Origin of the sequence: Trichocoleus sp. FACHB-90, assembly GCF_014695505.1 — a bacterium.
Lineage (GTDB): Bacteria > Cyanobacteriota > Cyanobacteriia > Cyanobacteriales > FACHB-T130 > Funiculus > Funiculus sociatus.
This window is the reverse complement of record NZ_JACJOK010000046.1, coordinates 57672-109992: the sequence shown is the minus strand read 5'-3', so window position 1 is coordinate 109992 and position 52321 is coordinate 57672. Positions and strand designations below refer to the sequence as shown.

Annotated in this window: 35 protein-coding genes, 1 tRNA gene and 1 pseudogene (1 of these 37 running past the window's edge); 12 read left to right on the top strand and 25 right to left on the bottom strand. The window is 45.9% G+C overall.

All coding sequences use genetic code 11. The annotated features are described in order from the left end of the window. The 6 genes from H6F74_RS13445 to H6F74_RS13420 form a co-directional block, all read right to left on the bottom strand. On the bottom strand, positions 1 to 381 hold a 381-nt coding region (locus tag H6F74_RS13445; protein ID WP_190441793.1), incomplete at its 3' end, for a transposase family protein. Between the two features lie 127 nt (positions 382 to 508). Further along, entirely contained in the window at positions 509 to 1243 is a 735-nt protein-coding gene (locus H6F74_RS13440) for a Stp1/IreP family PP2C-type Ser/Thr phosphatase (RefSeq protein ID WP_190441791.1), read from the bottom strand. A 39-nt stretch (positions 1244 to 1282) separates the two neighbouring features. Then, on the bottom strand, positions 1283 to 2989 hold the full coding sequence (locus tag H6F74_RS13435) for an AarF/ABC1/UbiB kinase family protein (protein ID WP_347269515.1): 1707 nt from the start codon (positions 2987 to 2989) through the stop codon (positions 1283 to 1285). A gap of 186 nt (positions 2990 to 3175) precedes the next feature. Continuing rightward, entirely contained in the window at positions 3176 to 3502 is a 327-nt protein-coding gene (locus H6F74_RS13430; protein ID WP_190441790.1) for a DUF6825 family protein, read from the bottom strand. Positions 3503 to 3558: 56 nt separating this feature from the next. Next, positions 3559 to 4974 carry a serine/threonine-protein kinase gene (locus H6F74_RS13425; protein ID WP_190441788.1) on the bottom strand — a complete coding sequence of 472 codons (1416 nt, stop codon included), beginning with the start codon at positions 4972 to 4974 and terminating at the stop codon, positions 3559 to 3561. A 153-nt stretch (positions 4975 to 5127) separates the two neighbouring features. Continuing rightward, on the bottom strand, positions 5128 to 7968 hold the full coding sequence (locus tag H6F74_RS13420; RefSeq protein WP_199301205.1) for a CBS domain-containing protein: 2841 nt from the start codon (positions 7966 to 7968) through the stop codon (positions 5128 to 5130). A 393-nt stretch (positions 7969 to 8361) separates the two neighbouring features. On the opposite strand from H6F74_RS13420, the gene psbZ reads away from it, so the two are divergent. Next, positions 8362 to 8550, top strand: a complete 189-nt coding sequence (gene psbZ / locus H6F74_RS13415) for a photosystem II reaction center protein PsbZ (RefSeq protein WP_190422543.1) — start codon at positions 8362 to 8364, stop codon at positions 8548 to 8550. 118 nt (positions 8551 to 8668) lie between these two features. Next, positions 8669 to 9265: a 6,7-dimethyl-8-ribityllumazine synthase gene (gene ribH / locus H6F74_RS13410; protein ID WP_190441810.1), complete on the top strand. Its 597-nt coding sequence runs from the start codon at positions 8669 to 8671 to the stop codon at positions 9263 to 9265. 19 nt (positions 9266 to 9284) lie between these two features. Here ribH and H6F74_RS13405 read toward each other — a convergent pair whose 3' ends face one another. From H6F74_RS13405 to H6F74_RS13395, 3 genes are all read right to left on the bottom strand, one after another. Continuing rightward, positions 9285 to 10817 carry a diguanylate cyclase gene (locus tag H6F74_RS13405; protein WP_190441785.1) on the bottom strand — a complete coding sequence of 511 codons (1533 nt, stop codon included), beginning with the start codon at positions 10815 to 10817 and terminating at the stop codon, positions 9285 to 9287. Positions 10818 to 11046: 229 nt separating this feature from the next. Then, entirely contained in the window at positions 11047 to 13026 is a 1980-nt protein-coding gene (locus H6F74_RS29655) for an adenylate/guanylate cyclase domain-containing protein (protein WP_190441777.1), read from the bottom strand. Beyond that, the gene (locus tag H6F74_RS13395; protein WP_190441776.1) at positions 13023 to 18404 is read right to left on the bottom strand and encodes a PAS domain S-box protein; all 5382 of its coding nucleotides are present in this window, start codon (positions 18402 to 18404) and stop codon (positions 13023 to 13025) included. Before H6F74_RS13395 ends, H6F74_RS29655 begins: the two co-directional genes overlap by 4 nt. Before the next feature lie 423 nt (positions 18405 to 18827). Between H6F74_RS13395 and H6F74_RS13390 the strand changes: the two genes are divergently transcribed. From H6F74_RS13390 to H6F74_RS13380, 3 genes are all read left to right on the top strand, one after another. Next, positions 18828 to 18899: transfer RNA gene (locus H6F74_RS13390), tRNA-Gly, on the top strand. 260 nt (positions 18900 to 19159) lie between these two features. Continuing rightward, complete coding sequence (locus tag H6F74_RS13385) at positions 19160 to 19576, top strand: hypothetical protein (protein WP_190422557.1); 417 nt, start codon at positions 19160 to 19162, stop codon at positions 19574 to 19576. A gap of 4 nt (positions 19577 to 19580) precedes the next feature. Then, positions 19581 to 20837 (top strand): glutamate-5-semialdehyde dehydrogenase, encoded by a 1257-nt coding sequence (locus H6F74_RS13380; protein ID WP_190441774.1) that lies wholly within the window; start codon positions 19581 to 19583, stop codon positions 20835 to 20837. A gap of 39 nt (positions 20838 to 20876) precedes the next feature. Here the strand turns inward: H6F74_RS13380 and H6F74_RS13375 are convergent, their stop codons facing one another. Beyond that, positions 20877 to 21722 (bottom strand): acyl-CoA desaturase, encoded by an 846-nt coding sequence (locus H6F74_RS13375; protein ID WP_190422561.1) that lies wholly within the window; start codon positions 21720 to 21722, stop codon positions 20877 to 20879. A gap of 179 nt (positions 21723 to 21901) precedes the next feature. Between H6F74_RS13375 and H6F74_RS13370 the strand changes: the two genes are divergently transcribed. Further along, a complete protein-coding gene (locus H6F74_RS13370) occupies positions 21902 to 23131 on the top strand; it encodes a methionine gamma-lyase family protein (protein WP_190441808.1) in 1230 nt (409 codons plus the stop codon). A gap of 208 nt (positions 23132 to 23339) precedes the next feature. Here H6F74_RS13370 and H6F74_RS13365 read toward each other — a convergent pair whose 3' ends face one another. Next, positions 23340 to 24536, bottom strand: a complete 1197-nt coding sequence (locus H6F74_RS13365; RefSeq protein WP_190441772.1) for a Coenzyme F420 hydrogenase/dehydrogenase, beta subunit C-terminal domain — start codon at positions 24534 to 24536, stop codon at positions 23340 to 23342. 231 nt (positions 24537 to 24767) lie between these two features. Here H6F74_RS13365 and H6F74_RS30020 point away from each other — a divergent pair. Continuing rightward, positions 24768 to 25355: pseudogene (locus H6F74_RS30020) on the top strand (PspA/IM30 family protein); the annotation flags it as partial. Positions 25356 to 25903: 548 nt separating this feature from the next. On the opposite strand, the gene H6F74_RS13355 reads toward H6F74_RS30020, so the two are convergent. The 3 genes from H6F74_RS13355 to H6F74_RS29320 form a co-directional block, all read right to left on the bottom strand. After that, on the bottom strand, positions 25904 to 26998 hold the full coding sequence (locus H6F74_RS13355; protein ID WP_190441769.1) for a GerMN domain-containing protein: 1095 nt from the start codon (positions 26996 to 26998) through the stop codon (positions 25904 to 25906). A 43-nt stretch (positions 26999 to 27041) separates the two neighbouring features. Next, complete coding sequence (locus tag H6F74_RS13350) at positions 27042 to 27659, bottom strand: GerMN domain-containing protein (protein ID WP_190441766.1); 618 nt, start codon at positions 27657 to 27659, stop codon at positions 27042 to 27044. A 378-nt stretch (positions 27660 to 28037) separates the two neighbouring features. After that, the gene (locus H6F74_RS29320; RefSeq protein ID WP_199301176.1) at positions 28038 to 33146 is read right to left on the bottom strand and encodes a CHAT domain-containing protein; all 5109 of its coding nucleotides are present in this window, start codon (positions 33144 to 33146) and stop codon (positions 28038 to 28040) included. Between the two features lie 979 nt (positions 33147 to 34125). Between H6F74_RS29320 and H6F74_RS30015 the strand changes: the two genes are divergently transcribed. The 3 genes from H6F74_RS30015 to H6F74_RS13320 all read left to right on the top strand — a co-directional run bounded on the left by H6F74_RS30015 (position 34126) and on the right by H6F74_RS13320 (position 37855). Continuing rightward, the gene (locus tag H6F74_RS30015; RefSeq protein WP_242022067.1) at positions 34126 to 35703 is read left to right on the top strand and encodes a 16S rRNA (cytosine(967)-C(5))-methyltransferase; all 1578 of its coding nucleotides are present in this window, start codon (positions 34126 to 34128) and stop codon (positions 35701 to 35703) included. An 82-nt stretch (positions 35704 to 35785) separates the two neighbouring features. After that, complete coding sequence (locus H6F74_RS13325; protein WP_190422569.1) at positions 35786 to 36208, top strand: TerB family tellurite resistance protein; 423 nt, start codon at positions 35786 to 35788, stop codon at positions 36206 to 36208. Between the two features lie 381 nt (positions 36209 to 36589). Beyond that, complete coding sequence (locus H6F74_RS13320) at positions 36590 to 37855, top strand: S-layer homology domain-containing protein (protein WP_190441764.1); 1266 nt, start codon at positions 36590 to 36592, stop codon at positions 37853 to 37855. Between the two features lie 28 nt (positions 37856 to 37883). On the opposite strand, the gene H6F74_RS13315 is transcribed toward H6F74_RS13320, so the two are convergent. Continuing rightward, the gene (locus H6F74_RS13315) at positions 37884 to 39242 is read right to left on the bottom strand and encodes a GAF domain-containing sensor histidine kinase (protein ID WP_199301174.1); all 1359 of its coding nucleotides are present in this window, start codon (positions 39240 to 39242) and stop codon (positions 37884 to 37886) included. Positions 39243 to 39690: 448 nt separating this feature from the next. On the opposite strand from H6F74_RS13315, the gene H6F74_RS13310 reads away from it, so the two are divergent. Further along, positions 39691 to 40011: a DUF3155 domain-containing protein gene (locus H6F74_RS13310; protein ID WP_190441762.1), complete on the top strand. Its 321-nt coding sequence runs from the start codon at positions 39691 to 39693 to the stop codon at positions 40009 to 40011. A gap of 193 nt (positions 40012 to 40204) precedes the next feature. On the opposite strand, the gene H6F74_RS13305 is transcribed toward H6F74_RS13310, so the two are convergent. The 3 genes from H6F74_RS13305 to H6F74_RS13295 all read right to left on the bottom strand — a co-directional run bounded on the left by H6F74_RS13305 (position 40205) and on the right by H6F74_RS13295 (position 41877). Then, positions 40205 to 40741 carry a cofactor assembly of complex C subunit B gene (locus H6F74_RS13305; protein WP_190441760.1) on the bottom strand — a complete coding sequence of 179 codons (537 nt, stop codon included), beginning with the start codon at positions 40739 to 40741 and terminating at the stop codon, positions 40205 to 40207. Between the two features lie 78 nt (positions 40742 to 40819). Beyond that, on the bottom strand, positions 40820 to 41176 hold the full coding sequence (locus tag H6F74_RS13300) for a PadR family transcriptional regulator (RefSeq protein WP_190422728.1): 357 nt from the start codon (positions 41174 to 41176) through the stop codon (positions 40820 to 40822). A gap of 206 nt (positions 41177 to 41382) precedes the next feature. Continuing rightward, on the bottom strand, positions 41383 to 41877 hold the full coding sequence (locus tag H6F74_RS13295; RefSeq protein WP_190441758.1) for a hypothetical protein: 495 nt from the start codon (positions 41875 to 41877) through the stop codon (positions 41383 to 41385). A 244-nt stretch (positions 41878 to 42121) separates the two neighbouring features. On the opposite strand from H6F74_RS13295, the gene H6F74_RS13290 reads away from it, so the two are divergent. Further along, a complete protein-coding gene (locus H6F74_RS13290) occupies positions 42122 to 42715 on the top strand; it encodes a DUF3611 family protein (RefSeq protein ID WP_190441756.1) in 594 nt (197 codons plus the stop codon). A gap of 202 nt (positions 42716 to 42917) precedes the next feature. On the opposite strand, the gene H6F74_RS30550 is transcribed toward H6F74_RS13290, so the two are convergent. The 7 genes from H6F74_RS30550 to H6F74_RS13260 form a co-directional block, all read right to left on the bottom strand. Next, positions 42918 to 43049: a hypothetical protein gene (locus H6F74_RS30550; protein ID WP_277875799.1), complete on the bottom strand. Its 132-nt coding sequence runs from the start codon at positions 43047 to 43049 to the stop codon at positions 42918 to 42920. Between the two features lie 3 nt (positions 43050 to 43052). Next, positions 43053 to 43442, bottom strand: coding sequence for a hypothetical protein (locus H6F74_RS13285; RefSeq protein ID WP_190441755.1), 390 nt, complete (start codon positions 43440 to 43442; stop codon positions 43053 to 43055). 211 nt (positions 43443 to 43653) lie between these two features. Next, the gene (locus H6F74_RS13280; protein ID WP_199301172.1) at positions 43654 to 45834 is read right to left on the bottom strand and encodes a C2 family cysteine protease; all 2181 of its coding nucleotides are present in this window, start codon (positions 45832 to 45834) and stop codon (positions 43654 to 43656) included. A 550-nt stretch (positions 45835 to 46384) separates the two neighbouring features. Continuing rightward, on the bottom strand, positions 46385 to 48979 hold the full coding sequence (locus H6F74_RS13275) for a peptidase domain-containing ABC transporter (protein ID WP_190441753.1): 2595 nt from the start codon (positions 48977 to 48979) through the stop codon (positions 46385 to 46387). Then, entirely contained in the window at positions 48928 to 49680 is a 753-nt protein-coding gene (locus H6F74_RS13270) for a peptidylprolyl isomerase (protein ID WP_190441751.1), read from the bottom strand. Before H6F74_RS13270 ends, H6F74_RS13275 begins: the two co-directional genes overlap by 52 nt. 268 nt (positions 49681 to 49948) lie before the next feature. Beyond that, positions 49949 to 51874 (bottom strand): pre-peptidase C-terminal domain-containing protein, encoded by a 1926-nt coding sequence (locus H6F74_RS13265; protein WP_190441749.1) that lies wholly within the window; start codon positions 51872 to 51874, stop codon positions 49949 to 49951. A gap of 159 nt (positions 51875 to 52033) precedes the next feature. Continuing rightward, positions 52034 to 52321, bottom strand: the end of a protein-coding gene (locus H6F74_RS13260) for a TIGR00297 family protein (protein ID WP_190441747.1). Its footprint extends 486 nt past the window's final position; only the last 288 of its 774 coding nucleotides appear in the window; its start codon lies off the right edge, out of view; the stop codon is at positions 52034 to 52036.

Below are 52321 nucleotides of genomic sequence, written 5' to 3'. Positions count from 1 at the left end.
AAAATTTTGGTAGGACTGGGAGTAGCCTTGCACTGTTCCTTTAATACTTTTGCCGTCAATCGCCAACCATTCCCCTGCCTCTGGCTCGAATTCTTTCCCTGCCCACTGGTTAAATTGCTCTGTCAACTTTTCAAAGTCCAACTGCTGAAATATCCTTCTAAATGTTGTGTCTGACGGCCAGCGTTTCACCTTGACTCCCAAGTGTTCACACAACGCTGCATAATGCCTCACACAAAAGTCTTCCAAGGCGCAATATCCATAACAACCACTTACTGTGCCTAAAATCGCTAGCAACAAGATTATCCACAGTGGGTATCGTCGTCCTCGCAAGGCGCGGAAATCTTCGACAGATTGCAGTGATTCAATTAGAGAGGATCTCATACAACACCCCTAGCTTCACCTCCTCTCAACTTTATAATTTCTACCACCACAATAAATTAGCCCTACCTTAAAAAGGGGGGCTGGGGGGGATCAAAACTTTTGACACTTCTGGGACATCCTCTAATAACTAATCACCGCTTGAGGGATCAAGTGCCACGATCACCACGGTGATATTGTCTCTACCCCCTTTATCTTTAGCCGCCTGAACGAGGTTCTCGGCCGCCTTTTCCAAGGAGGGTAATTTAAGGTAAGTCCCAATCAGATTATCCGAAAGTTCTTCGGTAAGTCCGTCACTACACAGCAGCAGCTTGTCGTCCGCTTGCACATCCATCGGTTGGATATCAATCTGACGCAAATCCTTACGACCTAGACACTGGGACAAAACGTGACGCCAGGGGTGCATCTTAGCTTGTTCTGGGGTCAATTCCCCCGCTTTCATCGCTCGCGCTACCCAGGTATGATCCTCAGTAATTTGCTCTAGCTTGGAGCTTCGGAGCCGATAAAGGCGAGAGTCGCCAATATGAGCTACCCAGGACTGATTTTCCCGGAAAACCACCACTACGCCCGTCGTACCCATGTCTGAGCGCTCTGGATGATCGTCTTGATCCTGGATTATGGCGTGATTCGCCTCGAAAAAGGCTTTTTCTAATAAAGCTTGAGAAGACTCACTTGAATGCCAATGCTCATTCAAATAGGTATGAATGGTGTGAGTAGCGATTTGACTCGCCTCTTGGCCTCCTGCGTGTCCTCCCATGCCATCAGCAACAATGAAAAATCTCCCATCAGGATCGATATGGTAATCATCCTGGTTTACGGAACGAACAAGTCCCGTATCGGAGAGGCCCGTGAAGCGACATATCATAAATGATCTGCTGGCATCAGCAACTTTACTTTACAGTAATCAAAACATACGATCAAATCGGTCGAGGCGCATGAGCTGGCGGATCAGGACAAACCCCAAAGCAACTGAAACCAGAATAACTGCCACCGCCAGCCCGACATGACCATTAACGAATAGGATGGTGGCTGACAGGGTGAAAGCACTGATTAGTAAAGTATAGTTGGTTAAGAGCTGAATACTGCTCATCCGCCGCATAATTCGGTCTGATTCTATGGAGCGCACCCGAATTCGCAGGTCGCCGCGCTCTAATTTTTCAATCGTATCTTCAATGCGCCGGGGCAAACTTAAAGCTGAACTGCTGACTTGAGCTGCTTGACGCCCCAGTTCATTGAGAAAACTGTTGCGATCGCTTCCATTACTCTCTGTCATAATCTGCATTGCAAAAGGTCTTGCAACCTCCATAAAGTTAAATTCTGGGTCTAAGCCCTTTCCTACACCTTCTAAAGTAGAGAACGCTCGCATCACAAAGGTGAAAGTTGCTGGGAAGCGAAACGGTTGGTCGTAGGCAATTTCATAGAGGTCTTCGCTAATGGCAGCTACTGATTGGTTTTCAAACGGCTTATCCATGAAGTGATCCAGCATATACTGAACCGATCGCCGTACTGGCCCCATATCGTCTGTTGGCGCTAAAGCCCCCAGTTCGACCAGAGATGTTACTACTCTGTCAGCATCTTTTTGGGCAATGCCAAAAAGCGTTTCCATTAGTTGTTCGCGGATATTGGACTTGATGCGCCCCATCATCCCGAAGTCATAGAAAATTAAGGAACCTTCGGCACTTACTGCTATATTTCCTGGGTGAGGGTCGGCGTGAAAAAACCCGTCGTTGAGGAGTTGTTGCAGGTAAGCTCTTGCGCCCATTTGAGCGAGTTCCTTCCTGTCTAGTCCAGCTGCTTCTAAGGCTTCATAGTGGCTAATTTTAATCCCTGGAATATACTCCAAAGTCACCACCCGTGGAGACGTATACCGCCAGTAAACACGTGGTACTTTTACCCAATCATAGGCGCGAAAGTTACGACGAAATGTATCGGCGTTACTGCCTTCATTTAGGTAATCAATTTCTTCCCAGAGAATTCGGCAGCACTCTTCATAGATTCCCAACCAGTCGCGGCCCCGGCCCCACTCTGGATGATTTTGGAAGAAACGGGCAATTCCTTTGAGGATTTGCAAATCAATGTTAAACAGCTGCCGCAATGCTGGACGCTGTACTTTGACTACGACTTCTTCGCCGCTATGTAGAGTTGCTTTGTGTACTTGCCCCAGACTAGCTGCGGCGAGGGGAATTGGGTCAAAACTTTTGTAAAGCTCTGGGATTTTTTTCCCTAAATCCTTTTCAACAATCGCTACTGCTTGTTCGTAGCTAAAAGCGGGTACTTTATCTTGCAGCTTGGAAAGTTCCTCTACATATTCTGAGGGGAACAAATCGGCCCTGGTAGAGAACAGCTGCCCGACTTTAATAAAAGTCGGGCCTAAATCCAAGAAAGTTTCTCGAATCCAGATTGCTTGCGCTGTGCGTCTTTGGGCTTGTTTTGCCTCGGTGATTCCGCCGGGATAGCTCCAAGATTTGTTGTAGCGCCAGATTCTAAACATGAGGCTTAAAACAAAGCCCCAAATGTCTACAAAGCGGCGTTGGCGGGAATAGCGATCGCTACTCCATCGGTAAGCCTGATCCGTGTGGGCTTTACCGACAGCCCGCTGTTTACTTGTCACAACAGCCGCTTTTGCCTTGGATTTCACAGGGTCACTAGGATAGGCTGACACTCGGATTCCTAAAAACTTGGGTTATTAAAGGTCTTGGCGCACAGAAATGGAGCTTTGAGTTTTGATTTGGATAATTAACAACCAACAAAACTAAATTTTTACTCAGAACACAGGCGAGATGCCTGTGCTACACATTCACACAGAACGGCTGCGATAGCGTTGTAACTCGGAACGGAAACGAGCAACTTCTGCTCTGAGTTCATCAATTGTCGCTTGCATATCTACAGGCTGGCTACCCTGCGGCACAATTGTTGTAGTGGTTCGCCCCCGCATGACAGTTTCCATTTGAGCGTCCGAGCGTTCGGTGACTTTCATGGTAAATTGCCGCAGAGACTCTCGTTGTTCGGCATCAAATTTACCAATTTCCGAAAAAGCATTGGTTAGAGCGTTCTCTACCTGCTCGTTAACTGCTTCCGCCACTGCTCTGCCAACAAAAAAGGCATGAACTACAGGATTATTCATGGAAAATTTTAATGTGCGTCCGTTAAAAATTATAACTTGATTGCTCTCAATACTACCTATAGCTGAGGTTGCAGCTCAGGTGGCAGTGTCACTGGAGCGGGTGCCACTGGGATGACAATAGCAGATGGCGGTGATAGCAAGCTATTTTGAGGAGTAGGCTCAGGGATATCTGATATCGGCCAGTCGTTGCGGGCGGGAAAGGATTGCTCGGTGTGTAGGATAGAAGAACCGGGTGATATGGCGGCGTGATAGCGAATTGCCAAGCCAAACCCAGCACCAGCACAGGTAGCGATCGCAGCTGTCATCATTAACGTCTTGGGTCGGGTGAGCTTTGGCGGTTTTAAGTTTGGTAGGGCTGGGGTAATCTTTACCTTACTGAGTTTTGTAGAGAGGCGATGAATTGCCTCTTGAGGTTTAACGTTCGGTAAGGAGATTTTCAGTTTGACTGGGGCGATGGGGCGCTTCGTCTTTACTGGAGTTTTTGCTTTTTTCGGGGCTGTACTGACTTGTGTTTTGTAGGGGCGGGATTTCCCTGCCAATTTTGGGCTTAAATTCCAGTTCACCCCTTTGGTAATATCTTGTTCTTGTTTCTGCTTCTGTGGGGCTGGGGGCTGGGGGCTGGGGACTGGCTGAGGCCGGACGGGTATTGGGGGAATCTCTGGGATACTGCTAGAAGGCAGCAGGGCTAGCCAATTTTCTACCGTTTGGGGACGAGATTCGGCTTTCATTTCCAAGCCACTCCCAAGGGCAGCGATCGCTTCTTCGCCCAAATTTGGTTGCAACTGTCGCAAATCTGGCAGAGGAATTTTCTCTCTTAACGATGCCGGAATTGGGGGTTCACCTGTCAGCAAGCAATACAGAGTTGCCGCTAAAGCATAAATATCTGTTGCTGGAGTACGCTTTTTCTTGGGAAAATACTGTTCAATTGCGGCATAACCAGGACTCACCAAGCTGGCGTGAGTTTGGATCATTCCTGGTGTCAGTTCTCCGGCAATACCAATTACTAGCACCACATCATCAGTACCCTGACGGCGGATGATGTTTTGCGGTTTGATATCCCGGTGCAGTAAACCTGCTTTGTGGACTAAACTCAGGGCATTGCCAATTTGACGAATATAGTCTATGGCTTTTTCTTCTGGCAGCGACTTAATATCTGTGATTTCCGCCAGAGTCTGCCCCTCGATGTACTCCATTACGATAAAAGACTGTCGGGACTCTTGAAAAAGGTCGAGAACCCCAACCAGGTGAGGATGCTTGACTTTAGCAAGGCGACGAGCGCTACTCTCAAATTGCTGCCTAAATCGCTCAAAATTGGGATGAGTCCATAGGCTCTCATTGAGGGTTTTGATGACGACCGTTTGCCCTGAATTGACATGAGTCGCCCGGTAGGTAATCCCAAAGATACCTTGACCCAGGGGGGTGTCAAGAATATATTTGCCGTTCTTCAGGACTGCGCCAGCCGTTAAGTTCATTAAGTAATTGTTACGGTGTTCCCAACTATGCTACTGCCAAGCAAAGCGATTATATATTAAAAATTAATAATTATAAGTTAAAGGAAGGATTTTTAACTTATAATTGTGAGCTTTTAATTTTTTCCGACAAATATACCCTGCTTTGGTGTGGCTTTAAAGTGGATAATACTTTGCGAGGAAACTTTCGGCATCAGCGCGATCGCGTATTTCTCCGTCTAGAGTTGCCGCTAAGAGATGATCCAGCATTTGCTTGAACTCGCGCCCCGGCTTGTAGCCCAATGCCTTCAGGTCGTTACCATTCAACAGGGGTTGTATATGAGCATATTGGGTGAGATATTGCCAAATAAGCCGCCGAATCGGACGCTGACTTTGCACAGCAATTAAAATCAAAGTTGGCAAGCCGTATTGCTTCAGCACTCGCGTAATTTCGCTGGGGCGAATGCACGTTGGCAAAGATTTCGCGACATTAGCTTGATCCAGATCCAGCTGTTGTAGCCGTTTGATACTGTCATCGGGTAGCTGGAGATTTTTGGCAACTTTCGGGCGATATTCCGGCGCGAGGTGAGCAATTAAAACTTCCAGCCGCATCTGCCAATGGTCGAGGGTTTTCTCAGGATCGAAGCGACGCAGACACCGCTCTAGTAAACGCACTTGCTTCCACAACTGGTGATCTAGTTCTAGGGTAGAATGCAGGCACTTGAGCGCTTCTAGATCGCCGAGTAACTTTAAAGCCCCTTTCCAGTAGGGAGCCTGTAAGATGTATTTCAGCTCTGCCTTAAGCCGTGTTTGGAGGGCGGGTGCTTTACTATTTTCGATAAGCGATCGCTCGTAAATTCCACTGTCCAACGCATAGCGGATATAGCGTTCCGTCTGTGCTTCAAGCTGAAATCCTAGCCGCACCGCAAACCGCACTGCACGATAAATTCGGGTAGGATCTTCGATAAAACTATTGGCGTGGAGAACGCGAATTTGACGCGATCGCAAATCCCGCAAACCGCCAAAAAAATCCAACAATTCACCTGCACGAGGTGACGTAAGTCTCACAGCTAAAGCATTGATAGTGAAATCCCGCCGATATAAGTCTTGGCGAATCGAACTAGCCTCAACTTCTGGATTCGCCGCCGGGTAAGGATAAAACTCTGTCCGCGCCGTGGCAATATCCACCCAGAGAGAGTCTAACACTGGATCGAGGTGCCACAACAGCGCCGCAGTTTGAAATTGACCGTGGACTTCCAGACGCGCCTCTGGGTAAGTATTTTGGAGTGCCTTAGCTAGTTCCACACCAGCACCGACATCAGCTGAACGGTGGAAGCCATCAACCACCATGTCGATATCTGACAGCAACAAAGTTTGATCAGGATCGGCTAGTAATAAATCTCGCACGGCACCGCCGACAAGGTATAAATGCCAACCGCGTTTTTGGGCTTGTTCGGACGCTTTGGCGAGGAATTCCCAGAGAGGAGGCGCAAGGCGATCGCGTAACTGAGTGCTTAATGATGTAGAGACGCGATATATTGCCTCTTGAGTGTTGAGTGTTTTATTGTACTCACTCTTGAGTTCTCGTTCCTCAGTCCTACCTTGGTGCAATTGGCGCAAAACATCGGTGCGCGTGACAATTCCCACCAGCTGCCCATTTTCTAAAACTGGCAAGCGTCCGACATCGTAAGTCACCATGATGGACTCAATCTCTGGCAGTGAGGTATCCGGCGTAATCGTGTTTAAATTCGTAGTCATGTAGCCTTTGACTGGCGCATGACTAAAGCCGTGATGCAGCGCCAGATCGATATCTCGCCGGGAGATAATTCCTACGAGGGGGACTGGGGATTGGGGATTGGGGATTGGGGATTGGGGATTGGGGATTGGGGATTGGGGATTGGGGATTGGGGATTGGGGATTGGGGATTGGGGTTTCTCCTACTCTTCCACTCTCGCGTTGAGCTTCTACCACACACAGACCAGAATGCCCGTAACGTAATAAAATACGCTGAGCTTGCTCAATTGTGGTGTCAGGGCGAATCGTTCGGACTGGCGATGACATTAATTCCCGCGCTGTAGGTGGCTGGGGAATTTGCGCGATAAGTTCATTTACTAACCGTTCGAGAGTTGCTTGGGGATTCACTCCGCGAGTTGTCACTGATGCAGCTTGAGAATGTCCGCCACCGCCCAACGGTTGGAATAATTCATTGAGATTGGTGCCTTCAATACGCGATCGCCCAATCACAGTCAATCTTTCTTCACCAGCATCTCCTACTGGAAACGTAGCTGCCAGCAACAAAGCATCACTTTCGGTAATATCAATAAGTCGAGAGGCAATGCTTGACAATCCAGGCACAAAGTCAGCAGTTTGCAGCAGCACCCAGGAAACTTTATAGTCCTGAACAGTTGATTGCAACTTGTCCAGCGCCAAAGCGAATAATTCCTGCAATTGGGGAGACAAGCCGGGATCGACGTACTGGGCAATTACGGACAAACTTGCCCCTTGTTCCATCAACCAAGCTAATGCGATCGCATCTCTGGCTGTCGTTCCCTCATAAGTCAGCGAACCAGTATCAACGTGAATCCCCAAAGCCATCACCGTCGCTTCTGAGGCGGAAAGCTGAATTTCTGCCCGCTTTAGCTGTTCTACAATTAAAGTTGTCGTGGCTCCTACCCGGTCGATATAGGTGCTAGTGGCGGGAATATCGCTTTCAATGTCTTGGTGATGGTCATAGACGACAACTTCCGCCAAATTTGGTAAATCGAGCCATTCGGCGGCTTTACCGATGCGATCGCGCTTTTGAGTATCCACCACTGTTATCGACCGAATCTGTTCCGGACGAACAGACCGTCTTTCTATCAACGCATACTCATCCCGATGCAACGCCAAAAAATCCCGCACTGCTGGATGACTTCCGCCAGTCAGCACTATCTTCGCTCCCGGAGAAAGGCTCGTTAGCCCCACCGCTGCTGCCAAAGCGTCAAAATCCGCTGTTGTGTGGCACAAAATTAGGTGCATAATCATTACTTAATAGTTAATACTCAATAGTTTTTAGTCATTAGGCATTAGTCCTTAGTCCAGTGGTGTCAACTTAAGCCCTGGCGAATGGAATTCGCGGCTACAAAAACGAAGTCCGCCTGCCTTGGCTAACGCTGTGATCAAGATTCTTATAACCCGCGCAGGGGGGTTTTGTTTGTATAGCTGCGGTTACCCTACGGGAAGCCGCTATCGCGTCTACAACCGCCAAGCTAACATTAAGTTGACACCAATAGTCCTTAATCCTTTCCCCATGACCAATACGTATGTTTCTTTTTTGCATGAGAGCCTTTTGCATGAGAGCCTTTTTTTGATACGGTACTACTAATCGCGGTTAATTTTAGCCAGCCCGTCGCTGTCTTGGGAGAAGAAGAGATGACAATTTTATTTCAGTTGGTACTAGGTGCTTTAGTTTTGTTGTCATTCATTATGGTCATTGGTGTCCCAGTCGCCTATGCCTCACCTCAGAACTGGGATCAATCGAAACGGCTGATTGTCCTCGGTTCTGGTGCCTGGATTGCATTGGTACTTCTGACCGGGGGCCTGAGCTTTTTTGTAGTTTAAAAGTCACAGTTATTCAGTGGTCAGTGGTCACGGAAACGTTCCAACGCTTACAGATAACTGACGAGTGACCACAGACCACAGACCACAGACCACAGATAAAAAGCTGATATCTAAAAACATGGCAGTTTTCGAGGGAACGTTTACTCAGACTCAATCCCTACGGTTTGCACTCGTCATTGGTCGCTTTAACGACATGGTGACAAGCAAATTGCTAGAGGGTTGCCAAGATTGTCTGAAGCGCCACGGCATTGATGTCAATCCTGAAGGTACTCAAGTTGACTATGTTTGGGTGCCTGGTAGTTTCGAGGTGCCTCTGGTGGCTAACCAGTTGGCGCTCTCGCGCCGATACGATGCCATAATTTGCCTGGGCGCAGTCATCCGGGGTCAAACTCCCCACTTTGATTATGTTGCCTCGGAAGTCTCTAAGGGAATCGCCGCCGCTGGGTTTCAAACTGGGGTGCCGATAATTTTTGGCATCCTGACAGTGGATACTATGCAGCAAGCCTTGGAACGGGCGGGTATCAAAAATAATAATGGCTGGAATTATGCCATGAATGCTATAGAAATGGCGAGTTTAATGCAGCATATCAAAGGCAATGTGGGGACAGGTGCCTACGGTGATAATGCTGCTCATGTGGTGACAACTCAGGCGCTGCCATCGTCGAACCGCGCGATCGCTGAGTCAACTGTTGAACACAAATCTTCGTCCATATAGCGATCGCTACCAAGAAAACTCAAGGATTGTTCGTCAATGATGTTCGCGAACAATCCGTTTTCAAAATAATGCGATCGCGTCCCTGGTTTTTTGCCTGATAAAGTGCCTCATCCGCCATAGCAATTAAGGTTTCCGGCAAACAATCCTCAGTAGGGATGGCGCTAGAAACACCCAAACTAAGAGTAACGTAGTCGCTCACCTTTGATTGAGCGTGGGGTAGTTTAAGTTGTTGCACCTCCAGGCGAATTGCCTGCGCCACTGCGGTTGCTCCCTGAGCAGAGGTATTAGGCAAGATTGCCGCAAACTCTTCGCCACCATAGCGAGCCACCAAGTCTGCTGGACGCTTAACTGCACGGCTTGCAGCTTTAGCCAACTGTTGCAAGCAATCATCGCCGGACTGATGCCCATAGCAATCGTTGTATCGTTTGAAATAGTCTACATCAAACAAAATTAAGGATAAAGGCTGTTGTTCCCGTGTCGCCCGCTTCCATTCGTGGGAGAGATAGTCATCAAAACGACGACGATTGGCAAGCTGGGTTAAGCCATCTATACTGGCAAGGCGTTCTAATTTCAAGTTTGCCTGTCTGAGAGCCGCTTCTGCTTTTTTGTGCTGAATCATCGAACCAAATTGGGCTGCAACCGCATTAACCAGAGAAAGCGATCGCTCATCCGGTGCCATTTCATGCCTTTGGAAAAACACTAATACTGCCAGAACTTGATGCCCGATAGTGCATTCGCACCGCTTCGCGATCGCAATCGGAATTCCCAGCGCACCTTTGAGTCCCGCTTCCGCAGCAATTCGACTACGACGAAAAACCCGATCGTTCTCCCGCGAAACATCCGCTATCCATTCCAGTTGTTGAGAAAGCCAAACCCGTCCGACAAGCCCCTCGCCCACAGCAAAGCCAAACGTTTCGCTTTGCTGTCGAAATTCATTCAATAGGACATCACTGGCATACCAAGCGCGACTGTATTCTATTACAGTTCCCTCCTCATTTGGAATCCAAGCTTCCCCAAAATCCCAACCAATAGTTTGACAAACGTTTGCCAAAATCGCTTCTAATGCCTCTTCCACATCAGCAGCTTCACTAATTGCTTGAGTCGTAGTCAACAAAAGTTGCAATTGGGCATTCTGGGCTTGCAACTGTAACTGAAACCGCCGCAAACGCAATTGATTTTCAATCCGTGCCAAAACCTCGACATATTCAAAAGGTTTTGTGATGTAATCGACCCCACCCAACATAAACGCAGTCACTTTATCAAAGTTTGCATCCAAAGCACTAATAAATATCGTCGGAATATCACAAGTTTGCTTAGAAGCTTTTAGGCGCTGGCAAACTTCATATCCATCCATGTCCGGCATTTTGATATCAAGCAAAATCAAATCAGGAGGACTTGAACGCACAGATTCAAGAGCTAGTTTGCCATTAGGAGAAACTCGCACTTTATACCCGTGACTCGACAAAATTTGAGTTAATAAAGTAATATTTTCAGGTGTATCGTCTACGACTAATATGTTAGCTTTAGATTTAAAAGGCTGCCCCTGATTCATAAGTTTTTTATGGTAATAGGTAATAATAGATAGGTTGGAAAGCAACCCCCTCCGCTGTGTTGCCCACGTTGAGGAAGTGGCGGAGGAGGAACGAAACCCAACGTCATCTAATAAATTGTTGGGTTTTTAATTAAAAACTTTACCCAACATCATCTAATAAATCGTTGGGTTTCCCTATGCTCAGCCCAACCTAGGAATTACATATCCTAGATTAATTCTTATTCTAAAGTTACTTTCGACCCAGAAGAAAATAAGTTTTCATTTCCCCTTTACCTTTAATTAGTACAGTACCTCGTTCTTTAAAAATAAATTTCTCCTTTAACCGCTCATAAACTGCTGCCGTTACCTGAGTTTCACCGGGAATACCGCTTGACTCCATACGAGAAGCAACATTAACTGTATCACCCCAGAGATCATAGCTGAATTTACTCAAACCAATAACCCCAGCTACCACCGGGCCGATATTAATACCAATACGCAGACGAAAATCATCGTTGGCTTGGGCGTTGAATCTAGCAAGAGCAGCTTGCATATCTAGTGCCATTTGCGCGGTTGCTTCAACATGATCTAAGCGGGGTATTGGTAGCCCTCCAACAACCATGTAAGCGTCCCCAATTGTTTTAATTTTTTCTAATCCGTGTTGTTTAGATAATAAGTCGAAATCACTAAAAATATGATTAAGAATTTCTACTAATTCGGTGGGACTTTGGTGAGAAGCAAAATCAGTAAAACCTGCTAAATCGGCAAACATGACACTAACATCCGAAAAGCTATCAGCAATTACCTGGTGTTTTTTTTGTAACCGTTCAGCGATAGGCTTTGGCAAGATATTTAATAAGAGTTTTTCGGTTTGTTGTTGGGCTATTTTTCGGGCGGTAATGTCTGAAACTGTTCCTTCGTAGTAGAGTAGCTTTCCCTTAGAGTCACGCACTGCACGAGCATTTTCAGAAATCCAAATAATCTTGCCGTCTTTGCGATAAACTTGAGATTCAAATCCGAGTACAGCATGGTTTGCTTCCATTGCTTCACTAAAATCGCGCCGCCGATTAGGGTCTACATAAAGCTGCTGTTCGACATTTTTGAGACTTGTCATCAAATCTGGCGGAGAGTCGTAACCATAAATTTTTGCTAGTGCTAGATTGGCACTCAGGTAACGTCCGCAAGGTGTAGTTTGGTAGATACCCTCTACCGCATTTTCAACAATACTGTGATAGCGTTCTTGCGTAATTCGCAGTATCTCTTTAGTTTGCTTGCGTTGAATTAAAGAAGCCAACTGTGTCGCGACTGCGGCTACTAAATTTATAATTCGGGAATTAATAGTGGCAAAATTTTTGTTAAAAAAAATTAAAATCGCTAATACTTCATTATCTAGGATAATAGGAACCCCAAAACTAGATTTTAAGCCAAATTTAACAATTTGAGGATACCGAATAAATAGGTCTTTTTCTATAAAAACATCTTCTATCCACTCTGCTTGTTTTGATGCCCAAATTCTACCTTGAAACCCAACATTGGGAGCAGAAGCCACTGTTAAGCTGTGATTTTTAAACTCGAATAAACTAACCTCGCTACCATACCAAGCTTGGCTGCATTCTAAAACTTTGTTATCATCAGGAATCCAAGCTTCTCCATAGTCCCATTGGATTGTCATACACACTAAACGCAAGACAGCTTGCAAAGCTGAGCGAACGTCATCATGGCGACTAATGGCTTGGGTTGTTGCAAGTAAAAGACGAGTTTCAACTTCTGCTTGTCGGCGTGCGTCTAGGTGCTGTTGCAGTAGTGTATTCTGCTCTACCATTTGTAACTGGAGTTCGCGCAGGCGTAGTTGATTCTCGATTCGAGCTAAAACTTCTAAAGGCTCAAAAGGTTTTGTAATATAGTCCACTCCGCCAACTGTAAAGGCATTAACCTTATTTATAGCTTCATCTAAAGCACTGATAAAAATTACTGGGATATTACGAGTTTGCTTTGAAGCTTTCAGATGTTGGCAAACTTCATAACCATTCATTTCTGGCATATTGATGTCGAGCAAAATTAGATCAGGAGGATTGCTCTGACAAGAGTTTAGGGCAAACTTTCCACTAGGGGCAACTCTCACTTTATAGCCATTTTTAGATAAAATTTGAGTTAACAGTTTTAAATTTACTTGGTTATCATCTACTACTAAAAGATTACCTTTAGATGTAATAGCCTCTGTTGATTTCATGTTTTACTCGCAGGTTGAAGTAAAGTTAATAATTGGTCAAATTGATATTGGTTTGCTAAAGAAAGTAGAGCATTTGCCAAAACTTCATTTTGTAGATGCACTTCTTCCAAGAGTGCCGTAATTTGTTCCAAGTCTCCCTCAACGATCGCCTGACGCAACCTCGCCAATAAATCTTTAGACAAAACGGCGATATCGGCGGCACTCAACGCTAACGGCTTGGCTGAAATTGCATTGGGTACAGCAGTTGATTCCTCATAAATAAAGGATACGCCTAAATGTTTGTCTAGGGACTCAAATATCTCTTCTTCTTGGAAAGGTTTGCGGATAAAATCATCGCATCCCGCTTCTAAAACAGCCGCTTCCTCAAATTCCAAGGCACTAGCAGTTAGGGCAATAATAACTGTACGGTGATTGGACGGGAATTGGGAATCGGGAAATCTTGCTTCCCTTGTCCCCAGTATTTTTTGCCTAGCTTGAATGCGTCGAGTCGCTTCATAACCGTCCATCACTGGCATTCGCATATCCATCAAAATTAAGTGAGGTTGCCAGCTTTCCCAAATTTCTAATGCTTCGGAACCATTGTTAGCTGTTTGCAGTTCAAAGCTCAGGAAATTGAGGAGTTTAATCAACAATTGACGATTATAATCATTGTCATCTACAACGAGTATTCTATAGCAAGGTTGGTTGGGGGCTACGGCAATGACGCGGCGGCTTTGGTGCTGGTTTTCAACCTCGCTTGGGGCAACAATGCCCGCTGAAATGTCAAATTTAAACGTTGTACCTTGTATAGGTCTAGTAGTTTTGTTTTCTTTCGATTTATGCGGAAATTGCTGGATTGTGGAAGCGGGAGATAAGGCGGAATTTTTATTAGAAATTGAAATATTGAGTTCCCAGTCAGCCAAACTGGGAGTGAAGGCTTTGCCGCGACTGATGACGGTCATTTCACCTCCCATTAAGCGAATGAATTGGTAGCTGATACTTAATCCTAAGCCTGTCCCTTCCTGAACTTGTTGACCGGATACGGTTTGCACGAAGGGTTGAAATAGATTGTGGAATTCATCGGCAGCAATACCAACTCCTGTGTCTGAAATTTCAAAGGTGATTAGGGCTTGGGAAGAAGAGTTTTGAGAATTCAAAATTGAGAAATCAGAACTATTCTCAGCCTCCAAATTTACTCTGAGTAACACACTTCCGTGGGCGGTGAATTTAACAGCATTACTGAGCAGGTTAATCAGCACTTGCCGCAATTTTACTTCATCGGTGCGAATATGTTGGGGGACAGCAGAGGCAAGTTCAAATATTAACTGTAAGCCTTTATCTTTGGCTTTTAAAGAAAACATATTTTCGACATCAGCTAGTAAGCGGTAGAGGTCGAAGTTACTTTCATTAAGCGCCATGCGTCCGGCTTCAATCTTGGAGAGATCAAGCACTTGGTTGATCAGGGTGAGTAGATGTTCGCCGCTACGATGAATGATGCCGAGGTTTTCTTGTTGTTCGGTAGAGAGATTTGTGGAGCGATTTAGCAGTTGGGAGAAGCCGAGAATGGCGTTGAGGGGGGTTCGCAATTCGTGGCTCATGTTGGCTAGGAAGCTGCTTTTAGCGCGGTTGGCGGCTTCGGCAGCATCATGAGCTAGTTGAAGTTCTTGTTGTACTCGTTTGCGATCGCTAATGTCTCGTCCTTCTGAGATGAGTAGCGTCACCTCTCCGGCTTCGTCGAGTATGGGACGGAGTGAAAAATCGATAGCAAGAACCCGATCCTCTCGACCCAAAACGTCAACTTCATAACGAATAAATTCACCTTTTGCAGCTTGGGCGATCGCTACTTTTAATTGTGCTTGCGTTTCCGGGGAAATTGTCCACCATCTTGCTTCCCAGAACGGCTTACCGACAACATCCGACCGGGTAGCGCCCGCAAAATCCAAGACTGTTTGGTTGGCTTCCAAAAGAATTCCATCCGGTTGAAGCAGCCCCACAAACTGAAAAGCTTGATCGAAGATAGCACGAAATCTTTTTTCGCTTTCGCTCAGTGCTTCTTCTACTTGTTTGCGATCGCTAATATCCCGCCCTACGGCTTGGTATTCAACAATGCGACCATAATCATCGAATATCGCCCGGTTAATCCACTGCGTCCAACGCACCTTCCCGCGAGCAACCACCCGATTTTCGTTGGTGACGACGGGATTTTCCTGACTAACGCAATTGATGATTTGAGCCACATATTCGCGGTCTTGTTCAAACACAACAGGTTCGTAGTGATTGTTAATGAGTTCTTCCCGTGTTATCCCAAAAAACCGACAGAAGGCTTCATTGACAAAGCTTACCGTGCCGTCTGGCAATAACCGGACAATCAGTTCCGTCTGCTGTTCGAGGATAGCGCGATAACGGGCTTCTGATTGCCGCAATGCCGCTTCCGTTTGTTTTATTTCGGTAATATCTGTGGAAATCCCGCAGATGGCATAAATACTGCCGTCGTGATGTTTAAGGGGAACTTTTACAGCCAAAAAGTGACGCTCTTTGTTGTTAACAACACCGACTTCATCAAAACGAAGTACAACACCACTTTCAATAACCTGCCTATCATTCTGTCTGATGGATTGGGCCATCTCTTTTGAGTAGAATTGGAAATCATTTGTCCCGATAATTTCTGCTTCGGGAATGCCAAATAACTCTACGCATAAACGATTGGCGTAGATGTAGTTGCTGTTTAAATCTTTGATGTGGATAGATGCACCAACATTTTCTATAATTGCCGATAGTTTTTGTTTACTGTTTTGTAATGACAATTCTATCTGCTTGCGTTCGGCAATTTCCTGCTGTAATTGTGCGTTGGTTTGGGCTAGTTGAGCCGTGCGTTCAGCAACCTGGAGTTCTAGAGTTAGGTTGTAATCAGCTAAGAGTTGTTCTGCCTGTTTGCGAGAGGTGATATCAATGAGCAAACCATCCCAGACGATATCGCCATTGGGCTGCCGTTCGGGGCGGGAGGAGCCTTGTACCAACTTGAGGCGACCGGAGGGAGTAATAATGCGATACTCCATTAACCAGGGCTGTAGGGTCTGCGCTGACACCGTAATGCTTTCCCACAGAGGCGCGACATCATCAGGATGGACGATATCAAACGCAAGTCGGGCATCCTGCACCACTGCCTCTGGTTTTTGTTCGTAGAGTTCGTAAGTGCCTGAACTGGCATAGGTAAATTCGTGTGTCTTGTCAGGATGCAGCACGTAGCGATAAATAACACCAGGTAAATTTTCTGCAAGGCGACGGAACTTGGCTTCGCTTTGTTGCAGGGCAGCTTCTACCTGTTTGCGCTCCGTGATATCGGTGATAGTTCCTATGTAACTAATGACATTGCCATCAGCATCTTTTTGAGTGATCGCTTGCCCAAATACCCAGATAACGCTGCCATCCGGTCGCGCAAAGCGGTACTCGCATTTAAAGGGGATATTTCGCTGTAGCAAATTAGACCAAGTAGCCATGACGCGATCGCGATCGCTGGGGTGTAGATTCTTCGCCCAACCCACCCCAAAAGCTTCTTCTTCGGGAACTCCGATCATTTCAAAAGTGCGCTCATTCCCATACAGGCAATTGCCTTGGAGATCGTGGCGGAAAATTCCCACCGGGGCGGCTTTTGCTAAAGTAGCATAGCGTTGTTCGCTTTCTTTGAGTGCTTTCTGGGCTTGTTTGCGATCGCTAATATCGTGAAAAGCGGTAATGGCGTAGGCAACATTCCCCTGACTATCAAATACCGGGACTGTTCGCATTTCCAGGGCGATCGCCATTCCATCTCGACGAATTTCTATATCATCCACCATGACCGTTTCTCCCTGAAGCGATCGGACGCAGGGGAGGCGATCGGCCGGATAAAGTTGGTCAGTTCCCGCAAGATAAACTTGATAGATAGCAGAGCGATTTTCCTGTCTCGTGTCGAAAATCACATCTGTACCCAATAGCTGCTTTCCCACCTGATTTGTATAGGAAATACCATCCCGATTGATCACAGCCACCCCTACAGGTAACGCCTCCAACAGTTGATTTAGTCGATCTTCGCTATTTTCCAGTGCCTCATTTAAGCCTTTCATCTCTGTAAAAGATACTTGCAGTTCTTTCGCCATTTGATTAAAAGACTTTGCAAGTTCCCCAACTTCATCAGAACGGTCAATTTCAACCGTTTTGTCCCACTCTCCTTTCGCAACTTCCTTGGCGGCGGTATTCAGGCGAAGAATCGGTTTAGTCACCCAAGAGGCAGTTTTCATGCTAATGAGTATTGACCCAATTAAAGCCACAATACAAAATAGGATAGTTCTTTGGTTATTTGCGTTTATTTGCCCCATAAAATCTGCTTCTGGAACAACCGCCACTATCAACCAATTCAATCCAAAATCATCTTTCCAGGGAGTTACACGAACAAATTGGCGTTGGTTGTTTTCTTTGATTTCTAGCTGTTGACTATTCTTAATTTGGTCGAAAGTACCAAATTGCTTTGTTAAATAGCGAACGGTTTCCCGCATCAGCGGCTCTTTACTTGCCGATACTGGAATTCGTTGTACTTGCCCATTAACTACGGTGTAGTTTGGCTGATTACTTGAACTAGCTACTAATAATCCATTTGGTTCTAAAATGAATATCTTGCCGGAACGACTAATATTTAAACGCTGCAAAAACAAACTAATATCGTTTAAGTACAAATCAACAGCAGTCACCCCGCCTAACTTACCAGATTGGTTATAAAATGGCTTTACTGCCGTGATGGTCAATCCTTTGTTTGCCTCCCCAATAAAGGCATAAATTTCGCTCCAAGTTGCTTTACCTTTTTGGACAGCTGCTTTATACCAAGGGCGACGGCGCGGATCGTAGCTGGGAACGACATTTAATTTTTTGGTACGGTTTCCTTGGTTGTCTGTAGCGTAAGAAACATAACTACCATTGGTTGTACCGTCGGTTACTTCGATAATGTAGGAAAGGGTGCCATCTCGCCTAACTGGGCCAGCACCGATAAACTTGCCTTGTTCGTTACCTGTATAAATAAAACTAACGGAATTAAATGTCTCAATTCGTTTGAGGAAATAAGCGTCCAAACCTTGCAAGTTCTGGGAGTCTAGGTTAATTTTTCCTAATTCCAAGTCATCGGCAACGACTTGTGCAACTTTTTGGGGAAGTTCAGTATAAGATTCAAGGTGTTGCACAGTGCGATCGCTCACCTGGTTCATCAACTGATTGGCAAGATCATTCACTGCCTGTTGCCCATTTTTAAATGAGAAATAAGCGACCAATCCCACTGTGGCGGAGATTTGGACAACGAAGGGAACAATGAGAACTGTTTGCAGGGGGAGTTTTCCTACGACCTTGGTGACAGACCAATTTAGCCGTTTGAGTAACATAGTGCCTTTTATTTTTTCAGTTAGTAGCTCATGCCCCTGAAAATGAAGGAAGTTCTCGTTTAACTTCACATTTGGGTTCTGTAATGTTGGAGAGCAAACCTATTGCCGGCTAGATCGCCTTATCGGTCGCTGTTTTCTTCTTATAGATTTTCCCTGTGCGATCGCATCCACAGACTAGCCAAGCTAGCTGTCTGGTTGAGGTAATAGACCTTACCATTGGGATTGCCTACATTTATCCCAACGGATTCTGAATGTCAACTACCTTTGGTAGGATAATATCTTATTCAAGTTAACATTTTTATCAAGGAGGTTTCCAGTAGGGCTACCTAAAACAAAAAACGCTGTAAAATTCTTCGCCCAAAAGGTAAAAAACAGTTGACAAATTCCGAGAATTTTGCGAACCTAAATAAAGAGCAAATTTTTGCGGGTATAGCTCAGTGGTAGAGCGTCACCTTGCCAAGGTGAATGTCGCGCGTTCGAATCGCGTTACCCGCTTTTTATAGTTAAAATAATAGCGGAAGCTGTGGCAGGTTTAGAAGTAGAGCGGCAAATCTTAGTATCTACGAGCCGTGACCTGTTTATACCAAGGTTCTCAGTGCTAAAATTCGCCTAAGTAGTATGTGACTTAAAGCGAATTTAGTAGAACCTTCCTCCAAAAGCGGTTGCTAGGTGTCTACGGAATCAACCGCTTGGATGAACTTGCTGCACAAACATACTTTAGGTAAAAGTTAAAAATTTTTGTTTAATTAGCGCTTGTGCCATCTCAGAAAGATCAGAAAATAGACTTAAATATCGATTATCCGTGTCCGTGCCGAAGGCGGGGGCGGCTGGTACCCATTACACTAACAGAAGCATTTGGCTGCGATCGCTGTCAGCAAATCTTCGTAGTAGAAGAAAATGGGTATGTAATTGAGCAACTTTCCACAAGCTATCCTTACAAGCGAAGTTGGCGGTGGAGCGGTCATCGCTGGAGTACCGCCCATCCCAGCCTGGGGGACAGCTACATACCGATGTCTTTAGGCATCATTGTGGTGGTGCTGATTGCAGGGCTTTTCTTAGCTCAGATTTCACCACAAGCGCCACAAAGTATCATAATTGTCCTATTTGCAATGGTGAGCGTGCTGGCGCTACTGCTGCCAGCGCTGATGATCTGGCTGACTCACCGTCGTTAGCGCAATGACTAACATTTTTAGATTGGCACCTGATCCGATTACTGCCGTTCGCCGCGCTTATGAAGCTTCCCTGGAATTAGCAACTACCAAGGGGGTAGACCGCAGTCGTGCTGTGGGAGCAATGGCGAAGGCGCTCTCCAAATCCCTAGACGATATTCTGGAAGCGAACACGCTCGATCTGGAAGCAAGTCGGGAAATGGCGGTACCAGAAATGATTTTAGATTGGCTGAAGCTGACACCGGAACGGCTTACTAGCACTATCCAAATTTTGCAACAGTTAGGTGAGTTGTCCGACCCGATCCGGCGGGTGATGAATGCGACTTATCAGCTGGAACATTCCCAGACTTACTCTCAGCTGATGCCCTTGGGGGTGATAGCTTTAATTTACGAAGCGTTTCCGGCGTTGGGAGCGATCGCAGCCGGGATGTGTCTGAAAACTGGCAACAGCTTGATTCTTAGAGGCGGTAGCGAAGCCAGTCACTCAAACGCGGTCATTGTCGAAGCTTTACAGTCTAGCTTAGAACAAGCTGGTTTCCCACCGGGATGTCTGGAGTTACTACCTTCAGATCAAGGTGCTTCGATCCGAGATTTAGTGACTCAAGACCGATATTTGAATTTGGTCATTCCCTACGGTCGCCCCAGTTTAGTTCAAAAAGTGGTGCAAATGTCAACCGCACCAGTTTTAAAATCTGCTATGGGCAACTGCTACTTATATTGGTCGCCTAGTGGCAGCTTAGACACGATCCGGAACGTAATCATAGACAGCCATCAGAGTGAACCTGACCCGGTGAATGCGATTGAGAAGGTGCTGATTCATACCCATTGCAAGCTCTCATCTCTGACAACGCTTTGGAACAGCTTGAAGGAAAAAGGGTTTCAACTCAGGGGAGATGAGGAACTGGTGGCAAAGTTTCCCGATATGAAACTAGCTCTAGAATCAGAATGGAGTGAAGCTTATCTCAACAAGACGGTGGCGTTCAAAGTGGTGGATAGTATTGAGAGCGCCATCATTTGGATTAATCAATACAGCAGCGGTCACGCTGACTGCTTGATTTCCGAATCTTACCAGGAAAGCCGCCAATTTGCCTTGGGGGTAAATAGTGCCTCTGTTTACCTGAATTCTTCGCCCAGATTTTCCCGCAGCCCGAAACGGGGAGACTCCCTGTTTCTGGGGATGTCCAACCAAAAAGGACACCGCCGAGGGCCAATTAGCTTGGAAACATTTACAACGGTTAAACACGTTGTGCAGGGACACAGTTAATGGCTAATGGCTAATTATTCAACCACTAGCCATTAGGAATTATTGCTCTTTTCCGACAAGTTTTACCTTCGAGGCAAGACCTAAAGATTGCAGGAATTGAATCGTCATCCAAGTTAAATCAATTTCCCACCATTTCATCCCGTGACGAGCGGAATATTGATAAGCGTGGTGGTTGTTGTGCCAGCCTTCGCCGTAGGTGAGTAACGCCACCCACCAACAATTAGTAGAGCGATCGCTAGAATCGTAAGTGCGATAACCAAACTTATGGGTTGCACTGTTGACAAACCAAGTGCAGTGAAACACTGCCACTAGGCGGACAAAAATGCCCCAAACCACAAACGGCCAGCCGCCCAGTAAGTAGAGAACAACCCCCAAAGCAATTTGGATTGGGAAAAAATACTTTTGTAAAAACTGATAAACCGGGTCATCAGCAATATCTTTGGTAAAGCGAGGGATTTCCTTATCCGCTGGGACGTGATACAACCAGCAAGCCATGTGACTCCACCAAAAGCCCAAATTGGAATCATGGGGATCTTGTTCCTGATCCGAGTGCAGATGGTGCATCCGGTGCAAGCCCACCCAATCAATCACCCCTCCTTGGCAGGTTAGGGAACCGCAGAAAATGAGAAAATATTCCAGCCACTTAGGGACTTGAAAACTGCGGTGAGTCACAAGACGATGGAATCCGAGGGTAATTCCTAGGCCACCAGTCACCCAGTGAAGAAAGACAGCCACACCTACTGCTGCCCAGCTAAAATTACTCGGCAGTAAAGCAAAAAGCGCTGCTATGTGAATCACTGCCATAAAGATGATGACAGTCCACTTAGGGCGTAGGGGTAAGGCTTCCCTTACCTGTTCTTGGTCATTAGTTGTCGCAACAGTCATGCACTAACCTTAAAACGAATTTTACAGCCCCATCTGCTATCCAGATTTGGGATTTTGGTTTGATTTCCTAGTAGGGGCAAGGCTAGAGCCTTGACCTTACGCCTGGGAAAGCAGATTTTGGTTTGGGGAAAACGCTCCAAAATCTAATATAAATAGAAAATCTCTTTTTCCAGGTGATGATGAACAGCTTTCAACAGCTACACGAAGCAGAAAAGGCACTGCTTCCGATTTTTTCCGGAATTGACGCGACAGTCAAGCAAAATCTCAAAAAAGTCCTAGAAGCTTTTCGTCACCATCGGGTGGGAGCGCATCATTTCGCGGGTGTCAGCGGTTACGGACACGACGATCTAGGGCGGGAAACGCTTGATAAAGTGTTTGCCCAAGCGGTGGGAGCAGAAGCAGCTGCGGTGCGGGTGCAGTTTGTTTCCGGTACTCATGCGATCGCCTGCGCTTTGTTTGGCGTTCTCCGTCCGGGAGATGAAATGTTATCAGTTGCGGGTGCGCCGTATGACACATTAGAAGAAGTCATTGGAATAAGAGGCAAAAATCAAGGCTCTTTACTTGATTTTGGCGTAAATTACCGAGAATTGGCTCTTACTAGCGACGGAAAAATAGACTGGCAAGCTTTGGCGAATGGCGTAAGCGATCGCACTCGTCTGGTTTCAATCCAGCGTTCGTGCGGTTATTCCTGGCGTTCCAGCCTCTCAATTGCCGAAATTGAAAAAATCGTCTATTTAGTCAAACAACAAAATCCCCACACTGTCTGCTTCGTTGACAACTGTTACGGAGAATTTATTGAAGATCGGGAACCAACCGCCGTTGGTGCTGACCTAATGGCAGGCTCTTTAATTAAAAATCCCGGTGGTACGATTGTCACAGCTGGCGGCTACGTTGCCGGACGAGCAGAATTAGTGGAAGCTGCCGCCTGTCGCCTAACAGCGCCCGGAATTGGCTCTGCTGGCGGTGCCACCTTCGATCAAAATCGCCTGCTATTCCAGGGATTGTTCCTCGCCCCGCAAATGGTAGGAGAAGCCATGAAAGGCAATCACCTCACAGCTTACGTGTTTGATAAACTAGGCTACCCAGTGAATCCTTTGCCAATGGCACCCCGCCGCGATGTGATTCAGGCAATCAAACTCGGTTCTCCAGAGAAGCTGATTGCCTTCTGTCGGGCGATTCAACAGCATTCACCCATAGGTTCCTACCTTGAACCAGTTCCAGACGAAATGCCTGGTTATGAGAGCCAGGTAGTCATGGCTGGGGGTACGTTTATAGAGGGCAGCACCTTAGAGTTTTCCGCAGATGGGCCGCTGCGAGAACCATATGTGGTGTTTTGTCAAGGGGGAACCCATTGGAGCCATGTAGCGATCGCGCTAGAGGCCGCAATTGAAGCTGTGGGGCCAGCTTAGAATAATTTTGTGCCAAGACGCTAAGAAACACTTTGTGCCTTTGCGTCTTGGCGCAAAACCTTCTAAGAGGATGTTTGGAAAGTCCGCTTGACTGACTTTTACTACCTCAACTACTGAAAGTTTACTACGACGGAATGAGCGTTTAAGGCTATGTAGCCTCCTACCAAGGTAGCTTTCCGAACTGAAGTTGACCCTTTTAAAACATCCTCTAAGATTCCGGCAATTTATACTGCCCGACAATCCGCTTGGCATATTCTGGTACGTGCGCCTCTAACTTCTCTGGATGATTGCGCTTCACATACAAATAATTGCGGGTGAAGTGGGAATCAATGGAGAAACGGGCATACTCCAAACCTTTGGGGCCGATTTTTTCAATCACAACTCCCATCAGCTTTGCCGCCCACATCGGGAGTGTAACGCCTTTATCGTAGGCGGGGATACTTTGTTGTACAGCTTCTTTGCGGTTTCCGTGGGACATCACTGGCTGCGTGTCTATCTGATCTTGCACCAAATCCAGCATTTCTTTGCCAGTGTCATTCCGCACCACAATCCACTGCCAGCCAAAGGGTGCGCCCATGTACCCTACTACTAAATCTGCCAGAGAATTCACATAATCAAAGCAGCTCATGCAAGAAGGAGCAAAGACATCCTTCAACTGGTTGGTCTTCAGTCCAAAGAAAGGCACCATTTCCATAGAGCCATCTTCGTGCTTGAAGTGAACCCGGAAATCTTGCATAAACTCGTAATGCACCACTGTATCAGGGGAACGGCTGGTGGTTTCCAAGAATTTTTGCAACCCGGCGCGGTTAACATTATCCACACAGGGTGTACCCAAAACGTAAAGCTTTTCTAGTCCCAGTTCCTTCTCAACGGCTCGTAATGCTTGAATCTGGCAACCAACGCCAATTACCAACAGCCGCTTCATTCCAGATTGCTCAATTTGCTCCAAGACGGAAAGATTAGGCGACAGCGTTGGTTTATTCACCCGCGCTGCCAGAATTTCTTCTGGAGTCCGAGCAATTATCGGCATTGGCTGAAATCTGTCTTCCTTAGTATTCTGGACGCAGACGACACCTTCAACCATGCCGCGATTGAGCATTTCAATAGCAATGGTGCTGACAATTCCCGTCCACTGCGCCCCCTCAATTGGCTCAATTTTCCGCGCCGCCATCATCTCTTGACTAACCCCAAAGTACCAATCATCGGGATTATCCAGATTGCGGCTTCTTCCGTGAATTTCTTCTTCCAGATCAGCTATCTGTTGATTAAGAAATGCACACGCTTCCTTGACATAGTGAATATAGTATGTGTCGCAAAGTCCACACTCGCTACAGAGTTCCTTAGCAGGGCGACGGCTAGAGGGTTTCAGGGCTTTGGCTTTATCGTGAGGGCGCACCGAAGTCATATTAAAGGCAGTTTATTAACTAAAAACATCTGTCTGAGCAAGATAGCCCAAAGCTTACTTTTACACAAAAAGCGAGAGAGATGATGAAGACTTCAGTAATTATTACGAAGCATTAATAATTGACTTAGTTTAATTTTGAGTAAGTTCTACTATCCAGATGTCACTGCGATAGATATCTGAGCTGACACCAGAGCTTGTGAATTCTCATATTCCTTAAAAAGCAAGAAACTCATGGGATTATTTGAGCGCATTAGCCTAAATGCCAGAGCCAATCTGAATGACGCGCTTAGCAAGGCTGAAAACCCAGAAAAAATTTTGGATCAGTCCATCATTGATATGCAAGAAGGCGTGGTGCAGTTGCGTCAGGCAGTTGCCAGAGCCATTGCTGCTCAAAAACGGACTCAGCAACAATACAACCAAGCCCAAACTGAAGCAAACAACTGGCAAAACCGCGCCCAGTTGGCTCTGCAAAAAGGCGATGAAAATCTTGCTAGAGAAGCGTTAGTACGCAAAAAAGTAAATTCTGACACTGCCAGTACCCTGAAAACCACTTTGGATCAGCAGAAGGCTCAGGTAGAAAACCTCAAGCGCAACTTAATTGCCCTAGAAAATAAAATTTCTGAAGCTAAACAGCAACAGGATAGGCTCAAGGCACGGGTACAAGCTGCCAAAGCTCAGGAACAACTGCAAAGTTCTGTGGGACGTTTAAATACCAGCAGCGCTATGGGTGCCTTCGAGCGCATGGAAGAAAAGGTTTTGGAACTGGAAGCCCGTTCTCAGGTGGTTACTCAACAAACTCCTTCTTCTGTCGAAACTCGATTGCTGAAGCTTGAAGGTGAGCTTAAAGCCATGAAAGCTCAACTACTAATTCAGCAGACAGCTATTGTGAACAGCCTTACACTGAATTCCACTGCTTTAGAAGACGTGAGAGATATGCTTCAGGAAGTTCGTTCCCAGTCTAGGACGGAAGTGGCTACTAAAGATTTTCTTTCCCAGCCCACGCAGGAATTAGTTTCCCATAATTTAGAAGAGCAATTTGCCATACTGGATGGCAACGACGTTGATGATGAATGGGAGGCGCTGAAAGCTCAGATAACGGTTCTTTTACAACCCAAGTACAACTACCGCCAGCTAACCCAAATACTACCTTTAAATCTAATTCAGCAGTTGATAACGAATTGGAAGACCTAAAAAAGCAACTAGATAACCTTTAACAACCAGACTGTCTAATAGCACATAGACTCGTTTACCCTGCTTCATGATTGAGGGCAGATGGAAAAAAGCGCGATCGCTTTCCCACCTTCCACTAAAACGCGAAACCCAGCTAGTTTTGATAGCTGGGTTAACAAATTTACACTAAAACCCTATCAACCAGGGCGAACATCAAGACAGCCTTCTGCATAATTAACTTCTGGAACTTTACCAGCAATCATGCGTGATACAGTCTTGCCATTCGGAGAGACAAAAACGAGACGGAAGTCTTTGTCAGCAAAGCTGCTTGGTTGAACGACCCAAGCTTTACCTTTTTCGCTGTTGAGAAGACGACTTACCTGAATTTGTCCGGGATAAGCAGACTTAATTGTGCTTTCTGTATCGTCAACTTTGATACCATGAGCAGTGGTAATTTTATTAGTTTCAATTTCCACCGTAGCGATACGACCTTGAGTGACCATGAAAGTAACACCCTCAGGCCCATTTGCTGGCTTGTAGTAGTCACAGACGCGATTGGGATTTTTCCGGGATGGTACTATTTGAGTCCCAGCAACGCTTGATGCCTGAGCAACAGTCATGTTAATTTTAACTGACCCAAGTCCGTCAATCAATAGTGGCGATTCAGTTGTCAGTTTTTCGGCTTTCTTTAGGCAAGTATTCTCGCCACTTTGATCACTTAAGCATTTGCCGTTTCTATCCAGAATAATAACTGAGTTGATAGTTGGGAATTGCTTAAGGGTGGTATTAATAGAGCTTTTTTGACGAGCATCATCTCCAGTGCCTTCTGAAATTACCGATTTACAAAATTTCAGTCTGGCAGTTCCATTAGTGATAGAAAGTGTAAAATCTTTGCCACAGTTGGAAGTGCCTTTGAATTCAATAGGGTCACTCAACCCACGAGCTTTTTCCTGACTTGTCGGCCCTGCGATTAATTGCTCAATAGCAAACTGAGCAACGCTGGCACTTGAAGTTGTCCGCAAAACTGGCTCAACATAAGTGAAATCTTGGCCGCTTTGGGGGTTTTTAGGAAAAAAAACTTTAACCTTTTTGACAGCTGCTGGAGGTTGGGCAGATACGGCTGGAGTTGCTTGTTTAGTTAGATTTGTTTGTTGCGAGATTGTTGCGTTAGTTAATGATTCAGCGGGTGATAGTCTTTGTGACGACATTGCATTTATTGTTTGGCTACCACAGCCACTAATTCCCACAAATGCCACGAAAAGACAAAAATTAAGTAAGGTTGGTTGGCGCATAAGAATTTAGATTCCGAAACTTGTGAAGCTTTACTTGCCGATCCTATGCCTGATTTCTCAGACATAAGTTATTACCGCTTTGATCATTCAAGCAGTTACCGTTTTTGTCGAGCAGAATAACCGTTCTGACACTGGAAAACTGCTTAAGGGTAGTAGTTATTGAGCTTTGTTGACGAGCCGTGTCGCCGACACCTGCTACAACAACTTGCTTACAAAATCGCATTTTAGCAACTCCATTGTTGATGGAAAGAGAAAAATTGCTGCCACAATTAGAATTACCTCTAAGTTGAATAGGGGCAACTAAACCACGAGCTTTTTCCTGACTTGTCGGCCCTGCGATTAATTGCTCAATAGCAAACTGAGCAACGCTGGCACTTGAAGTTGTCCGCAAAACTGGCTCAACATAAGTGAAATCTTGGCCGCTTTGGGGGTTTTTAGGAAAAAAAACTTTAACCTTTTTGACAGCTGCTGGAGCTTGGGCAGATACGGCTGGAGTTGCTTGTTTAGTTAGATTTGTTTGTTGCGAGATGGTTGCGTTAGTTAATGATTCAGCGGGTGATAGTCTTTGTGACGACATGGCATTTATTGTTTGGCTACCCCAGCCACTAATCCCCACAAATGCCACGAAAAGACAAAAATTAAGTAAGGTTGGTTGGCGCATAAGAATTTAGATTCCGAAACTTGTGAAGCTTTACTTCTATACCTTAAAAAGCCTTCAGCATAAAAGTAAGCTAATTATGTGTCAATATTTAAAGTGACATTTAAAGTACGCTAAATGTTTCTGGCTCCAATAGCAGAAGCACTTTGTTTAGCAACAAACATTTTTATATAGTTGCGAGACTTTGGGATAGTTGCCAATCGGCTATTTTTTTAAGAGGTGTCGAGGACAATTTATGTAGTGGCATAAATTAATTAAAGGAAAAATAGGGACACGGTAATGCCGTGTCCCTACCTGCGCCCTACAAGGAGGGCTGTTCTTGTTAGGTCTGTATGGGACTCAACTGCAAGCCCCTATGTTTGAGCTGCTGGCAGATTAGTCTTACCAAGGATTGCCAATCATAGTAAATGCTGCCCAGTAATAGGGATGAGTAAAAGTTGTATTTCTTAAATTTGATAATTCAGACGGGAGATCCACCCTTTGTTTAGAGTTATATAAATATCCTGACTGCAAGCGAATTTGCCCCTTAAGCATAGCGATTTGCGCCCGCCGCAGAGCCTCCGCCTTGATAGGTGCCTTCTTCAACTGCTGATAAAACTCGGTCATCACTCCTAATGTCCCTTCATCGCTGATGTACCAGAGACTTGCCAGCGCTGACTTAACGCCTGCTTGTACCGCCAATCCAGCAAACCCCAACTCAGCTTCTTCATCTCCCAATGCTGTGCGACAGGCACTTAGCACCAATAATTCCACTGGCGGGTTATTCCAGCCCAAAGTTCGCAGTTGGTCGAGGCGTAGTTGCTGATTCCACAACTGGATATAAGAATTACTAATGTCTCCGGGCTGAAATTCGGCATGAGTTGCTAGGTGGACAATACCGAAAGGCTGCTGGGAACGCTGGCTTTTGAGATTTTCCAGAGTGAAGCCATCGTTAAGAAATGACTTACCTTGCCACAATTGCGTGATCGTAGCTAACTCTACTGGTACCGCTGGTAAAGGCTTTTGATTAGAAAATTCTGAACTACCCATTGCTAGGAGTTTAGAGTTTTGGATATTTGTGTAGCGGGTGTCAGTTAAGGTGAGACTGGGCATCAGGCTGAGGCTGTACTTTTCCACCAAAAATTGTTTGCCATCATGGAGGGCAGCTAGGGGCATGGAGCGCAAACCGGAATCTAAAATAAATACCAGATTCTGGATGTCTTCAGCTTGTAAATCAGCTTCTAGGGGTGCTATCAGCCACTGATAGAGTTGCTGGGAAGAGGTAAGGTACCCCTGCTGGCTGGCAACGTTTTTGATTTTGTTACTAAATTGTTGCGCGACTTTGAGCGCTTGCGATCGCTTGACACCAGTTACCTTGCGAATGGTTTTCCCTTTGGAAGTCACCAGAACCAGTTCCAGTTCGTCTTCTGGACTTTGGAGTTCGGAGTTTGGATTTACGATTAATTCCGAATCAACGGATACTTTGACAGCAGGAACAAAAAAGACGTAAATGATCGCTGGTTTAATGCCTGTTGCTGAATGGATTTTTCGCAGCTGGTTGCGAATATCTGGCAGGGATGAGGGGCCGCGAGTGATAGCTGGTTGTTTAAGATGTTGCTGAAATTGCTGGGTGAAGTTCTGTTCTAACTCCCCAATCTGAAAGTCAATCGAATCTGAGTCCAGATCGTTACTAGGGGAAATTTGTAACGACTCAAGCTGTGAATCAATTAAAGCTGTTTGGCTTGGGAACGAGACATCCGGGGGTGCCACTACAGGTGGCATCACAACATCTGGGGGTGCCACTACAGGTGGCATCACCACTGGAGGTAGCACTAGAGGCGGCATCACCACTGGAGGGGGTAGCACTAGAGGCGGCATCACCACCGGAGGGGATGGCACTACAGGCGGCATCATAGGGGGACGCGATACCGGCGGCGGGGAATCGGTAATGATTTTAATATTGCCTAAAGTGTAGCTGCCGGGAAACGATTGGTTGGGCGCGATCGCATAATTTCCACTCGTCAGAGAACCGCTTGTCCCGTTGTTGGTGGCATCACCCACATTAAAGGGAGTGTTTCGCAAACCACCACCGTGCCGAATTGTAATATCTCCTATCCCTAAACCCCCGGCTGTGGAAATGCTTGCTATTTCCTGATTTTGGTCGGTGAAGGTGCCTGTTACCAGAAAAAATCTATTTGTGGTAATGTCTACATTGCCGCCAGTGCCATTGGTGCCACCTTGGGCGTTAATGGAGACAACTTGGATATCGCCAGTTGGATCGAGAGTGACGTTACCGCCATCCCCTAAACTAGAGCTATCGATCGCACCAGTGGTAATTGTGTTACTAGCAATAATATTGATGTCTCCACCCTGAGTCACTCCTGAAGAATTCAGGTTTCTGGTGCTAACAGATCCTTGATTGCTGGTAAGGTTAATTCCCCCATTGGCGGTGATGTTGTTTGTAGTGATGTTCTGGTTTGCCAGTAGAGTAATTGAGGCATCGCCTAACCCGGTAATCGTTCCAGTTGCAGTGATGGAACCCGACAAAAGTGGCGATCGCATTATCACTGGATCGTTGAAGGTGATGTCACCCGATAACGCGATCGCGCCCGATCCGTCAGCTTGTCCGATATTTATCGAGTTGAAGCCATCTGCAAATGATGTCCCTGTCGCTGCGATCGTTAAATTTTGACTGGGTGTTAAAGGTTGCAATCCCAAATTCCTGCCGCTACCGCTGACTGCGTTTCCCAAATTAATCTCAGCGGCTGTCAGTGTCGCGTCAGATAGCAACTCTAAAGTGTCCTGAAAATTTATCTGACTTGCGTTGACATTTCCATTAATTCGTGTATTCCCCAGAGCGTCGGTGGTGAGGATATTTAGGGGATTGTTACTGCCTACGGCACCGAGAAAGGTCGTTGTGCCTGTGCTATTTAATGTTAAGCGTTGATTTCCATCAACACTGCCGTTGAAAGTGATATTTCCACCGCCAGAATCGAGGGTGATATCAGTACCAAGCTGGATATTATTGCCCAGAGTGATGTCAGTACCGCTTGTAGCGATGCCAGCGTTTAAGGTTGTAGTGGCACTGTTGAGGGTAATTGAGGCGTTCCCTGTTCCAGTAATTATGCCATTAACAGCGATCGCGCCGTTGGGAGACTGAATCTTCACCGGATCGCTGAAGATGATGTTATTGGGGATGGTAATCGTCCCGCTACCGTCAATTCTGCCGATGGTAAGCGAAGCAAAGCCATCTTGCAACAAACCCAACTCAGTTGCAGTCAGATCCAAAGCAGTTGTAGTGTTGTCAATTCCACCGATAGCGATCGCACCGTCTGGCGTAAACGGTTGAATAGTAATATCCCCAGTCCCGCTAATCGGTCTATCTCTCGTAAAATCAATTTCATTGCTAGTTAAGGTGATATTCCTCCCCTTCAAAGTGCCAGTTTGATCGGAACCAGTCACATTGGAACCGCCTAAAATAATGCCATTAGCTGCCGTGAGACTAATATCACCACTACTGCCAGCAGCGCAAAAAACACCCGAACTTGAAATACAAGATGCTACGCTACCTTCGGCATTTCTCGCAGTAGTATTAATCCTGCCACCAGTGCTGGTAATGGTGATATTCCCACCATTTAAACCACCTCTGGTCTGAATGTCGTCGCTTTCAATGTTGCTGCCAGCAGTGATACTAATATTGCCACCAATGCCATTTTCACCTCTAGAGAGAACATCCAGAAATGAAATACTGCCAGCAGCATTGAAAGTGATATTACCGCCATTTCCATTACTACTTACTGAGACATTACTATCATTAATATTAATGTCTCCCCCCGCATCTAAATTAATATTGCCCCCATTACCTGAACCTGTTAAACCATTCCAGCTAGCACTAATCCTAAAAATATTAATATTGCCCTTAGCCTGCACAATTACAGGGCCAGCATTTACACCATTAATATTAGTCCCCGTGTTGATTCTGCCTACCTGAATACTCCCTGCCGGCAACAACCCTGTAGCGGGGGACGAGAAAAATGCAGGAATATTAACAGGATTGGCTAATTCGTCTACGCCCGCCCGCAAAATCAATGCGCCATTTGTAGTCGGATCGGTTAAAAGGGCAATATCTGGGTCTGAACCCGGAAGTATGTTAATGTCTGGCCCCGTAATCGTAATATTGCCACCCTGGATGCTACCTTTAGCCTCAATCTTGAGAGCGACACCACTATAATTTCCGAAAGAAACATTACCATTAGAGCTGATAATGGGGTCATAGAGACTAACAAAGTCTCCTGGTTGACCTGACAATTTCAGCATCGACAAACTACCGCCACTGGCAAAGTGAGTATCCCCAGAGATATTGCCATCGCTAACCAGATTCAGGTCGCCGCCGCTAACAAAAGGTGTCTGTGAAAGATGATTTAGGGCTAGGATATCAATGTTCTGATTGCCCTGGATGAAGAGATTGCCTCCAGCATGGGCGATAAAGGGATTCGCCACACTATCTCGCACCCGCACCGTATTTTGAGCCAACAACTGTAAGTTGCCAGTTGTCAACAGCTGGCTTTCCACCAGAGTCAAGTTGTTAGTTGCTGATAGTGTAGCTGTTTGAGTAGCGATCGCTCCCTTGATTGCCACATCTCCATTTTCCACCAACAATCCAGAGCCTGTCAGCCGCACTTGACCATTGTTGTCCAGTGTCAACCCCGTGGCATTCCCCACACCAGAACCCGTAAGCAGTTGCGGCAAAGATAAGGCATTAGGATTGTCGATTTCCTGTCCCAAGTCTCCAGTCCCTACCTCCAAATTCAGCAGATTTCCCGCCAAAGAGATACGAACCAAGCTTTCACCAGGTACAGCGGCAACGACGATTTTACCTCCTGGTGCTTGCAACTCTCCTGTACTAACCACAGTACCGCCCAGAAAGGTGAAATTTTGATTGGTGCCTACAGACAGCCGACCTTCGTTAATAATGGTTCCAGGCTGGGAGGTGTTGAAGACAAAAGCATTAGGATTGCCTACCAAAGCAGCATAATCATTGCCGCCCATTGTATTAAACCAACCCGAATTAAAGCCGATGCCAGTAGCGGTGGTGGCAGTAAAAGAGGCAGGCACGTTAAGAATAGCGTTTGCGCCAAAGACGATGCCCGCTGGGTTGAGTAAGAATAAGTTGGAGTTGCCGCCTGTAACCTGGATAATACCGTTAATAACTGAGGCTTCTCCACCTCCTACCCTCCCAAAGATGTTCTGGATGGATGGGTTGGAGAGAAAGTTAACAATCTGGTTTTGGTCGATGCCAAACTTGGTGAAGCTGTGAAACAGATTCGCTTTGTCGCCCGATAGCTGACCGCCAGTGATATTGTATACAGAAGTTCCGGAAGGACTGACAATCGTTCCTGTGCCGTCAGATGCTGGAACTATGGTTTGTGCCAGCACGTATTTGCCGCCTGTTGCTGCTGCGACTAAAAATATACCTAAAATTTGGCTAGTTCTTCTGAATCCTAATTTCACAAGCTCTTTTATGTTTTGCTGAATCTCCTAGAACTGGACTTGGTGCAAGTCCGGTTCTGGTGTGGTGAACCTGACTGCTGCCTGCCTGAGTGGATTTAAACTAACTCCAGATACTTGTGGGCAGCAGCCTACGAACGTGGGATAAATGTCTTTTTTGCCTTCCTCCTTACCCTTCTTTTCCCCTAACTCTGAGCCTGTTTAAACTCTTTTAGGTAAGACTCAGGTTTACGGTTGCACTGTTATATTAATCTACGCACTCAGGGCTATTTTGGGTTGGGTAGACTTGACCGACATGATGTTAAGTGAGTAAAAATTACTGATGGCTCAATCTACGAACCTTGTCGATCAGTAGATTATCATCATCTTTAAATTAGTGTCTCTATCTTGGGCAGAGGATTTAGCTTCTGGCGGTAGAGTGGGTATTGCTTTACAAATGTAGTGACTGGTGGGAAAAGCCCGCTCTACTACGTCTGTTTATTTACGCACACCTACTTAGCAAAGTGCGATCGCGTCCCATCCTCAGAATTTTCTAAATGGCATCTGCGGTATCTGCTGATTGCCCAAGGCAAAAAATTCCTTCCGCTCTGAGCGAGAGGATGTTTAGCTTTTTCTAAGCTACCACTACAGTCATAAACAATTTATAAAGTTAACAATAAGTAAGTTACTTTAAACATATTAAAAGTTTCTTTTGTATTAAATAAAAAGATAACGCGAACCGAAGATTAATTTAGTCTGGGCTTATAGTAGGGCAAAATTCTTGGGATAGATAGGGGAAAATTTTAAAATCTATTATCTACCTATTGATATGCCAACGTATTAATCCAATAGCAACTAACTTTTACATAAATTAAGCAAGAAAGCTCAATCAGGGATATGGGAGGAGCAAAGAATCTGGCTGATGACTGTTGTCAGTATCAAGAAAGTTCTCCCAAACTATGGAAGTATTAGAATGCGATCGCTAAACGTCGGTAAAAACTGAATGGAGCAAAATCCTCGCCAAATAGCATTTATCGCCCTGAGAGACGTTCACCGAGGGGCTTTCGCTGATGTGGCACTTGACCGAGTGCTGCGAAAAGCCGATCTGAGCGCTCCCGATCGACGGTTGGTGACAGAATTAGTTTATGGGAGTGTCAGAAGAGTGCGATCGCTTGACTTTCTCATCGACCGATTAGGCAAAAAAAAATCTCACCAACAACCTCCAGACCTTCGCAGCATTTTACATCTGGGCTTGTACCAACTGGCTTATCTGAGCCAGATTCCCGCTTGGGCTGCTGTCAATACCACCGTAGAACTAGCTAAAGAAAACGGATTTTCTGGACTTTCCCGTTTTGTTAATGGTTTATTGCGACAGTATATCCGTCTTATTGAGACAAATGCGATCGCGTCTTTGGAACTGCCAGAAAACCCAGTTGAACACTTAGGAATTTTACATAGCTATCCTGACTGGATTATTGAAGCTTGGTTAAACGAGTTGGGAAAGACAGAAACCGAACAACTCTGCCAATGGCTGAACCAACCCCCGACAATTGACCTCCGGATAAATACCCTTTGCACCTCAATAGAGGAAGTAGAAGCAGCAATGCAAGCTGCTGGCGTTGGTGTCAGTCGCGTTCCCCATCTACCGCAAGCTTTAAGATTGACCAACACAAAGGCGGAGGAAAGGGGGGACGCGGGGACACTGGGACTGGGGACTGGGGGCTGGGGACTGGGTGAAGAATCTTCAAGGGTTCCCAATCCCCAATCCCCAATTCCCCAATCCCAATCCCCAATCCCAAATTCCCCAATCCCCATCCCCAATTCCCCATCCCCAATTCCCCATCCCCAACCCCCAGTCCCCAATCCCCAATCCCCAGTCCCCAGCCCCCAATCCCCCAATCCAAAATCCAAAATCGAAAAGTTGCCCGGTTTCAGCGAGGGTTGGTGGACGGTGCAAGATAGTAGCGCCCAACTGGTAAGTTATCTATTAGATCCTCAACCTGGTGAAGTGGTAATTGATGCCTGTGCTGCACCGGGAGGAAAAACTACTCACATTGCAGAATTAATGGGAGACAAGGGGGCAGTGTGGGCGTGCGACAAGACTGCTTCCCGCCTCCGAAAACTCAAAGAAAACGCCGAACGGTTAGGCTTGCAGTCGATTCAAATTCAGGTTGGCGACAGCCGCAGCCTAACTCAGTTTATCAACACAGGCGATCGCGTTTTATTAGATGCTCCCTGCTCAGGACTCGGTACCCTGCACCGCCACGCCGATGCGCGTTGGCGGCAAACTCCAGACACAGTTCGGGAACTTTCGCAGCTTCAAGGGGAACTCTTAGATCAAGTAGCTACTTGGGTAAAACCTGGCGGAATGTTAGTTTATGCAACCTGCACGCTGCATCCGTTGGAAAACGAAGGTGTGATTCACGCCTTTTTAGAACGTCACCAAGAATGGCAAATTTCGCCACCCAGCCCCAATTCCCCTTTCTCAGCTTTTAGTACCCCCGCCGGGTGGATCAAAGTCTGGCCTCACCGACATCAAATGGATGGATTCTTTATGGTTCGGCTACAACAGAAACATTAATAAGCCTATATGGTAGTTGTGGTTGCGATATTCTGTTGATGCTTGATGAATTAATCTGTTAGGGGAAAGTAGAGAAAAGCCTATGGTAGCCAATTCCAGTATTAAACAGCTTGTCAAGATTCTCATCGGTGCGGCTTGGATTGATGGCAGAATACAGCCAGAAGAACGGCAATATCTCCAGCGAGTAGCCAAGGAAAAAGGCATTGCTGACGATCCAGAGCTTCAGCCGTTATTGTACGAACTCGTATCTGTAAGCCCCAGTGAGGTTTACAATTGGGTTCAGGATTATTTAGGCGATCGCCCTAACATGGAAGATTACCAGCGCCTTATCGAAGCCATCAGCGCCTTAATTTACAGCGATGGCGAGGTGGCAATTGAGGAAGCTAAACTCCTGACTCGATTACAGCTTCTAGATCCCAACAGCGAAGCGCAGAAGTCTACTCCTAGCCCTGTCCTGAAAGCGATTCAAAAACTCTACCGTCGATGGGCTGACCTTCAGGGGTAGTAAATCTCTCTTCAAGTTGAATTTCTTCATCCGAATTTTGTCAGTGAAGGCACATCTATAGATAGGTGTGCCTTTCTTGTAATACTCCTCCAGTCCGCAGGGGGAGAAGCGAGAAAATGAAGGCAAGAGCCTCCCCAGGGAACAAACTATATTACTCAACCAGAAAACGAAGATTAAGAGTTTTTCTACAACAAGCAACTATTTTACCACCCATGCGTCTTTAAGTCTTAGGGAAAGTACAACTTTCCGCTGAACCTGTATCTATTTCCCTATTTTGTCAAAAACTAAAAAAAAATGATTTGACATCAAATTTTTAGGAACCTATTAGAGAATTGCAGGTCAAAGTAAACAAAGGGACGAGAAAAACGGAGAACACTCACAATGTCTAACTTCAAGCGCATACAATCAGGAACAGCTTTATTAATGTTATTGGGAATGACATCAGGCACGGTGGCACCAATGGTGCAAACGATGATGGCACCTGCACCTGCTGTTGCTCAAACTACTGTCAGTTTTAGCGATGTATCTTCAAACTACTGGGCAAGAGATTTTATTGTAGAACTAGCAAGAAGAGATGTTATCGCAGGATTTCCTGATGGTACATTCCGCCCCAACGATCCAGTAACTCGCGCTCAGTTTGCGGCTATGGTTCGTAAAGCTTTTGATAAAGCTAACATCCGCAACGCTGTCAATTTTAGCGATGTTGCATCAAACTACTGGGCTTACAACGCAATTCGGGAATCTTACGCAATGGGATTTTTATCGGGTTATCCCGGTAATGTCTTCCGCCCTGGACAGAATATTCCTCGCGAACAAGTTCTGGTTTCTTTGGCAAATGGTTTGAACTACAGCACCGGTAATGTAGCCAGCAGTTTGCAACTTTATAACGATGCTTCTTCTATCTCTAACTATGCTCGCAACAGCATTGCTGCTGCTACAGAAAAGAGCATCGTGGTGAACTATCCTACTGTTAGGGCGCTGAATCCAACTCGGAATGCTACTCGTGCTGAGGTGGCAGCTTTCATCTACCAAGCTTTGGTTAGCGCTGGGCAAGTCACAGCAATTAATTCGCCCTATATTGTGGCGCTTAATGGCACACCAGACACACCTCCAGTAAACACAACTTTAGCTATTCCGTCTGGAACCACGATTCCAGTTAGGTACGATAAAGAAAAAATTCTCGTCACGCCTGAAGAAAGGGCGCCCCTGACGCTGACGGTGGCGGCTAATATTACTACCGCCGAAGGGACTGTGCTAATTCCTGCTGGTAGTCAGGTTGTGGGTGAATTGCAGCCTGCACCTAACAGAGGAGGCACCCGGTTTGTTGCCCAGCAGCTAATTCTGGCGAATAATCAAAGGCTACCGATAAATGCCATTTCTCAGGCAATTACCAAAACCCAAGAAGTTACTAAGGGTGCCAGCCTGAGTAATATTATCAAGGATGCTGCCTTGGGTGCGGCGGCGGCGGCGGCGGTTTCGGCGGTGACTGGTGACAAAGCGATCGCTACCGAAGAAGTTTTGGGCGGTGTTGGTATCGGCGGTTTAATCGGTCTGTTCCTTGGTCGGGACAAAGTTAGCTTGATTGCAATTGACCCGGATACTGATCTGAATCTGAGATTGCGCGAAGATTTGGTGATTAGACAGTAGGGAATGGCTAATAGGCAGAAGTTAGCAATTAGTCATTCGCAATTAGCAACCAAACAATAAATGTTGTTCCCGGTCTTGAGGTATGGGGGGAACTATCAGAAGCCCAGCTTAATACAGCTGGGCTTTTTATTTCTATTTCACCCTGCATTTGTTGGACTAAATCTCGCGCGATCGCTAACCCTAATCCACTCCCAGGTATGTCGCTTTCTGCCTGAACTCCGCGATAATGTCGCTCAAACAGATGCTCTCTATCTTGGGTTGGAATGCCGGGGCCGGTGTCGCTAATGGCGATCGCTTGAAAATTTCCTTGCGGCGAGGAACGCTGCTCTCCTGCCTGAATATAAACCTGTCCTCCGGCTGGAGTATACTTCAAGGCGTTGTCGATCAGATTGCTCAACACTTCCCGCAACGCTTTGGCATCAGCTTGCACTGGCGGCAAGTTTGGGGAAATTTTGGAGAGTAAAGTCAGATTTCTCTCAGCGGCGATCGCTTTTGCGTTAACTAAAAGCGGTGACAAAACTTCTGCTACCGAGCAAGATTCCAACGTCAGCGCTGAATCGGGAAGTAGGGACTGGGATGCAGGTAATGGGCAAGAAGCCGCAATTGGCGCCGACGCTAATGGCAGTGTATAACTTGGTTCTAGCTCTTCTTGATTCATAGCAACTGCTCGATCGAACTGCAAGAGCAATTCTTGCAAGCGATCGCTCTCACGCACGATGCTGTTAGCAACTTCCCGGTTAGCATCTCCCGGTCGCAGTCTCCTGACGAGCAATTTGCCAAACGTCCGCAAAGCGGTTAGGGGATTGCGAAATTGGTGTACAAGATCGTCTAAGAGGTCGCGCTGTTGCTCCCCAAGACGCTGTTGCTTACTTAACTGCTGCTCGAACCATTCAGAGCGTTGATCTAGAAAACAAGCGATCGCCAGCGTCCCAGCAATGCGTTCAATCGCTGCTCGTTCTCTCTCGTTCCAAGGTCTATCTTCCCGTGCTGTCAGCAAAAACCCCATCACCACACCCTCATGAATCAGGGGTAGTACGATTTGACGAGAGGAACCGCTTATAGCATGATCGGTATCGGGCGATCGCACTATACCCTCATCCGCTCCCTTCTGGGGCGTATGAGCCGACTCTTGGGCAATCATCAGCCGGGAAGCTTCTCGTAACCGAGGAATAGATTCCATCGACCCCTTAGAAGGTGCGACCAAAGCCCGCTCCGTTTCCCACGACCTCGCTGTCGGCGGGTAAGCCACAATTGGTCTTAGCTTAGCTGGGACACCATCTACCAGTTCTTCGGTCAAATACACGACGCTCAAGGCAGCACCCAGCCCTTGAGTTAACAATGCCACCTGCGATTGGCACAGAGCAACGAATTCTGAACTGGTAGGCATAAACACATTCGCCTTTGTTTCGATGTTTAACGGCTTCACCGAGTAGAATTATCCCGATCTCGCTTTCTTTCTATGATGTCGCGCCTGGGTGCAACTGGTGCAAGTGCCAAAAGGCGTGCAAATTTGTCAAGTTTTTTTAAATTTTGTTAATAAATTTATATTGTTTCCGGTATTATCCCAATTTGATAGGTGTTTCTGACAACCTAAATTTTCCCATAAACAAGGTAATTAAGCGAATTTTAGGGTTAAGCTAAAGTTTCAGGGGCGCAAGGTAGCTTATAGAGCCTCTATTACCCAGTTGCTTTTGTTTTATTTGAATCTCTAAACTTCTGTTTGATTTGTATCAGTCCATGAAAAGCAGTTGATATTTTGAACTCAAACCGATATACTTGCGACGGTTTTTGTATCTATCATTACAACTGTCAAATATAAATAGGAGGTAATGACGTTGGCTAGAAGACGTAAGCGTAAAAGTCGCCGTCGGCAGGAAGGACGGAGAATTCTAGAACACGTGCCTCAGTTTAGTATCGAAAGCGGCGAAGATAAACCGGTCACGGCTGCGAGAAGGTTTATTCAAACCGAGGGAATACTTCCACCCGCTTTGCTACTCGTAAAGCGGAACGAACACACCACAGATCGGTACTTCTGGGCAGAAAAAGGATTGTTTGGCGCTCAATATGTCGAAGAAAACCATTTTCTGTTCCCCAGTCTCAGGATAATGGACAATAGCGCCCAAGCTCCTACAGTTGCGGCTGTTCGTAGCAACTGAGACGTGGGAAGGCTGAAGGATGAAGTAAAAAGGCTCTCATGCAAAAAGCTCTCATACAAAAAAGAATTCTTCACTTTTTCCGGTCTGGTCTCTAAGATTCGGCGAAGCAAAGCTACATCCTTTATTTGGGGCGCTTTTTCCTTTTACTCTTTTTGCTCATCCTTCCCCTTTCCGACTCTTGAGTTAATATAGATTATTCAATCACAGGCTTTAATTGCAGCGCCTCTTGCAAAGCCGCCAGTTCATCACGATGGGCAGTGACAGTAATTAGGCTTTTGGTTCCAGTGGCTTCACTTGCTAAGGCTTCCACCTTGAGAGATACCTGCTCCTTGCGACCAGCTTTTTTCCAGTAAAATACTCCAGCTGCTGGCGAGAGGAGAACTAAACCAAGAAAAACTTTAGCCAGATTGGGAAAAAGCATGGCTAAAACGAGTGCTAGACACAGGAAGCCACAAAAGGCTAGCAGGCTCAGGAAAATAGCCAAAAACCAGCTAGGGCGGACAAATCCCTGAAATGTAACTTGATTTTGCGCCGCATCCACGGCAGCAACCTGATAAGCCCGATTGTCAAAATACTGCTGCAATTGAGCTAGAAGAGATTCTTCTGGTTGCTCTGTAATGAGTTGTACTTGTTGGGTTCGGTCTTTTGCAGAGGCTCGAATAAAGAAAAATAGACCAACTGCCAACAACAGTGTTAACAAAAACGTTGAGGATAAAACAGTCGTATTCACGGATTTCTAGCTTTAAGCCAATGAAAAATAGGCAATAGCCTATAGCGTATCGCCTATCGCCAATATTTGGCACTTTCTTCAGATTGCTTGTTTATCCCCCCTCATCGTATAGTCGTCCCAAAGACGGGCAAGGTCTAGAGCTTGATCCCGGCACTCTGGGCGAATTTGATACATCCGGCGCGGTCTTCCTCGCCCTTCCACTTTTTTCCAGTAACCAGTGATGGCAGCTTGGTCTTCTAGGAATTTTAGGGCGCTGTAAAGGACGGTATCAGAGAGTCGGTAGGTTGGATATTCACTCTCAAGTCGTCCGATCAGTTCTGTCCCGTAAGATTCCCCACCCAACAAGACCCAAAGGACATAACACACCGCTAGTTCCTTGTTGAGATAAGTGGGAGGAGGGTCTTGAAAAAACTGATATATATCCTCAAATTTCATGTGCATAACTCATTAAGCTCCCCAGCCAAACAATTTGGAATGGGATATGTTTCCCCAAACTAACGATGCTTTTATCAACCCGGAAAATTCACCCGTCAATCAGCGCGTTTCTCACCCTTGCACCCTTGTATGCACCCTTATAGACGTAAATAGTTCGTTGCTTTAGTGCTTTTCTCTCACAAAAAGACTGCACGATACCATTAATTTTAGACACTCAGTTCTGGGTTGACCTGCCAGAGTTCATGGGTGATTTTGCCATTTTTATCGAATTGGACTTTGTAGGAAATTGACAGCACTACAGGAGTTCCGTGGTTAGACTTGGCAGCGATCGCGATCTGGGCTTCGATTACGCGATTGGTTTGTTTGCCAAATGCCAGCTCGTCGCCAGAAAACTGTTTTTTGACAACCTGGAAGTCTTGAATGCGGTACTTTGAAAAAAATTCCTCCCAGGCTGGGTAGATCGACTGACCCTGATAAACTTCATCCAGAGCGCCATAGGATCGGATTAGAATGGCATTGTCACTGTATTGAGTGACTGTAAGCTCTGGATCTTCGGTGGCGATCGCGCGAAAGTGCTTCTGAACCACAGAAAGCGGTTTTGGAGTAAAGGCACCTTGGTAGACCACCAAACTGCACACCAAAGCAATGGCGTAAGTGGCGGAAACTAAATGCTGCCTAAGAGTCGGTTGCAGGAACTTCATAATGCTGCTTCCAATTCGATTGGGCTGCTCTTGAAAAAGGCAGGCGTTTAATCACAAAGTGATTCGGGTGCCTGCTCTTGACAGAGTGACGGCGAGGTTGACTTAAAAGTTCTCCAGAGTTTAAACATCTTTGTATTTTGTTGACTAGAGAGATTACTCTAAAACCAGAGAGCGATCGCTACTTGTTCAACACAACACCTTTTGTTTAGAGACATCCGGAATCAAGCCGCCTTAAAATCAAGCCATGCAAGAAAAGTTTGACTCTCCTCCCGTTCCTTCAGCTATACAACGGATTGCCAGTGCTTTCCGCATAACAGGCTGGATAGGCTTTTGGGTTCAGTTAGTGCTATCTGTTGTCTCCACCCTGATTTTTTTGTTTGCCATTCCATCTGCCGGACCCCGTGCTGGCGGGGGTGGTGCCAGTAATCCGGGGACTGGGGGCAGTATATTTTTTGCTGTTTGCGGCCTTTTAGTGCTTTATTTCAGCATTTATCAGGCTTTTCGATACACCCGTTTAGGCTTACAGTTAAAAGATTCTAATCCTAACCTACGCCCTAAGAAGGCAGATGCGATTAAAGTTTTAAGATTTGGATTAACCGTGAGTTTGGTAGGGCTACTGCTGGCGGTTGTAGGGGCAGAAGCGATTACTGGCACTCTACTGGCAAAGTCTCTTTCTCAGGCTCAGGGTGGTGTGGCAATCTACGATCCTCAATTTATTAATCGGCTCATTCAACCCTTGGATATCTTTGTGGTGCTGGCAAATACCCATACGATTACCGCCCACGTTGCCGGAGTTATTGTTTCTTTATGGTTGCTCAGTCGCGTTAATAAACAGTAACAGAGGGGTAGAAAGGAGGGGATTCACGACGGGCTGGGGAACAGAACAATTGCCAGTGTTTTCCTCAATCTCTAATCCCCTTCGTAAAGCACTCTACTGGCCCGATATGGTGAAACTTATATTTAAAAATCCATATTTATGCTAAAAATCTAAAACCTACAAATAACACACTTGTTTTGTACTAACTTCAGAGGGTAATTTTTCAGACTATTAATATGGAAAATATTCTTCCTGTTCCGTGAAAGATGCGATCGCGCCTCATGTATGGCAAAGGAGGATGCGATCGCATCTGTAGTGCCAAGGAGGTAGGGAAGATGCGATCGCGCTTCATCATTATTCAATGTCTCTTGATCTCAACTGGGATAGACTCAATCACCTGCACCTGATCTCCGAGTTCATAGAGGATAACAGCCTTAACTTTATCCTGTCCTGAATACCCAGTTTTATTTGCTAGATGGAAAGCATTCTCAGAGTTTTCCAAGGGACTTAAGTGAATTGGCTGCGGAGATTTACTAGCCATCTCGATACTGCCATCAGCAACGTTCTGAATTTGAATACTTTTAATAATCAGATAAGCGTCTTCTTCCTTAGTATTTTCTAGACGGATAAAGACAGAGGCGAATCCAATATCTCTATTAGCAGCAGGAGAAACTCCTACAGGAGGTCTTTTCTCCTCCCTCACTAAAAGAGTTAAGCTTTTAATTGAAATATTTGTACTCGACGACATCGCATTTTTGATAGTTGGAAATATCTGAATAATACTTGCATTTGATGCCAGCTCGTGAATACAGTCTGTGGGGCTTGTAGCTAGTACCAATAAACTTATTGTTTGCAGTATTTTGACTACCAGCATTAACTAAATATTCTGTAAGTTAGTAAAAAAAAGTGACTGATTTTAGGTTAACTTCAGCCACCTTTTTATTATCAGCCTAGTAAATTTAAGTAGTTGTATATTCCCACTCATCAAAGCTAGCTGTAATTTCGCTCCAGCTCAGCTCTACAGAACCAGGCTTATATTGACCATTACTAGGATCGGTAGCTCCATTAATTCCCCACGGATTAAACAGCGTAAACTTTTGAGTTGAGGAGTTGTAGTTGGTCAGCACATACTGATGATTAGAAACGATATTTGCAGCTACCTGCCCATCGCCTTTTGAAGATACAGCAACCAACTGACTAGCATTATAGGCATTGACCATTAAAGTGAAATCTGGGGAACCAAAAGAGGTATCGCGTCCCGAAATCTGTTCAAAGGTATACACACTAGATCCACCCGCAATTCCTTGGTATGAGTTGGTGTTATCTTGACCAATCCATCCAGACTCATTAAGCTGAGCATAAGCTTTTTCAGCAAGAGCAACCCACAACTCTGTGTTGTAATTGTCATGCCTGCCACCAATCTTAGCAAATGGCAGATTTCCACCACTGACATAGTTACTGTTGATATCAGGCAGGGTGGGCAAATACTTATCCACAGTCACATAGTCTTTTGTACCATCACTTTTAAAGAAGCGAACTGTGTAAGTATTATCACCGTTGTCAATAAACATATTCTGAATTGTGCTGGAGGAACGGAATGCCGTTGCTGCTAGACCTGCCAGCAAATAGCAATCACCAACAGCACCTTGACTTACGTCTTGATAACTAATGCCATTTTGGAATAGAGAACCACTTGCTAGGCGATAGGTGTAGGTTGTTGCTCCGTCACTGGCTATTGGGCGATCGCTTCCCAAAAACCACTTACTTATCAAATTCTCCATTTGAGTTGCACTGCTGCCAGCATACAAGTTGCCAAGACTGGTACCCTGATATGAAGCATTAGCAACGTCGCCGTTGGCAATCTTGTTAGATAAAACGCGGACATCATCTGACATCGCTAAATAGGTGGCGTTGCTGACCAGCTTTCTGAGGTCTGTAATCTCAGTGGCATCAACTACACTACCGTCCTCAGAATCTTTGAAGATGGCAATTAGATCGTTGCGGTTTAAAGAGCCATCTGTGAAACGCGATCGCGTTGCCACACGTAACCCTGCATCTTGAATATTTTGATCGAACCAGTCACCAGTAATAATGTCAGCTTCGTGATACTTACCGCCAAAGTAAGTGTCATTATTGCCACTAATTAAGTAGCCAGACTCGCTACCTAACCCACTGGTGCCGTAACCAGAATAAGGAGTGTAGTTAGTGCTATTTTCCGTGTTGTAGTAGCTGCTAACAAAGACTTGGTTCAGTTGAGAAGTGCTACTGGCGTAGTTAGTAACTCCTGTGATTTGATAGGAACCGTAGTTACCAGTCTCATTGGCAGAACTATCATTAATGTACTGATTTTGGCTATATCTGCCGTAGTTGGTGTAACCGGAACCCGTGTAGTAATCGCCGTTGCCGTAGGTATATTTGAAAGTGTAAGACTGATAGCCATTGAAATCAGCTTCGTAATACTTACCGCCAAAGTAAGTGTCGCTGTTGCCACTAAATAAGTAGCCATACTCGCTACCTAACCCAGTGGTGCCGTAACCAGAATAAGGAGTGTAGTTAGTGCTATTTTCCGTGTTGTAGTAGCTGCTAACAAAGACTTGGTTCAGTTGAGAAGTGCTACCATTGTAGTTAGTAACTCCAGTGATTTGATAGGAACCGTAGTTACCAGTCTCATTAACTGAACTATCATTAATGTACTGATTTTGGCTATATCTGCGGTAACTGCTGTAACCGGAACCAGTGTAGTAATCGCCGTTGCCGTAGGTATATTTGAAAGTGTAAGATTGATAGCCAGTAGGGACAGCAGAAACCCCAAGAGTGTAGTTAGTGCTTGCTCTTCTGGTAGCTGGGTAAACACGAATGTAGTAGTCGCCCCCATCCAACGTAGCTTGAATTGATTCTGCTGTCCTACGAGTATTGACTGAACTCTGCAAAACTTGACCGCTACTATTGAGCAGTAGCACATTAGCATTCGCGGTCATTCCACTGAGGGAAAGATTGAAGCTGCTACGACCGTTGAGAGTGAAGCGGTAGTAATCATTCTTATCTAAGGAACCAACATAGTCTGAGGATGTCTGAGTGCTGGGAGTGATGTTCAAACCCCTGGCTGTCCCTAAACTGTTTCCGGCATAGTCAACTGGCATAAATACCTTCTTTCTACTCTGTTGAGATTGCTAATCTGAACTTTTCCTAGAGTCTAGGAAAGAGAGTGAGGTTAGCTTGAGTACCATGCTCAAAAAGCCTTACTCTTTGTTAGTTCTTTACTCATTAGCCACAGAAAATCTGAGAATGAGCAGCACGATATAACCCTTGTTAAGTAAAGGGTTTCAGGACTGTACGTAAAAATTCAGATGTTTCAGAACTGCTTCAATTGTGGTACTTTTGCTCAACAAAAAGGTTCCGAGAAACTGCTTAACTTTATATCAAATAAAATAAAGTTTCTGTGAACCAATGAGTAAATTCACTGACGGGGTGAGAGCCCCGTTAAAAGTCCTGCTGATTGCGGATAGAAGCAATTTACGATAAAAATTGTTGCCGAGTTAATGCGAATAAGACTCGACAAGCTGTCATTCTTTCAGAGGGGTTTGAGAGCTATGTTCTTGATTAGGTCTACGTTTTGACGGGGTGACAACTCCGTCAGTTACATTCACTTAAACAAAGTGAATGTAAGAATAAGAGCAAGTAATTACGCGATCACACAGATGCCTGTTGACGCTGATAGAGTGAGTAATACAATCCTTTTTGTTGCATCAGTTCCAAGTGGGTTCCTTGTTCCATTAAAACGCCTTTTTCCAGTACCAATATTAAATCTGCTCGCTTGAGTGGTTCAAAGCGGTGAGCAATCATAAATACTGTGCGGTTTTGCGAAACCTTTTGAATGTTTTGTAGAACTTGTTGCTCAGTTTCACTATCAAGGGCGCTAGTGGCTTCGTCGAGAATTAAAATCGGGGCTTGCGAATGGAAAAGACGAGCTAAAGAAATTCTTTGCCTCTGTCCTCCAGATAATGCTGTACCGCGCTCTCCGACGGGGTTTTCGTAACCTTGTGGTAGTTCGCTGATAAAGTCGTGGGCGGCTGCTAATCTAGCAGCTTCTACGACTTGTTCGGCGGTGATATCTGGATTGCCCAAAGTGATGTTTTCTAAGATGGAACCGTTGAAGAGAAAATCTTCTTGGAGAACTACACTAATTTGTTGACGCAGAGATGATAAGTCAGCACTTTTAATATCAAATCCATCAATAAGAATGCGCCCTGATTCAACACTATAAAGTCGCTGCAAAAGTTTAGAAAGGGTACTTTTTCCTGAGCCACTTCTACCGACAATTCCAACAAACATCCCTGGCTGAACTTTAAAGGAAATTCCGCGTAAAATTGGTTCTTGATTTGCATGATAGCGGAAGAAAACTTGGTCAAAGGTGACTTGACCTTTTAGGGTGGGTAAAACTAAACCGGAACCTGGTTCGGCTTCGGGGGCGACGTTGAGAATATCTCCAATTCTGTCTACAGATAGTAGAACTTGTTGCAGATTTTGCCAGAGTTGTACCAAACGTAGAAGTGGCCCGGTCATCCTTCCTGATAGCATTTGAAAGGCGACCAGCTGACCAATGGTGAGCTTCTGGCTGATGACTAGGGTGGCTCCAAACCAGAGGATTAGTAGGTTGGAAAAGTTGGTGAGAAAGTCGCCGATGTTATTGCTAATATTGGAGGTCGTGGAAGCTTTAAATCCGGTGCGGATGAAACGGGCAAATAATCCTTCCCAGCGATCGCGTGTTGTCCTCTCCGCCGCATGAGCCTTCACAGCGTGAATCCCCGTCACCGTCTCCACGAGAAACGATTGACTGTCCGCACTGCGGTTAAAGGTTTCGTTCAGCCAGTTTCGCAAAATCGGCGTGGCAACTATTGACAAAATGGCAAATAGGGGTATCACCGCCAGCGCCACAAAGGTGAGTTTGACGTTGTAGTAAAACATCAATGTCAGGTACACCACGGCAAAGATGCTGTCTAAAATCACAGTCATCGCCGTACCAGTGAGAAACTGGCGGATATTTTCCAGTTCTTGTACCCGCGCCACCGTGTCTCCCACCCGGCGCGACTCAAAATAAGCCAAAGGTAGCCGCATTAGGTGACGAAACAACTGCGCTGATAAGCTGAGGTCTAGACGGCGTGCCGTGTGGGTGAAGATGAATAGGCGCAAAACGCCTAAAACTGCTTCAAATATAGCAACAGACAACAGAGCGATCGCCATCACATCCAAAGTCGGCAAACTCTCCTGCACCATCACCTTATCAATCACTACTTGCGTAATTAATGGTGTAGCTAAACCCAACAACTGCAACGTGAAAGAGGCAAACAGCACCTCAGACAATAATCCCCGATAGCGCCAAACCGCAGGTAAAAACCAACTGAGGTTAAATTTATCCTGCTTTTGGATTGGTTCAACTTGCCAAAGTTGCCCATCCCAAGCAGTTTCCACCGCAGACAGAGGAACGCTTTCGCAAATTTGACTGGGATTGAGAGGATTAGCGATAATTAAGCGATCGCCTCTAATCTCGTACACCACAACCCAGCTTTCCTGTTCCCAGTGCAGCAACGCTGGCAAAGTTAGCTTTCGCAACTCTTTAAGCGAAACTATCACCCGTCGCAGCACCAGCCCCATTTTTTCTCCAGCTTCCACCAGATTTCTAGGGCGTTGTCCCCGCAACTGGCGCTGTACCCACTCTAAAGGGGCAGGGTTTTCCAGCTGTTGCGCCACCATTGTTAAACAAGCTGCGGCTGTATTGAGACTGGAAACAAAGGGATAATTTTGTATCGGGGCGCGTCGCTCATTTTCTACTGTGGCATCCAACGCAGGCAAAATATCTGCGCTACCTTCCTGCTGCCAGAAACTATCAATTTCTGGCGATGAAAACTCACTCCACAGCGAAGTATCCCAACGCACTACTATCACTTCTTTGCTGGCTGCTACCGCCTTGAAAAGCCCGGAAAGCTTCTGCAAGTCACCAAACCAATCCCCGGCTTCCAGAGTTGCCAAAGGCTTAGCAGCGCCTTCTTCCCGCAAACGCACCTTCCCAGACACAATAAAAAACTGGTCGCCGGGACTCTCCGTAGACCAAATTTTTTCCCCCAGAGTGTAGCGACGTGTCTCGGATTGAGTTTTAAATTGCGCTTGCTCTTCAGGAGAAAGCAAGCTTAAAGGCGGCGCATCCCAAGGCAAGTTCTGAGATTGATCGACAATTATCAACTTACTTGCAGCTTGACCGTTAGTTTTTGAATTTTCGCTGCTAGCCATTGCTCAAAAAGTTCATTTTGTAGTGCTTCCTTTAGCTGACCATCTTCTAATGAGGCTGGAAGAAACTGTTCAACTCGAAACAAAGCCCAAGTTTGTTCCAGTTCTAACGGCCCGACTAACTCGCCAGGACTGGCTGTATCAACAGCTGCTCTGAGTATATCCGGTAGGGTTCCTCGACTGACTGGCCCCATCATGCCATTCACAATGCGGTCGTCGGTGAGAGAATACTCTTTGGCTAGTTGCTCAAAGCTAGATCCTTCATCAATTTGGCTATATAACTCCTCCGCCAATTCTTGTTTATCCACAACAAGGCGAGAGAGTACCACCCGATCTAAAAAAATTTTACGTTCGATGAAATATTCTTGGAGTTTTGGCTCTGCAATCGTCGCTTTAAGCTTTGCTAACTTAAAGCCAGCACTAACTTGATTGTGAAAACTTGCATAGTCTGTACCGTTTTGAGTTAGCCATTCTTGGAAACTCTTAGGGTCAGTCAAACCGCGCTGCAAGCGAAAATCAATCACTGCTTGCTCAATTGCTGCGGAACTCGGTTGCACTTGGAGTGTTTGCAATTCTTGCTCTATTACGTGTTGGCGGAGGATTTCGCCGATGAAAGTATTGAGTTTTCCAGAGGATTGTAAATATTTTAGAGCTTGCCCAAGGGTTACGGGCTGGTCATCAACGATCAAAAAGGCTGCTTCCATGAAGTAACGAGGTAAGTAGATGTCCAGAACTTATACAATGTCTGGTTAAATTATTCCGTACTTGCTGGGATTCCCAAGCAAGTCTAGTGTAGTTGCCCCGATCGCGATCGCGCTTTTGTGTCATCAACGTTTACAAAAGCTGCCGATGTTATGAATCCCATCGTGAAATAGATTCTTCAGACCTATTATCTTCTAATCAAACAACCACACTCAACAGAAACCCGGTTTCAAGGGAGAAACCGGGTTTCTAGAACCACAGAGTTATTTTTTAGGCGGTAGCGATCGCGATAGATCGTATGTCAACATTAGCGCGTGCAGAAGTGGTGTTGTCACCCAAGAATAGGAAGTTAGGTGTCTCATAAGGATCGTAAGGCAAGGGGCCAGCGATCGTGTTGGTATGATCGAAGGCTGTGTAGTCGCGGAGTGCGCCTGTCAAGATTTGCGAACCATTGACGAGAAGCTGGTAATTGTTACCTTGGACTCTGAGATCGTATTTGGTCATGCTAGTGGTTGACCTCAAAACTCCCTCACTGTGAGTGAAAAGTGTTCGATTAGGGCCATTACTCACATTAGGGCCACCATCCTGCGCCCAAATTTCATTATTCCAGAAGCCAAGCTCGATGCCTTTCTGTCCGTCGCTGCTGATGGTAGTGACGCTGAAACCTGCCCGGTCTTGAATGCCATCACTATTATCATCGCTGGTGTGAGCTTCGCTGTTAATCTTCACCTCGAAACTGATGGTATAGCCACTGGTTCGGTCAAGGGTGGGGAATAATGGGTTGACCAAAGTAGCAGGTGAGACTTCTCTGTAGTTGCTGTAGCCAGCCGGAACCAGGTTATTTGAAGTGCTATTTAAGTTAGTTCCGCCGCTAGCGAGGGCTGTTTGCGTGCCAGCAGGAACGAAGGGAGGTAAGCCTTGAGTTCCAAAAGCTAGATAGCCTTGGGTATCCGGCGTACCCGTTCCATTGTAGAGGGTGTAGGTATCGGGAACGGAATTGACTGTCACGGCGAGCGTTTTGCTATCGCTCAAAGCAGCACCGCCTGTATTACCCTGGTCATTAACACTGATGCTAATGGTGTCAGCACCGAAGTAGTTAGTGTTGCCTTTATAGACGAGGCTGCTGTTATTCAAAGCTGTGTTGATAGCAGCTAACGTCCCAGTGACGGTCATGGTAGAGGTACCGTTTCCTCCTACTGGGCCAAAGGTAAGTCCATTTGTGGAGCCAAAGGTAAGTTTACCTTGGCTAGCTGATAAAGTGACTCGCACCGGGTTACTGCCTGCATCGCGATCGCCGATACTGATCCCTGTAATTGTTAAATCGGTGTCTTCATCTACAGTCTTGGCACCAGGTACAGTTATTACAGGCGCATCGTTCACTGGGATTATAGTTATGCCTCTACTTACCGTCGCACTCGTACCACCGTCCCCATCAGTCATCGTAAAGCTGACAGTACGGTTGAGGTTGGATTGATCGTCGTAGCTATTCTGATAAGTGATGTTTTGCACTAAGGCTTGGGCAGCAGTAGCAGTGGCATTACTATTAAAATTGACGGAAAAAGAAGTAAGGCCGCCGCTATAAGTACCGATAACGGTTCCTCCGTAGGTGATAGTATTACCAGATACTCCAATCTGACCAACCGCTGTACCTTGGTTGCGAATCCCTAAGATGTCAGAAGCGTTAGAGACTGCGTTTAAACTTACGTTTAGGGTGCCAGTGTCGAAGTTGGGGGAGGTGGTATCAATAACAGTTGCTCCCGCACCAATTAACACTCCAGGGGCGTTCTCAGTATAAGATACGGTTCCAGTTGGCAGTCCAATGACGGGTGCGGTATTGATGGGAGTGGCAGGATTGGCAGACATTCTCAGGTTGTAGAAACTATCGCCACTTTGCCGATAAACTTTGACAAAGTAGGTGCCTGCATCTAAAGTGGTACCGATGTATTCTCGATAACTACCTCTTCGAGTTGAACTTGCGATCGCCTGATTCGGATTGCTGCTGTTGAACAGTTGAACATTGGCATCAGCACTTAGTCTACCAAGGGTAAGGAACAAGCTGCTGCGACCGCTGAGAGTGAATTTGTAGTAGTCCAAGGGATCGGTGGCACCCACAAAGTCCCGGTAGGGAGTGACACTGGTAGTGAGGTTGATATTTCTGGCTTGATTAAATGAGTTTCCGGCATAATCTGCTGGCATGACCATCCCCTCCTGAAAGTAATAACACTGGTGATTACTCTATTTATTTCTTTCTTGTGGAGGATGACAAGCTTATTAGCCAGATTTAAATAATCTTCATACGTCGCTTTATACAGCCTTCACAAATCTCTGCAATCAGGAAACAAAGCGATCGCACTCTCAACCCATTCCAGCAGACACAGCTAAGGCTAATAATATAGCCGCGATCGCTCCGATCAATGTATTCAGTACATTCACTAATTCGTTGGTAAGCCAGTCTAGGCGACTTTGCAATGTGGCACCAATTACACTTTCTAAATTGGTAGCAATAAACGCCGCCAACACACACAAAAGCACGCCCAACAGGTCGATTGTACCAACGCCCCAGCCAACGAAGGCGATCGCTGCCGATGCTACTATCCCAGCTAAAGTCCCCTCTAAAGATACTGCCCCTTCAGTTCCCCGCGC

What these genes read in the sequence shown, in the direction of transcription:
- H6F74_RS13275 (WP_190441753.1), bottom strand. Translation starts at nt 48,979, where the DNA reads ATGGCTAGCAGCGAAAATTCAAAAACTAACGGTCAAGCTGCAAGTAAG.
- H6F74_RS13325 (WP_190422569.1), top strand. Translation starts at nt 35,786, where the DNA reads ATGGTAGCCAATTCCAGTATTAAACAGCTTGTCAAGATTCTCATCGGT.
- H6F74_RS13395 (WP_190441776.1), bottom strand. Translation starts at nt 18,404, where the DNA reads ATGTTACTCAAACGGCTAAATTGGTCTGTCACCAAGGTCGTAGGAAAA.
- H6F74_RS30550 (WP_277875799.1), bottom strand. Translation starts at nt 43,049, where the DNA reads ATGATGAAGCGCGATCGCATCTTCCCTACCTCCTTGGCACTACAGATG.
- H6F74_RS13370 (WP_190441808.1), top strand. Translation starts at nt 21,902, where the DNA reads ATGAACAGCTTTCAACAGCTACACGAAGCAGAAAAGGCACTGCTTCCG.
- H6F74_RS13365 (WP_190441772.1), bottom strand. Translation starts at nt 24,536, where the DNA reads ATGACTTCGGTGCGCCCTCACGATAAAGCCAAAGCCCTGAAACCCTCT.
- H6F74_RS13270 (WP_190441751.1), bottom strand. Translation starts at nt 49,680, where the DNA reads ATGGAAGCAGCCTTTTTGATCGTTGATGACCAGCCCGTAACCCTTGGG.
- H6F74_RS13290 (WP_190441756.1), top strand. Translation starts at nt 42,122, where the DNA reads ATGCAAGAAAAGTTTGACTCTCCTCCCGTTCCTTCAGCTATACAACGG.
- H6F74_RS13320 (WP_190441764.1), top strand. Translation starts at nt 36,590, where the DNA reads ATGTCTAACTTCAAGCGCATACAATCAGGAACAGCTTTATTAATGTTA.
- H6F74_RS13380 (WP_190441774.1), top strand. Translation starts at nt 19,581, where the DNA reads ATGACTAACATTTTTAGATTGGCACCTGATCCGATTACTGCCGTTCGC.
- H6F74_RS13420 (WP_199301205.1), bottom strand. Translation starts at nt 7,968, where the DNA reads ATGCACCTAATTTTGTGCCACACAACAGCGGATTTTGACGCTTTGGCA.
- H6F74_RS29655 (WP_190441777.1), bottom strand. Translation starts at nt 13,026, where the DNA reads ATGAAATCAACAGAGGCTATTACATCTAAAGGTAATCTTTTAGTAGTA.
- H6F74_RS13265 (WP_190441749.1), bottom strand. Translation starts at nt 51,874, where the DNA reads ATGCCAGCAGATTATGCCGGAAACTCATTTAATCAAGCCAGAAATATC.
- H6F74_RS30015 (WP_242022067.1), top strand. Translation starts at nt 34,126, where the DNA reads ATGGAGCAAAATCCTCGCCAAATAGCATTTATCGCCCTGAGAGACGTT.
- H6F74_RS13285 (WP_190441755.1), bottom strand. Translation starts at nt 43,442, where the DNA reads ATGTCGTCGAGTACAAATATTTCAATTAAAAGCTTAACTCTTTTAGTG.
- H6F74_RS13355 (WP_190441769.1), bottom strand. Translation starts at nt 26,998, where the DNA reads ATGCGCCAACCAACCTTACTTAATTTTTGTCTTTTCGTGGCATTTGTG.
- H6F74_RS13315 (WP_199301174.1), bottom strand. Translation starts at nt 39,242, where the DNA reads ATGCCTACCAGTTCAGAATTCGTTGCTCTGTGCCAATCGCAGGTGGCA.
- H6F74_RS13430 (WP_190441790.1), bottom strand. Translation starts at nt 3,502, where the DNA reads ATGAATAATCCTGTAGTTCATGCCTTTTTTGTTGGCAGAGCAGTGGCG.
- H6F74_RS13300 (WP_190422728.1), bottom strand. Translation starts at nt 41,176, where the DNA reads ATGAAATTTGAGGATATATATCAGTTTTTTCAAGACCCTCCTCCCACT.
- H6F74_RS13425 (WP_190441788.1), bottom strand. Translation starts at nt 4,974, where the DNA reads ATGAACTTAACGGCTGGCGCAGTCCTGAAGAACGGCAAATATATTCTT.
- H6F74_RS13350 (WP_190441766.1), bottom strand. Translation starts at nt 27,659, where the DNA reads ATGCGCCAACCAACCTTACTTAATTTTTGTCTTTTCGTGGCATTTGTG.
- H6F74_RS13295 (WP_190441758.1), bottom strand. Translation starts at nt 41,877, where the DNA reads ATGAAGTTCCTGCAACCGACTCTTAGGCAGCATTTAGTTTCCGCCACT.
- H6F74_RS13405 (WP_190441785.1), bottom strand. Translation starts at nt 10,817, where the DNA reads ATGAATCAGGGGCAGCCTTTTAAATCTAAAGCTAACATATTAGTCGTA.
- H6F74_RS13440 (WP_190441791.1), bottom strand. Translation starts at nt 1,243, where the DNA reads ATGATATGTCGCTTCACGGGCCTCTCCGATACGGGACTTGTTCGTTCC.
- ribH (WP_190441810.1), top strand. Translation starts at nt 8,669, where the DNA reads ATGGCAGTTTTCGAGGGAACGTTTACTCAGACTCAATCCCTACGGTTT.
- H6F74_RS13375 (WP_190422561.1), bottom strand. Translation starts at nt 21,722, where the DNA reads ATGACTGTTGCGACAACTAATGACCAAGAACAGGTAAGGGAAGCCTTA.
- H6F74_RS13280 (WP_199301172.1), bottom strand. Translation starts at nt 45,834, where the DNA reads ATGCCAGTTGACTATGCCGGAAACAGTTTAGGGACAGCCAGGGGTTTG.
- psbZ (WP_190422543.1), top strand. Translation starts at nt 8,362, where the DNA reads ATGACAATTTTATTTCAGTTGGTACTAGGTGCTTTAGTTTTGTTGTCA.